This window comes from Gordonia sp. NPDC003422 (assembly GCF_053588675.1).
The window spans coordinates 1-57671 of sequence record NZ_JBSFQL010000012.1 but is presented as its reverse complement, the minus strand read 5'-3'; the positions used below and the strand labels follow the sequence as shown (position 1 = coordinate 57671).

General features: G+C 66.8%; 43 protein-coding genes and 2 pseudogenes (1 of these 45 running past the window's edge). 23 read left to right on the top strand and 22 right to left on the bottom strand.

The annotated features are described in order from the left end of the window. On the bottom strand, nt 1-1217 hold the 5' portion of the coding sequence (locus tag ACWDTF_RS12145; RefSeq protein WP_355273316.1) for an esterase/lipase family protein. The gene continues 43 nt to the left of window position 1, outside the view; only the first 1217 of its 1260 coding nucleotides appear in the window; the start codon lies at nt 1215-1217; its stop codon lies off the left edge, out of view. 94 nt (nt 1218-1311) lie between these two features. On the opposite strand from ACWDTF_RS12145, the gene ACWDTF_RS12140 reads away from it, so the two are divergent. The 6 genes from ACWDTF_RS12140 to ACWDTF_RS12115 all read left to right on the top strand — a co-directional run bounded on the left by ACWDTF_RS12140 (nt 1312) and on the right by ACWDTF_RS12115 (nt 9243). Continuing rightward, entirely contained in the window at nt 1312-2991 is a 1680-nt protein-coding gene (locus ACWDTF_RS12140) for a phospho-sugar mutase (protein ID WP_355273319.1), read from the top strand. 90 nt (nt 2992-3081) lie between these two features. After that, nucleotides 3082-3477, top strand: a complete 396-nt coding sequence (locus ACWDTF_RS12135; RefSeq protein ID WP_240857336.1) for a helix-turn-helix transcriptional regulator — start codon at nt 3082-3084, stop codon at nt 3475-3477. Nucleotides 3478-3487: 10 nt separating this feature from the next. Then, nucleotides 3488-3898, top strand: coding sequence for a VOC family protein (locus ACWDTF_RS12130; protein WP_240857260.1), 411 nt, complete (start codon nt 3488-3490; stop codon nt 3896-3898). 38 nt (nt 3899-3936) lie between these two features. Beyond that, nucleotides 3937-6339 carry an excinuclease ABC subunit UvrA gene (locus ACWDTF_RS12125; RefSeq protein ID WP_355273322.1) on the top strand — a complete coding sequence of 801 codons (2403 nt, stop codon included), beginning with the start codon at nt 3937-3939 and terminating at the stop codon, nt 6337-6339. Nucleotides 6340-6442: 103 nt separating this feature from the next. Continuing rightward, nucleotides 6443-7678, top strand: a complete 1236-nt coding sequence (locus ACWDTF_RS12120) for a glycosyltransferase 87 family protein (RefSeq protein WP_240857258.1) — start codon at nt 6443-6445, stop codon at nt 7676-7678. 134 nt (nt 7679-7812) lie between these two features. Beyond that, nucleotides 7813-9243 (top strand): cytochrome P450, encoded by a 1431-nt coding sequence (locus ACWDTF_RS12115; RefSeq protein WP_240857257.1) that lies wholly within the window; start codon nt 7813-7815, stop codon nt 9241-9243. Between the two features lie 233 nt (nt 9244-9476). Here the strand turns inward: ACWDTF_RS12115 and ACWDTF_RS12110 are convergent, their stop codons facing one another. Together ACWDTF_RS12110 and ACWDTF_RS12105 are read right to left on the bottom strand one after the other, a co-directional pair. Continuing rightward, a complete protein-coding gene (locus ACWDTF_RS12110) occupies nt 9477-14825 on the bottom strand; it encodes a cation-translocating P-type ATPase (RefSeq protein WP_355273327.1) in 5349 nt (1782 codons plus the stop codon). A gap of 83 nt (nt 14826-14908) precedes the next feature. Next, nucleotides 14909-15943: an LLM class F420-dependent oxidoreductase gene (locus ACWDTF_RS12105; RefSeq protein WP_355273330.1), complete on the bottom strand. Its 1035-nt coding sequence runs from the start codon at nt 15941-15943 to the stop codon at nt 14909-14911. A gap of 126 nt (nt 15944-16069) precedes the next feature. Here ACWDTF_RS12105 and ACWDTF_RS12100 point away from each other — a divergent pair, with 126 nt between their 5' ends. Beyond that, a complete protein-coding gene (locus tag ACWDTF_RS12100; protein WP_240857254.1) occupies nt 16070-16645 on the top strand; it encodes a PadR family transcriptional regulator in 576 nt (191 codons plus the stop codon). Nucleotides 16646-16670: 25 nt separating this feature from the next. On the opposite strand, the gene ACWDTF_RS12095 is transcribed toward ACWDTF_RS12100, so the two are convergent. Both ACWDTF_RS12095 and ACWDTF_RS12090 read right to left on the bottom strand, forming a co-directional pair. Continuing rightward, a complete protein-coding gene (locus ACWDTF_RS12095; RefSeq protein WP_355273333.1) occupies nt 16671-17081 on the bottom strand; it encodes a nuclear transport factor 2 family protein in 411 nt (136 codons plus the stop codon). Nucleotides 17082-17153: 72 nt separating this feature from the next. Continuing rightward, nucleotides 17154-18287 carry a threonine synthase gene (locus ACWDTF_RS12090; protein ID WP_449754446.1) on the bottom strand — a complete coding sequence of 378 codons (1134 nt, stop codon included), beginning with the start codon at nt 18285-18287 and terminating at the stop codon, nt 17154-17156. A gap of 78 nt (nt 18288-18365) precedes the next feature. On the opposite strand from ACWDTF_RS12090, the gene ACWDTF_RS12085 reads away from it, so the two are divergent. From ACWDTF_RS12085 to ACWDTF_RS12075, 3 genes are read left to right on the top strand one after another with little or no spacing between them, the layout of a single operon-like run. Next, nucleotides 18366-18986 (top strand): TetR/AcrR family transcriptional regulator, encoded by a 621-nt coding sequence (locus ACWDTF_RS12085; protein ID WP_355273339.1) that lies wholly within the window; start codon nt 18366-18368, stop codon nt 18984-18986. Between the two features lie 6 nt (nt 18987-18992). Next, nucleotides 18993-19703: a class I SAM-dependent methyltransferase gene (locus ACWDTF_RS12080; protein WP_240857250.1), complete on the top strand. Its 711-nt coding sequence runs from the start codon at nt 18993-18995 to the stop codon at nt 19701-19703. Between the two features lie 12 nt (nt 19704-19715). Next, nucleotides 19716-20111 carry a tautomerase family protein gene (locus ACWDTF_RS12075; RefSeq protein WP_240857249.1) on the top strand — a complete coding sequence of 132 codons (396 nt, stop codon included), beginning with the start codon at nt 19716-19718 and terminating at the stop codon, nt 20109-20111. A 188-nt stretch (nt 20112-20299) separates the two neighbouring features. Here ACWDTF_RS12075 and ACWDTF_RS12070 read toward each other — a convergent pair whose 3' ends face one another. From ACWDTF_RS12070 to ACWDTF_RS12060, 3 genes are all read right to left on the bottom strand, one after another. Next, nucleotides 20300-21412 carry an alpha/beta hydrolase fold domain-containing protein gene (locus tag ACWDTF_RS12070; protein ID WP_240857248.1) on the bottom strand — a complete coding sequence of 371 codons (1113 nt, stop codon included), beginning with the start codon at nt 21410-21412 and terminating at the stop codon, nt 20300-20302. A 50-nt stretch (nt 21413-21462) separates the two neighbouring features. Then, the gene (locus ACWDTF_RS12065; protein ID WP_240857247.1) at nt 21463-21816 is read right to left on the bottom strand and encodes a VOC family protein; all 354 of its coding nucleotides are present in this window, start codon (nt 21814-21816) and stop codon (nt 21463-21465) included. 149 nt (nt 21817-21965) lie between these two features. Continuing rightward, a complete protein-coding gene (locus ACWDTF_RS12060) occupies nt 21966-22610 on the bottom strand; it encodes a hypothetical protein (protein WP_240857246.1) in 645 nt (214 codons plus the stop codon). Between ACWDTF_RS12060 and ACWDTF_RS12055 the strand changes: the two genes are divergently transcribed. The 4 genes from ACWDTF_RS12055 to ACWDTF_RS12040 all read left to right on the top strand — a co-directional run bounded on the left by ACWDTF_RS12055 (nt 22609) and on the right by ACWDTF_RS12040 (nt 28446). Continuing rightward, nucleotides 22609-22749, top strand: a complete 141-nt coding sequence (locus tag ACWDTF_RS12055; RefSeq protein ID WP_240857245.1) for a hypothetical protein — start codon at nt 22609-22611, stop codon at nt 22747-22749. The two genes, ACWDTF_RS12060 and ACWDTF_RS12055, sit on opposite strands and share 2 nt — an antisense overlap. 110 nt (nt 22750-22859) lie before the next feature. After that, nucleotides 22860-24335, top strand: coding sequence for a DUF3375 domain-containing protein (locus ACWDTF_RS12050; RefSeq protein ID WP_355273346.1), 1476 nt, complete (start codon nt 22860-22862; stop codon nt 24333-24335). Then, nucleotides 24332-25105, top strand: coding sequence for a DUF4194 domain-containing protein (locus ACWDTF_RS12045; RefSeq protein ID WP_240857243.1), 774 nt, complete (start codon nt 24332-24334; stop codon nt 25103-25105). Before ACWDTF_RS12050 ends, ACWDTF_RS12045 begins: the two co-directional genes overlap by 4 nt. Beyond that, on the top strand, nt 25102-28446 hold the full coding sequence (locus tag ACWDTF_RS12040; RefSeq protein WP_240857242.1) for an ATP-binding protein: 3345 nt from the start codon (nt 25102-25104) through the stop codon (nt 28444-28446). Before ACWDTF_RS12045 ends, ACWDTF_RS12040 begins: the two co-directional genes overlap by 4 nt. On the opposite strand, the gene ACWDTF_RS12035 is transcribed toward ACWDTF_RS12040, so the two are convergent. From ACWDTF_RS12035 to ACWDTF_RS12025, 3 genes are read right to left on the bottom strand one after another with little or no spacing between them, the layout of a single operon-like run. After that, entirely contained in the window at nt 28443-29525 is a 1083-nt protein-coding gene (locus tag ACWDTF_RS12035; RefSeq protein ID WP_240857241.1) for a hypothetical protein, read from the bottom strand. The genes ACWDTF_RS12040 and ACWDTF_RS12035 overlap by 4 nt on opposite strands. Next, nucleotides 29525-30745 (bottom strand): sensor histidine kinase, encoded by a 1221-nt coding sequence (locus ACWDTF_RS12030; protein ID WP_240857240.1) that lies wholly within the window; start codon nt 30743-30745, stop codon nt 29525-29527. The genes ACWDTF_RS12035 and ACWDTF_RS12030 overlap by 1 nt, the downstream gene beginning before the upstream one ends. Further along, nucleotides 30709-31371: a response regulator transcription factor gene (locus ACWDTF_RS12025; RefSeq protein ID WP_240857239.1), complete on the bottom strand. Its 663-nt coding sequence runs from the start codon at nt 31369-31371 to the stop codon at nt 30709-30711. Before ACWDTF_RS12025 ends, ACWDTF_RS12030 begins: the two co-directional genes overlap by 37 nt. A 263-nt stretch (nt 31372-31634) precedes the next feature. Here ACWDTF_RS12025 and ACWDTF_RS12020 point away from each other — a divergent pair, with 263 nt between their 5' ends. The 3 genes from ACWDTF_RS12020 (at nt 31635) to ACWDTF_RS12010 (ending at nt 34057) form a co-directional block, all read left to right on the top strand. Further along, nucleotides 31635-32123 (top strand): hypothetical protein, encoded by a 489-nt coding sequence (locus ACWDTF_RS12020; RefSeq protein ID WP_355273353.1) that lies wholly within the window; start codon nt 31635-31637, stop codon nt 32121-32123. A gap of 131 nt (nt 32124-32254) precedes the next feature. Further along, a complete protein-coding gene (locus ACWDTF_RS12015) occupies nt 32255-33517 on the top strand; it encodes an acyl-CoA thioester hydrolase/BAAT C-terminal domain-containing protein (protein ID WP_240857237.1) in 1263 nt (420 codons plus the stop codon). Nucleotides 33518-33562: 45 nt separating this feature from the next. Next, nucleotides 33563-34057 carry a M15 family metallopeptidase gene (locus ACWDTF_RS12010; protein WP_240857236.1) on the top strand — a complete coding sequence of 165 codons (495 nt, stop codon included), beginning with the start codon at nt 33563-33565 and terminating at the stop codon, nt 34055-34057. Nucleotides 34058-34106: 49 nt separating this feature from the next. Here the strand turns inward: ACWDTF_RS12010 and ACWDTF_RS12005 are convergent, their stop codons facing one another. After that, the gene (locus ACWDTF_RS12005) at nt 34107-35636 is read right to left on the bottom strand and encodes a catalase (RefSeq protein ID WP_433259360.1); all 1530 of its coding nucleotides are present in this window, start codon (nt 35634-35636) and stop codon (nt 34107-34109) included. 246 nt (nt 35637-35882) lie between these two features. After that, nucleotides 35883-38120: an NADP-dependent isocitrate dehydrogenase gene (locus tag ACWDTF_RS12000; RefSeq protein ID WP_240857234.1), complete on the bottom strand. Its 2238-nt coding sequence runs from the start codon at nt 38118-38120 to the stop codon at nt 35883-35885. 234 nt (nt 38121-38354) lie between these two features. Between ACWDTF_RS12000 and ACWDTF_RS11995 the strand changes: the two genes are divergently transcribed. From ACWDTF_RS11995 to fadD5, 4 genes and pseudogenes are all read left to right on the top strand, one after another. Next, the gene (locus tag ACWDTF_RS11995) at nt 38355-38696 is read left to right on the top strand and encodes an ArsR/SmtB family transcription factor (RefSeq protein WP_240857233.1); all 342 of its coding nucleotides are present in this window, start codon (nt 38355-38357) and stop codon (nt 38694-38696) included. A 3-nt stretch (nt 38697-38699) separates the two neighbouring features. Further along, on the top strand, nt 38700-39185 hold the full coding sequence (locus tag ACWDTF_RS11990) for an SRPBCC family protein (protein ID WP_240857232.1): 486 nt from the start codon (nt 38700-38702) through the stop codon (nt 39183-39185). Between the two features lie 158 nt (nt 39186-39343). Then, nucleotides 39344-44836 carry an ATP-binding protein gene (locus ACWDTF_RS11985; RefSeq protein ID WP_355273362.1) on the top strand — a complete coding sequence of 1831 codons (5493 nt, stop codon included), beginning with the start codon at nt 39344-39346 and terminating at the stop codon, nt 44834-44836. Between the two features lie 134 nt (nt 44837-44970). After that, nucleotides 44971-46580: pseudogene (fadD5, locus tag ACWDTF_RS11980) on the top strand (fatty-acid--CoA ligase FadD5). Between the two features lie 73 nt (nt 46581-46653). Here fadD5 and ACWDTF_RS11975 read toward each other — a convergent pair. From ACWDTF_RS11975 to ACWDTF_RS11940, 8 genes and pseudogenes are all read right to left on the bottom strand, one after another. Then, nucleotides 46654-46803, bottom strand: a pseudogene (locus tag ACWDTF_RS11975) (IS110 family transposase); the annotation flags it as partial. An 86-nt stretch (nt 46804-46889) separates the two neighbouring features. Continuing rightward, on the bottom strand, nt 46890-47840 hold the full coding sequence (locus ACWDTF_RS11970; protein ID WP_005195278.1) for a tyrosine-type recombinase/integrase: 951 nt from the start codon (nt 47838-47840) through the stop codon (nt 46890-46892). Between the two features lie 167 nt (nt 47841-48007). Beyond that, nucleotides 48008-49387, bottom strand: coding sequence for a dihydrolipoyl dehydrogenase family protein (locus tag ACWDTF_RS11965; RefSeq protein WP_005206419.1), 1380 nt, complete (start codon nt 49385-49387; stop codon nt 48008-48010). A gap of 66 nt (nt 49388-49453) precedes the next feature. Beyond that, nucleotides 49454-49999, bottom strand: coding sequence for a cytochrome C biosynthesis protein (locus ACWDTF_RS11960; RefSeq protein ID WP_235194085.1), 546 nt, complete (start codon nt 49997-49999; stop codon nt 49454-49456). Beyond that, nucleotides 49996-50358 (bottom strand): hypothetical protein, encoded by a 363-nt coding sequence (locus ACWDTF_RS11955; RefSeq protein ID WP_355273372.1) that lies wholly within the window; start codon nt 50356-50358, stop codon nt 49996-49998. Before ACWDTF_RS11955 ends, ACWDTF_RS11960 begins: the two co-directional genes overlap by 4 nt. Further along, entirely contained in the window at nt 50358-50873 is a 516-nt protein-coding gene (locus ACWDTF_RS11950; protein WP_005180213.1) for a TlpA family protein disulfide reductase, read from the bottom strand. The genes ACWDTF_RS11955 and ACWDTF_RS11950 overlap by 1 nt, the downstream gene beginning before the upstream one ends. A gap of 87 nt (nt 50874-50960) precedes the next feature. Next, nucleotides 50961-51284 carry a hypothetical protein gene (locus tag ACWDTF_RS11945; protein WP_005180211.1) on the bottom strand — a complete coding sequence of 108 codons (324 nt, stop codon included), beginning with the start codon at nt 51282-51284 and terminating at the stop codon, nt 50961-50963. Then, complete coding sequence (locus tag ACWDTF_RS11940; protein ID WP_004018626.1) at nt 51281-51667, bottom strand: ArsR/SmtB family transcription factor; 387 nt, start codon at nt 51665-51667, stop codon at nt 51281-51283. The genes ACWDTF_RS11945 and ACWDTF_RS11940 overlap by 4 nt, the downstream gene beginning before the upstream one ends. A gap of 122 nt (nt 51668-51789) precedes the next feature. Between ACWDTF_RS11940 and merA the strand changes: the two genes are divergently transcribed. Both merA and merB read left to right on the top strand, forming a co-directional pair. After that, nucleotides 51790-53226 (top strand): mercury(II) reductase, encoded by a 1437-nt coding sequence (merA, locus tag ACWDTF_RS11935; protein ID WP_005195274.1) that lies wholly within the window; start codon nt 51790-51792, stop codon nt 53224-53226. Nucleotides 53227-53260: 34 nt separating this feature from the next. Next, entirely contained in the window at nt 53261-54382 is a 1122-nt protein-coding gene (merB, locus tag ACWDTF_RS11930; protein WP_017681707.1) for an organomercurial lyase MerB, read from the top strand. A 35-nt stretch (nt 54383-54417) separates the two neighbouring features. Here merB and ACWDTF_RS11925 read toward each other — a convergent pair whose 3' ends face one another. Then, a complete protein-coding gene (locus tag ACWDTF_RS11925) occupies nt 54418-57429 on the bottom strand; it encodes a Tn3 family transposase (RefSeq protein ID WP_355279876.1) in 3012 nt (1003 codons plus the stop codon). Nucleotides 57430-57671 lie beyond the last annotated feature (242 nt).

The window sequence follows — 57671 nt, the reverse complement described above, 5'->3', positions numbered from 1 at the left end:
TGCGCACGCATCCAGCGGTAGATCGATTCGTTGTTGAGCAGCGTGAAATGATGCGCACCGCCCACATGGAGTCCGTCGTCGACGCGAAATCCCCTACGCCTGGTGCGGCTTTCGCCACGCCCGCTCGGGATCAGCACCAACCCGTCACCGATGACTCGGCCCACCGGATGTCGAGGATCACGCGTCACCGAAGCCGTCACATAGAGGTGCCGTACGCCGGGCGCCAACGGTATGTCGGCGCCGGGTGCCTGCCGCAGTACATCGGGCTCCGCCCATCGCCAGTCGTCGTCGATGAGGTTGCCGTGAAACAGATCTCGCACGCCGACACTCCGTCGGCGGAGCAACTCGCCGAACGGACGCGTCACCGGCACCGAACGCAGCGCTGCGGTGGCAGCATGCACACCGCGCGCCAGTGGTGCTCCGTGATGCGGCGTCCCGAGGCTCACGGTGTGCCGAAGTACCTCGGGCCAGTACGCGCCCGACTCACTCGCGGCGTGGCACGCACTGCGAATCACGAGCCCGCCCATGGAATGACCGACCAGCGTCAAGGTGGTGACCGGGGTCGGCCACAACAGCACGAGCCGATTCAACAACTCCGAGAGGTCGCGTCCGTTGTCGCTGATGTGCCGACCGGTGTTGTACCGCACGAAGATCGGTGTCGCGCCCAGGTCGCTCTGGAGTCGTCGGCCATAGGTGGCGCGGGCCTCGCGGCGCCACGCATGCTCGGTCTCCATGAGCCCGTGGAGGAAGACGACGAGGTGGCCGGTGGGGTCCGGAAACGCTCGCACCAGCGCATCCGTCGACACCGCGACCGGCTCGCCGTGGACGCGTACATCCATGCCCGGGGCGAGCGGAGATCCCGCAGCTTCGAGTTCGTCACCGATCAGTCCGTTCAACACGCCGATCATCGCCGCACCGCGAGGTGTGGCCGACGGCGCCCGCCCGGGTGTGTCGAGCAGTCCGCCGGCGATGTCGGCGGCGACCTCGAGGCTGCTCGCGACTGCGGTGTACACACCGCCCGCCACCGCGTCGTGAGCTCGATGCGACGGCTGCGTCCACGCGCGCAGCGGTGTTCGCGCGAATCCCGAGAAGACTCCGTCGGATACCAAGCGATGGACCGCAGCGATTCCCCGGGTGGCTCGGCCCAGTTCGGTGAAGCCGAGACGGCCGACGGCCCGTACCTCGGCCCGGCGGGCATCCTTGCGCAGCTGCGACATACTTCTGAGTGTACATCTGTTCACTGAATGCGCGGGCGTCTGCGGGCATTGATACGGTCGGCGGGTCGATCTGGCTGACGAGAGGATTCATTCGGTGAATGGCGTCGTCGAACGCGCGCAGCAATGGTTGGCACACGATCCCGATCCCGCCACGCGGGCCGAACTCGCGACTGTGATCGACGCGGCGACTCGTGGACACGCAGACGCTGCCGCCGACCTCGCCGACCGCTTCTCCGGCCCCCTGGAGTTCGGCACGGCCGGACTGCGCGGGGCCGTCGGCGCAGGTGAATCCCGGATGAATGTGGCGGTGATCGTGCGGACGACGGCGGGCTTGGTGAGCTACCTGCGCGACGTGGCCGGAGACGACGCCCGCGTGGTGGTCGGCTGCGACGCGCGCCACGGCTCGGCCGATTTCCGGAATGCGGCGCTCGGCGTGCTCGATGCCGCCGGTGTGGACGTCATCGCACTACCACCGCGGTTGCCCACGCCGGTGGTCGCGTACGCGACCAGAGCGTTGAACTGCGACGCGGGGATCATGATCACCGCATCGCACAATCCCGCCGCCGACAACGGCTACAAGGTGTACCTCGGTGGGCGGGCGGCCGACGCCGCCGGCCGCGGGGTCCAGATCGTTTCGCCCGCCGACGCCGACATCGCGCGACACATCCACGCCGCGCCGCCTGCCGACAAGGTGCCCATGAGCGACGCCGCGTCGAGAACGCAGGTAGCCGATGACGTGGTCGACGCATACATCGACCGCGTCGCCAGCCTGCGATCCGCGATCGCACCCTCACCGGTGCGTGTGGTGCTGACACCCCTGCACGGCGTCGGGGGAGAGATCGCCACCCGGGTTCTGACGAAGGCGGGTATCGCCGATGTCCACCGGGTTGTCACGCAGTTCAATCCCGACGCCGACTTCCCAACCGTCGCCTTCCCGAATCCGGAAGAGCCCGGCGCGCTCGACGCCGCCATCGCCCTGGCCCGCAAGACCGTCGCCGATGTGGTTGTCGCGCTGGATCCGGACGCGGATCGCTGCGCGGTCGCGATTCCCGGTCGAGACGGCCGATGGCGGCAGTTGTCCGGCGACGAGGTCGGTGCGCTGCTCGCCGAGCAAGCGGCCACCGATCCCGACCGAGCCGGAGACACTCTGGCCTGCTCGATCGTCTCGAGCCGCCTGCTTGCGCACATCGCCGAGTCCCACGGCTTGCGCCACGCGGTTACGCTGACCGGCTTCAAGTGGATCGCCCGTACGCCCGGCCTGCGGTTCGGGTACGAGGAGGCCATCGGGTACTGCACCGACCCGGACGCGGTGCGAGACAAGGACGGGATCAGCACGATGATCCGTGTCCTCACGCTCGTGGAGACTGCGGCCGCCGGCGGGCGCGCCCTCGACGACCTCCTCGACGATCTCGCCCGCCGACACGGTGTGCATGCCACCGGGCAGTTGAGTTTTCGAGTGGAGAACACCGACACCATCACCGAGGTGATGCGCAGGCTCCGGCGCGACGGCATCGACCGACTCGCCGGATCAGCGGTCACCGAGGTGGTGGATCTGGCAGACGGCGGTTCGTTACCGCCTACCGATGGGCTCGTCTTTCACACCGCAGACGACGATCGTGTGATCATTCGCCCGTCGGGCACCGAGCCGAAGTTGAAGTGCTATCTCGAGGTCGTGCGGCCCTGCGACGACGCTGCCGCGCCGATTCCGCTTGCCGCGGCCCATAATCGGCTCGCGACCCTTCGGCGCGATGTCGCCGCGGCGCTCGACCTGTGAGCGCACCTGTTCCGAAGCCCCCGATCGCATGGCACGATCGAAATTGTGACCAGCACCGGCTCGCAGCAACGTCTCCGCGATCTCACGGCGATGCGCCGGGTCCGTGATCGGATCGACCGCGACTACGAGCAGCCCCTCGATGTCGAAGCCCTTGCGCGCGGCGTACACATGTCGGCCGGACACCTCAGTCGTCTGTTCCGTGCCGCCTACGGCGAGTCCCCGTACTCGTATCTGATGACGCGGCGGATCGAACGGGCCATGGTGCTGCTGCGGCGCGACGACATGACCGTCACGGAGGTGTGTTTCGCCGTCGGCTGCTCGTCGCTGGGCACCTTCAGTACGCGGTTCACCGAACTGGTCGGCATGTCGCCCAGCACGTATCGCCGCGAGCACACCACGGGCGTCGGAGACCTGCCCGGGTGCGTGGCCAAGCAGGTCGGCAGACCGATCAGGAATCGAGAAGCGTCGAATCTCCCCGGTCGCTAGCGTGGCAGACATGGACATCACCATTCACGCCAGTTTCCTCCCACAGAACGACCCAGAGGCCGCGATCGCCTTCTACCGCGACACACTCGGTTTCGAGATCCGAATGGACGTCGGCTACAACGATTTACGGTGGATCACCGTCGGACCGCCCGACCAGCCGGACACCTCGATCGTCCTGTATCCGCCGACCGCGACTCCCGGTATCGGCGACGACGAGCAGCGCGTCATCGCCGAGATGATGGCCAAGGGCACCTACGGCAGTCTGCTCCTTGCCAGCGCCGACGTCGACGCCGCCTTCGAACGCATCGCGGCCCGCGAGGCCGAGGTGGTACAGGAGCCCACCGACCAGGACTACGGTGTTCGCGACTGCGCCTTTCGTGACCCGGCCGGCAACATGATCCGCATCCAGCAGCGCCCCTGAAGCCCACCGTTCCGCAGACCCGACAGGACCATCGACACATGCCTGCAAGAACTTCCAAATCCGCTGTGGCACAGAGCGACCACGTCGCAGACTCGCATGATCGGATCCGGGTGCACGGCGCCCGGGAGAACAATCTGAAGAATGTGAGTGTCGAACTGCCCAAGCGTCGGCTCACCGTGTTCACCGGGGTTTCCGGTTCGGGCAAGAGTTCCCTGGTGTTCGCCACGATCGCCGCCGAATCCCAGCGGATGATCAACGAAACCTACAGCGCCTTCGTCCAGGGTTTCATGCCCAGCCAGTCGCGGCCCGACGTCGACGTCCTCGAAGGTCTCACCACCGCCATCATCGTCGACCAGGAACGGATGGGCGCCAATGTGCGGTCTACCGTGGGCACCGCCACCGATGCCAACGCACTTCTCCGAATCCTGTTCAGCCGCCTCGGAAAACCGCACATCGGATCCCCGCAGGCGTTTTCCTTCAACGTCGCATCCATCAGCGGAGCCGGGGCCGTCACCATCGAACGCGCCGGCCAGAAGGTCAAGGAACGCCGCAGTTTCAGCATCACCGGCGGAATGTGTCCCCGGTGCGAGGGCCGGGGTGAGGTCTCCGACTTCGATTTGACCGCACTGTACGACGCCGAAAAGTCGCTCAACGAGGGCGCTCTCACCATCCCCGGCTACAGCATGGAAGGCTGGTACGGGCGGATCTTCCGGGGGTGTGGCTTCTTCGACGCGGACAAGCCGATCGCCAAGTTCACCAAGAAGCAGTTGAACGATCTGCTCTACAAGGAACCGACCAAGATCAAGGTCGAGGGCATCAACGTCACCTATGAGGGGCTGATCCCGCGGATTCAGAAGTCGTTCCTGTCCAAGGATCGCGACGCCATGCAGCCGCACATCCGGGCCTTCGTCGACCGGGCGATCACGTTCGCGACCTGTCCCGAATGCGACGGCAGTCGGCTGTCCGCCGAGGCGCGGTCGTCGAAGATCGGGGGTGTCAGCATTGCCGACGTGTGCGCGATGCAGATCAGCGACCTCGCCGAATGGGTACGCGGCCTCGACGAGCCGTCCGCCGCACCGCTCATCGAGACCCTGCAGGCCACCCTCGACTCCTTCGTCGACATCGGTCTGGGATATCTGTCCCTCGAACGTCCGGCCGGCACACTGTCCGGGGGAGAAGCCCAGCGCACCAAGCTGATCCGCCATCTCGGGTCATCGCTGACCGACGTCACCTACGTCTTCGACGAACCGTCGATCGGTCTGCATCCGCACGACATCACCCGGATGAACGAGCTGTTGCTGGCACTGCGCGACAAGGGCAACACGGTGCTCGTGGTCGAGCACAAGCCGGAGGTCATCACCATCGCCGACCACGTCGTCGACCTGGGTCCGCACGCGGGCACGGACGGCGGCGAGGTGATGTTCGAGGGCACTGTCGACGGTCTGCGCGCCAGCGACACGCTCACCGGACACCACCTCGACGACCGCGCGCGCCTCAAGGAGTCGGTGCGCGAGCCTTCGGGCACGTTGCCGATCCGCGGGGCAAACACCCACAACCTGCAGGGCGTCGACGTCGACATCCCGCTCGGTGTTCTCGTGGTGGTCACCGGCGTTGCCGGGTCCGGCAAGAGCTCGCTCATCGAGGGTTCGGTGACCCGCGAAGAAGGTGTGGTGTCGATCGACCAGACCGCGATCAAGGGGTCCCGACGCAGCAACCCGGCGACCTACACCGGTCTCCTCGAACCCATCCGCAAGGCGTTCGCCAAGGCCAACGGCGTCAAACCCGCACTGTTCAGTGCCAACTCCGAGGGCGCCTGCCCGAACTGCAACGGCGCGGGAGTCGTCTACTCCGACCTGGCGATGATGGCCGGGGTGGCCACCGTGTGCGAGGTGTGCGACGGCAAGCGGTTCCAGGCCGAGGTCCTCGACTACAAGCTCGGCGGTCGCGACATCAGCGAGGTCCTCGAGATGTCGGTGGCGCAGGCAACCGAGTTCTTCGGTGACGGCGATGCCCGGATCCCGGCCGCCCACAAGATCCTTGTGCGGTTATCCGACGTCGGCCTGGGCTACCTGAAGGTCGGTCAGCCGCTGACGACCCTGTCCGGTGGTGAGCGGCAGCGCCTCAAGCTGGCCGCACAGATGGGGGAGAAGGGCGAGGTCTACGTCCTCGACGAACCGACGACCGGACTGCACCTGGCCGACGTCGAACAACTGCTCGGGCTCCTCGACCGCCTCGTCGACTCCGGTAAGTCCGTCATCGTGATCGAGCACCATCAAGCAGTGATGGCGCACGCCGACTGGGTCATCGACCTCGGACCGGGCGCCGGCCACGACGGCGGCCGGATCGTCTTCGAGGGCACGCCCGCCGACATCGTCGCGGATCGGTCGACCCTCACCGGCGAGCACCTCGCCGAGTACGTGGATCTCGCCGCCGCGAGGTGACCCTCGACACGCCCGAAGGTCGCCCACCAGGCACGTCGGAGTACCTGCCCCCGGTACCGTCGGGTCTGCGCGATACGATCCCGACTCGGAAGAGAGGTCGGTCGTGACGGCACTGGCGAACAGCTATCTGCGTTCGGCGCCCGCGCGGTGGGTCGCGCTGGTCGCGTTCGCCATCGGCGCGTTCCTGTTCATCTTCGTCTTCCCGAACCAGCCGATGACGCCGTATCGCATCGACTTCGACGTCTACCGCACGGGCGCGCAGTACTTCCTCGACGGCGGACGGCTATACGACCAACTGCCGCAGCTGTCGCAAGGCGCCTACCTGCCGTTCACCTACCCGCCGATCGCGGCGGTGCTGTTCACGGTCTTTACGATCGTGCCGGTCTGGGTGGGTTCGGCCATCTTCACCGCGATCTCGATCGGCCTGCTGTTCATCGTGATGCGGCTCGTGATGTCGCGAATCCTCGACCGGACCGCCGCGGAGATCACCTGGCTGGTCTTGCCGTTCGCGGCGGTCGCGCTGTGGTTGGGCCCGGTGCGCGACACACTGACTTTCGGCCAAGTCAACATTCTGCTCATGGCACTGGTGGTGATCGACGCGCTGGTCGGACGCGGTCGCTGGTGGCGGGGTCTTCTCGTGGGCCTCGCGATCGCGATCAAGCTGACCCCCTTCGTCTTCCTGCTCTTCTTCGTCCTCCGCCGGGATTGGCGCGCGGCTGTCGTCAGCGTCGTGTCGGCGCTCGCGTTCCACGGCATCGGCTATCTGCTGGCGCCCAAGGATTCGGTCCAGTACTGGACGGAGTCACTGATCGACACCGACCGCATCGGCAGCCCCATCTTTGCCAACAACCAGTCGATCAACGGCGAGCTGCAACGCCTCGGCATCGACTCACGCGCCGTCTGGTTCCTCCTCGCGCTCATCGTGGGCCTGTTCATCGCGTGGGTGGCGTGGCAACTCATGCGAGCGGGAACCGAGGTCGGCGCGCTCCTCGTGGTCGCGATGTCGGCGTTGTTCTGTTCTCCGCTGTCGTGGGATCAGCACTGGGTGTGGGTTGCCCCGCTGATGATGGCAATGACCGTCTGGGGCATCCGAACCGTCCTGCCAGGGGCCGTCGCGTGGTGGTTCCTCGTCGTCGCAGGCGTCGCGATCTTCCTCATCGTGCCCCACCAGCGCGTACCCAACCGCTACGAGGTCGAGCTGACCTGGACGTGGTGGCAGCACCTCATCGGATCGACGTACCTCATCTGGGGACTCGCTGTCCTCGTCGCGTTGGGCGCGGTCGCAGCGCGTCTGCCGCGTGACGTCGCGCCGCAGCGCGAACTCGAACACGTCGCCTGACAATCCTCCGACCGATCTCCGCGAATCGATGACGCGGTCGAATTCTGCGTCCTACACTCACGCTTGAAACAGTTCAACGAATTCGTGTCATCGCGGGTGGTGCCGCCGCGCGATCGGACGGGCGGGAGTACGACGTGGCAGATACGAAGAAGCTTTTCCAGAACACGCTGGCGCGAATCAACAAGGCCTACCCGAGTCCGCCGCGACCGCTCGCGGAGCCGCCGGCCGGTTCTGGCCTCAAGCCGGTGATGGGTACGGCCGGGCTGCCGTTGATCGGCAACACGCTGGAGGCGTTGGCCGATCCGCTGAAGAGTTCGATGGACCGTTTCGAACGCTTCGGACCCGTGACGTGGTCCGGTTCGATCGGCATGAACGTGGTGAATCTGGTGGGACCCGACGCGATCGAATGCGCGTGGATGAACCGCGAGAAGGCCTTCTCGAGCGAGGAGGGATGGGAGCCGATGATCGGCCCGTTCTTCCATCGCGGAATCATGCTGATGGATGCACCGGACCACATGTATCACCGCCGCATCATGCAGCAGGCGTTCACGCCCGCCCGACTCAAGGGCTACCTGGGCATGATGACCCCGCACATCGAGAAGACCCTCGCCAATTGGCCCATCGAAGACGGCTTTCCGATGTACTCCCGTACAAAGGACTTGACCCTGTCGCTGGCGACCGAGGTGTTCATGGGCGCGTCACTGAACGAGACCGAGGCGCACGCTCTCGAGGACTCCTTCGAAGCCGCGGTTCGTGGCGGACAGGGCCTCGTCCGCTTCGACACCAAGAAGTTCGGCACCTGGACACGTGGATTGCGCGGGCGAGAGGCGCTGCAGCGCTACTTCCGGTCGGAGATCGCCTCCAAGCGAGCCGGCGACGGCGACGATCTGTTCAGCGTCCTGTGCCACAGCGAAAGTCCCGAGGGCGACACCTTCAGCGACGAGGACGTGGTGAACCACATGATCTTCGTCATGATGGCCGCCCACGACACCAGCACCATCGCGTTGTCGATGCTCGCGTATTTCCTCGGTCGCTACCCGGAGTGGCAGGAACGGCTGCGCGCCGAATCGCTGGCCCTGGACAAGCCGACCCTCGACTACGACGACATCGACAAGCTGCCCAGCCTCGACCTTGCCTTCAAGGAGACGCTCCGCATCAACGCTCCGGTCGGCATGTTGTTCCGAAAAGCCATCCAGGACACCGACATTCTGGGTCACTACATACCAGCCGGCACCATGATCGGCATTCATCCGTGGACCACGATGCTGCGCAAGGAATGGTGGCCGAACCCGACGCACTGGGATCCCGAGCGATTCGCCGACGACCGTCGTGAGGACAAGGTCCACCGGTTCGCGTGGGCACCCTTCGGCGGCGGCGCACACAAGTGCATCGGCCTCTATTTCGGTGGCATGGAAGTGAAGTCGATCATGCACCAGATGCTGCAGCGCTTCGAGTGGACGGTGCCCGCCGACTACCGACTCGAACTGACCTACGGCACCGGCCCCACACCCGCCGACGGACTCCCCATCGACATCCGACGACGGACGGCCTACGTCCCCGCCTGACCCGTTGACCGTGCGCCCAAAATCGTTGACCGTGCATCGAAATTCGTTGACCGGTCCGACGGACGCCCGCAAAAAGTAGGGGAAGAAACTCTTCCCCTACCCTTCGAGTCCTCCCCGCGAAATTCCTAGCGGACGACTACGAACCCCGGGGAAGAAGTTCTTCCCCTAGATTCTGCGGGCAGAGCGCGAGGGTATCTGCCCAGCTCAGCGGGGTAGTCACCCAGATCTTGGGATCAGTTCTCCGCAACGTTGCTGTGCGTGGTCGACCTTGCCGCTTTCTTGGCCGGCGCCTTCTTCGCGACGGTCTTCTTGGCGACGGTTGCCTTCTGCGCCCCAGCCTTTGTTGCAGCAGCCTTCTTTGCCGGTGCCTTCCTTGCAGCGGTTTTCGCCGGCACCGCCTTCTTCGCTGCCGCCTTCTTCGCTGCCGCCTTCTTGGCGGCCGCCTTGGCCGGTGCTGCCTTCTTGGCCGGTGCCTTGGCGGCTGCCTTCTTTGCGGGAGACTTCTTGGCCGCAACCTTCTTCACTGCAACCTTCTTCGCTGCAGCCTTCTTTGCCGGTGCCTTCGTCGCCGCCACCGTCTCGACACGCGTTGCGGTCAATTGTTTCAGCGCACCCGGGGGAAGTTGTGCGACAACCTCTTCCACCTCGGCGGCCACTTCTTCGACCTCGGCTTCGGCCTCTTCGACGCGCTGTTCGAGATGGCGCGTCGTTGCCGCATGCCCGACGCCGACCGCGAGTGCCACCGGCCAATCGATCACCTCGAGCACCGCCAGTAGACCGAGCGCACCGTAGAACGCAAGCTGGTCGGGGGAGGGCACAGAGATCCGTCCGAGGACCGGCACCTGCACAGCGAAGCGTTCCGCCTCGGCGACCAACTTCGAGACGTCGCGGTGTGAGTCGACGAACGACCGCGTCGCTTCCAACAAATCTTCTCTCCATTCGGGCACGGGGTACTGACTTCCACCGCTTGTTCGGTTAGGCTGTCCTGCATGACCGAGATCGGCCGTGCCATCGGCCCGGACACGTTGCTCGCCGCCGGCGTTCGTGTGCTCACGCCGCCGATCCGCGAAGTTTACGCGCTGCTCGTTCGCGCCGGTGTCCTCGTCATCGACGACGAGTGACTCTGCGCGACTACGCGCCTGCTGCCCCATCCGTTCGAGGACGTCCGGGGCGATCTTGGACACCACCATGGCGGCGCCCGCTCCGGTGAGCGCCTGACCCCATCCGACCGGCCCGAGGGGCGTGCACCCGAACAGGGAGCTCAGACCCGGGGTCGTGATCACGCCCGCCATCAGGATGAACGTGCCCACGCTGGTCATCACGACCAGCTTGCCGTGCGATTCGTCGACGATCTGGGTCAACTGGGTGAGCACCAGGCCGGCCAAGCCGACGGTGGCTGCCCGCTGCGGCGTCCCGCCCGGTCGTGCGAGCAGCCACGAGAGCGTGGCACCGACCGCCGTCGACGCGCCGTGAGTGTAGATGGCCCGCCAGAGCGCTGCCTCGTCGAAGTCCGCGAGACCGTCGCCGACCTGGGGGCTCACCGCGAGAGCCGCTGCCGGCAGCGCATCGGTGAGCATGTTGATGAGCAGGATCTGACGCGCCGACATGGCGGGCTTGCCCGTCACCGTACTGGTGATCAGCGCAAAGCTGACCTCACCGAGATTGTGTCCCACCAGCATCGACACCGCGGCCTGGACCCGACGCCACAGCTGGTGCCCTTCATCGATCGCGTCGATGAAGGCGCCGATCTGGCCGTCGAGTAGCAAGACGTCGGCCGCGGTGCGGGCCGGGTCGCTGCCGCTCGAGACGATGCCGACCCCGACGGTGGCCGCCCGGATCGCTGCGGCGTCGTTGGCGCCGTCACCGACCATCGCAGTCACCAGGTCGGCAGCCTCGAGCGCCTGCACCACCTGAACCTTGTGTTCGGGGGCCATCCGCGCGAACACTCGGTAACGCTGTACCGCAGCGATCTGCCCATCGCTGGTGAGGGCCTCCCACGCGGTTCCGGTCATGACCTCGTCGGGTTTCAGCGCCATCCCGAGGTCTCGCGCGATCACCATCGCGGTCACCGGGTGGTCACCGGTGATCAGGCGGACACCGATGTCACGTCGCTGCAGTTCTTCGATGAGGCCACGAGACGTGGGCCGCGCCGTGTCGGCGATCCCGACCGCCCCCAGGGCGCGGAGGTCCTCCGAGCAGAGTTGCGTGAACACGTCGGGATCGGCCCGAGCGGCCTGTGCCTGCTCGGGGGTCAGCTCGCGCTCGGCGACCGCCAGCACTCGAAGTCCTGCGGCGGTCATCTCGTCGATGACCTCGATCAACGACGCCTCACCCGGACGCAACGCGGCGGTGATCGCTTCGGGTGCACCCTTGATCGACAACGTCGTACCGATGATCGCGGCCGCGTACGGACGATCCGACTGGAAGAGGAGATTCGCATCGGTGCCACCGGTCTGCACTCCGATGTCGAGCCCGGCCACCCGGATCGCTTCGTCCGTGGCGTGCACCGAATGCTCACCTCTCGGTGGCGGGATCGTGTGCACCGCGGCCGCGAGCACAGCGTCGTCCTCGACGCCGTCCACCGAACCGACCTCACGCACCCGCAGCTTGTTCTCACTGAGCGTCCCGGTCTTGTCGAAACACACCACGTCCAGCCGTGCGAATGCCTCGATCGCCTGTGGATTGCGGATGAGCACATGTGAACTGGTGAGCTGCCGTGCCGCGGCGAGCTGAGCGAGGGTGGTCACCAAGGGCAATCCCTCGGGAACCGCTGCAACCGCGATGGCGACGCCGCCTGCGACGGCATCGTGCAGCGGGGTGCCGCGCAGCAGGCTGAGCAATCCGACGGCGCCGCCCCCGGCGATGCTCCATGGCAAGGCCTGACCGGTGATCTTCGACAGCTGGGCGGCCAACCCGACCTTGCGGGACTTCCGTGCGGTCATCGCGGTCGCACGGCTCATCTGGGTGGAGGCTCCGATCGACGTCACGATGGCGACGCCTCGTCCCGCGATGACGACCGTTCCCGCGTACAGCGAACCCGTCCGTTCCGCAAGTGGCGCACCGGGTGTCGGCTCGGATGACTTGCTCACCGGCAACGACTCGCCGGTCAACGCGGATTCGTCTACTTCCAATGCGTCGGCTCGGACGATCCGTCCGTCCGCCGGGACCACCTCTCCGGGGCCGACGGCGATGAGGTCGCCCGGACGCAGCCGACTCGCCGGGACCTGTTCCTCGCGATCGCCGGTTCCGGGGCCGACGAGGCGTCTGGCGAGCGGTTCCTGGACGGCCAGCAGTTCGTCGAGGATGCGCTCGGCGTGGAGTTCCTGCTCGGCGGAGATCGCGGTGTTGAGCAGCAGGACCGCGAAGACGAGGCCCGCGTCGAGCGGTGAGCCGAGGAGGGCGGTGGCCGCCGCACCGGTGGCGAGGATCGGGGTGATCGGATCGTCGAGGTCCCCACGGATCGCTCCGACGAACTCTGAGGCCGTCCGCCAGACCGCCGCCACACGGTTGGTGACCGGTTTGACCACCGACACCGAGGTGAGACCGCTCAGCCGTTCCTGAATCGGTTGGTCCGGTGCGGGACGCGGGAGCAGCCGGGCGACCTCACTCACCGGAAGTGCATGCCAATCGTGGCCCAGCTCCGGTATCGGCAGCGACTCGTCGAATACTCCCGAACCCAAGCGGAATCCGGTCCACAGCGCCCCTACGGCAGCAAGATTGACCGACGCCGGTCCGCTGCCCACCACGTCGGGCAGCAGCATGATCGCGCCGATCACCGAACCCGAGACCGACAGTTGGACTCCCTTGTTCGCCGCCGTCTTGGCGACCGGGAGGGCGTGCAGGAAACGCCACACACCGCCCAGGTCGGGGACAAATATGTCGGCACCCCAAGGTGGGGGCGCGTCCCGGTGCCAGACCCCGACCACGACCTCCGCATCGGCGGTCGCCATATCGGTGGCGCCGGTGACGAAAGCGACCGTCGCGCCTCGATCGTGGAGAGTGGCCAGCGCCCGGCGGAGGGCGTCGTCGACGGGTCCGGCGGCATGGAGAAGCTCGTCGAAACCCTGTCCGAGAGAACGCAGTCCGGGGTCGTCGAGCGAGACGATGCGCGCGCCCACCCGTCGGGCCTCGGTGACCACCGCCGAGGAGAGCGGGTCGCGGAGTGGACTGACCAACGCGGTGCCGGTTCCGCCTGCTCCGGGGATCTCGTCGAGTGGGTGGAGGCCGGGAGTCAACAGTCCGTCGTCGAGTGCGGCGCGTGCGGCTTCCCACGCCCGCGCCCGGAAATCGCCGTCCAGTCCGTTGATCTGCGTGACCGTCAATTCGTCGGTGTAGAGCACGCGGGGGTCGATCAGCACCGTGTCCACGGTGTCGAGGTGCCGCAGCACCGACGGATGCATCACGAGTGCGCCGTGTCGGCCCGACAGGCCTCGGGACAGTGCGCACGCGAACGACTGACGCACGCTCCGAACGGGTTTCGGCATCGCCGTCAGCACGGTGTCGGTGGCCATGTCGGCGCTGCCCGACATGACGCCGACGAGCGCGGCGGCACCCACACCGACCGCGGCTGCCTTGTTCGCATAACCGTCGCTGACACCGCTGGTGTGCAGCGATCGTGTTCGCGGCCGCGTCCCGGGCTCGTCGGCGGTCTTGAATGCCTGACGAGTGAGGTTGTGCTCCAATCGGTTCCACGTTCGGCGCCCGTTGACTGCCTCGGCCGCAAGCATGGCGCGCGTGGTCGCGTCGGCGAACAACCCGGTCGGCGAGACGCGCAGTACGCCGACCGACGTACCGATCAACGCGAAGACCAACTCCGACGCCTCGGGGCCCAACAATTCGGTGACGCGGTTTCGGATCGCCGGTGTGTGGTGCGACAAAGAAACCGGGGCGGCGAGGAAGCGGAATGATCCCGGTGCGCCCAGAAGCGACGCCGTGGTCCCGACCACCAGGCCGGCGGTTGCCACCGTGGAACTGAGCAGTCGCGCGCCGAGGGCCGCGTCGTCACCGGGGAGCGTCGCCGGCAACCGCCTCCGGTCGGCGATCACCCCGTGCTCTGCGGTGTCGAGGATCGTGCCCAGCGCTTGCGCACTCGGGCCCCCCCGGTCGACCACGACGACCATGCGAGCGGTTGCCCGATTCAACACCACATCGCGAACTCCGGCAGTGTCGGCGACCGCATCGATCACTGCGCGCGCCAACGCGTCTGGGTCGTCACCATCGAGGCCGCGCACCTCGATCCAGCGCACCTCGCCGCGGGAACTCATTCGTCGGGCCGGCGATGCGGTCAGCGCCTCGCCCACCACCGCGGTGGCGCCGCGGGCGAGGTCGGTCAGCCCGGTGATTTGTTCACCCGCTGCGTCGACGAGAGATCGGGACACGGTGCGCCCCGCCTTGACCGCGGCCTCCCCACCCATGAGTGCGGCACCCGTGGCCACATTTGCGAACCACAGCGGAGCACTGAGCAGACCCATCTGGCGACACCTCCGGCGACGTTTGCGGCAATCGACCGCCGGCGACAGCCCAACGGACTCGGTCCGAAGTCGATGCACGTCGTCGGCGCCATAGGCGATTGCGCTGGCCATTCGAGTCTATCCAACAGGCACAGCCGTCCAGCACGATCGGTGCGGCTGTATCTACGCGGCCGACCCCCGTCAGTCGACCCCCGTCAGTCGAGTAGTGCGGCGAGTTGTTGGACCTGCTCGACGCTTCCGGGCGAGACGAGCATCGTGGTCACACCCGCCTTCTCCCACACGCCGATCTGAGTGCGCACATGTTCGGCGTCGCCGACGATTGCGGAGTCGTCCACCACCTCGTCCGGGATGATCTGGGCCGCTTGGTCTTTGCGGTCGCTGCGGAACAGTGCGGTGACCTCGTCGACGACCTCGCCGTAGCCCATGCGACGGTAGACCTCGGCGTGAAAGTTGGTGTCCTCACTGCCCATGCCACCCATGTACAGCGCGAGGAACGGCTTGATGGCGGCGTACGTGGCCGCCTTGTCGTCGGTGATCACGATCTGGGCGGTCGCGCAGATCTCGAAGTCGGCCCGCGAACGGCGGGCGCCGGCGCGGGCGAATCCGTCGTCGAGCCACTCGTTGTAGGTGTCGGCCATGCGCGGCGTGTAGAAGAGCGGCAGCCACCCGTCGGCGATCTCGGCGGCGAGCGCGATGTTCTTGGGTCCCTCGGCCCCGAGCATCACCGGGATGTCGGCGCGACGGGGATGGGTGATCGGCTTGAGGGGTTTGCCGAGTCCGCTGGCCTCGGGTCCGCCCAACGGCAGCGGGTAATGGGGTCCGTCGCTGGTGACCGGCGCTTCGCGCGCCCACACCTGCCGCATGATGTCGATGTACTCCCGGGTGCGCGCGAGCGGTTTGGCGAAGCGCTGTCCGTACCAGCCTTCGACGACCTGCGGGCCGGAGACCCCGAGGCCCACGATGTGACGCCCGCCGGAGAGGTGATCGAGCGTCAGTGCCGCCATCGCGCAGGCGGTCGGCGTGCGCGCCGAGAGTTGCAATACCGACGTTCCCAGTCGAACCCGCTGCGTGGACGAACCCCACCAGGCCAGGGGAGTGTAGGCATCCGAACCCCACGCCTCGGCGGTGAACACGCTGTCGAAACCGGACGCCTCGGCCGCTGCCACGAGTTGACCGTGGTTGGTGGGAGGCTGCGCGCCCCAGTAACCGAGTTGCAGACCGAATTTCATCACTCACCCTTTCGACCGTGTGGCATCCGCCTGCGGGCGAAACTACGCCGCGCACGCGATTGGATCAAGGGGTGAATAGTCATATTATTGACTAAAGACGACGGATTTCGACGAACGGAGGCACGCATGTCCTTGCGCCATGCCGTCCTGGCCGCGTTGCTCGACGCCGACGCGACGGGCTATCAGTTGGCCAAGAACTTCGATGTCTCGGTGGCGAGTTACTGGTTTGCCACCCCCCAGCAGCTCTATGCCGAACTCGGCCGGCTCGAGACCGGCGGGCTCATCGTCGGCCGTGAAGTCATCCAGGAACGACGCCCCAACAAGCGCATCTTCACTATCACCGACGCGGGTCGCGCCGAACTCGAGGACTTCGTCGGCAACACCTCCAAGCCGACCTTCATCCGAGACGAGCTGCTGGTTCGGGTGTACGCCAGCGATGTGGGTGACCCCGGACCGCTCATCGAGCATCTGCACCAGCGCGCCGAGGCGTCCCTGGCCAAGGCCGAGTTCATCGAGGGGTTGTTGCGCAAGCTCCGCGGGGAGATGTCCGAGGACCGCTTCCTCGCGGAGGGTCGGCGAGTCGGGCCCTACCTGACTGGCCTTCGCGGCAGCGTGTTCGAACGCGAGAACGCCGCGTGGTACCGGCGGGCGGCCGGGGTGCTTGCCGCACGGGCCGCCGTCGCGGTGCCGATCGATCGTTGACGCACCCCAATCGGCAGCGCGACGCTCAGCCTGCGTTTGCCGCGATCTCTTCCGCCGCCTCGGCCTGGATCCGTTCGAACTGCGCACCCATCGCTTCGGCCAGCGCCGAGGCGCCCGACAGCGGCCGGACCATCACCATGAAGTCGTCGATCTTGCCCTCGTCGTCGACGTGCAGGAAGTCGCAGCCGGTGATCGTGCGACCACTCACGACGGTCTCGAAGATCAGCGCATGGTTGCGCCCGTCCGGGTCGGCGATCTCCCGTATGTAGCGGAAGTCCTCGAAGACGCGCATGACGCCGCGCAGGATCGCGGCGGTGATGGTCTTGCCGGGGTAGGGCTTGAACGCGACCGGGCTGGTGAAGACAACGTCATCGGCCAGTAGGTCGGCCATGGCCTGCGTGTCGCCACTCTCGACCGCCGCACGGAAAGGATGCATCTGAGCCAACTCCTAGTAGTCAATTAATTGACTAGATTCTAGGGCGCTCTCATCTCGTGGACAAGGGCGGCGTCATCCCACGACAGCGGCGATCCGGTCCGATGTCTTCGCACCTGTGCCGGTCAGCACCACCACGGTCGTCTCCGAACGCCGGATGATTCCGTCGGAAATGAAGCGGTCGAGCGCCGCTGCGGCGACCGCACTCGTCGGCTCCACAAAGAGACCATGCGATGCGAGAGCGCGCAGCGCAGACACGATTTCATCCTCGGTCACCGCGACGGCGGCCCCCGCAGACCTTCCGATGGCTGCGACGACCTCGGGCAACCGCACCGGACGAGCGATCGCGGCGCCCTCGGCGATCGTCGGGGCCCGCTGCCCGGTCTGGTGAATTCGATTCACGGTGTCGGCGATCGCGGCCCAGTCGCGTGGTTGTCCGACGAGCAGTCGCGGTCGACGATCGATGGCACCCGCCGACAGCAGTTCGGTGAACGCGAGGTCGCAGCCGAGAACGAGGCTTCCCGAGCCGGCCACGACGACGATGTTGTCGGGAGCGGTGAATCCCAATGCCTCCCAGATCTCATAGCCGATTGTCTTCACGCCCTGCACGAACATGGGATGCCAGTTGTGGCTGGCATAGGGGATGCGAGCCGAACGCCGGATGGCCTCGTCACCGACGTCGTCGCGGGTTCCCGAGACGAACACGAGTTCGGCGCCATGCGCCCGCGCCTGGACCACCTTTGACGCCGAGGTCGCCTCTGGCACCAGGATGGTCGCGTGCACACCCGCTGCTGCCGCATAGGCGGCCACCGACGAACCACCATTACCCGACGAGTCCTCCAACACGGCCTGCGCACCCTGCGAGCGCAGATGCGACATCATCACCGAGACACCACGATCCTTGAAGCTCGCTGTCGGATTGAACCATTCCAGCTTGAAGTGCACGCGATGCTCACCCCAATCGAGCAGGGGCATGGGAGTAGCGCCTTCTCCCAAGCTGATTCGGTGACGCTGGTCCACCGGGATCACCGGGGCGTAGCGCCACAACGATCGTTCACCGACGACGATGTCCGCGGACGTGAGGCCAGGCAGCCGGCTCACAGCGAGGGGCGACCCGTCCGCCCCTCGCCACCGCGGATCGGTCAGCTCGTATCGCGTGCCGGATCGGTCGACGAGGTAGGCAGACGATGTCCGACGGTCGGCGCACATGTCTTCCGAGGCTAGACCGTCCGCGCCGAGGTCGAAACGATCCTCGTGATCGCGGCCCGATCTGCCACACTCATCACGATGGGTGCCAAAGGCGGCCGCGTGTACAGCGGCGTGGAGGTCGACGAGCGTGTGGCGCAGCGTCGAAGCAGGCTGTTGGAGGCCGGTCTCGACATTCTCGGCGATCCACGCGGAGACGACGACCTCACACTTCGCGTGATCTGTCGGCGCTCGGGGCTGGCCCAGCGGTACTTCTACGAGAGCTTCGCCGACAAGGACGTCTTCGCTGCCGCGGTGTACGACTGGGCGATGGCACAGGTAATCGACGAGGTGCAGGGTGCGCTCGCGAGCAGCACATTCCGCGCAGGAACGCGTGTGGGTGTGACCCAACTGATCCGCACCATCGCCGGTGATCGACGCATCGGCGAGATGCTGTTCGGGCGGCATCAGACCAACGATGTGATCGTGGCCAAGCGGTTCGAGTCGACCGCGGCGTTCGTCGCGCTGTTCAGCGCGCAGTCGGGCGACCGGTTTCGTCCCGACGAACACGGCAAGCCGCCGCTGATCTCCCACTTCCTGGTCGGTGGGGTCGCGCAGGCTATCGCCGCATGGCTCAACGACGACGTGGACGTCAGCGAAGATCGCCTTGCCGACCAACTCGTCACCTTGCTCACGTCCAACGGCGTGGGGCAACCACAGTGAGTGGTCATGATCGATGACATCCTGATCACCGCCCGACCGCTCGGCGAGTATCGCGCGATGTTCTCGCTGACAGACGCAGACCTCGCATTGCCTGTACTCGACTGCGCAGCAGGTGCTTCCGCATTCACCGCCGAGGTCAATGCGGCCGGGGGAGACGCCACAGCTTGCGACCCGAGATATGCCGAGCACCCCGCCACGCTCGACGCGCTGACCCGGTCAGAGACACTGCGCGGCAACGAGTTCGTCCGCCGCCATCACGACGACTACCAGTGGAGCTTCTACCGCGACCCCGACGACCACCTGGCCCGACGAATGCTGGCGTGCCGGCGATTCGTCGACGACATCACCGCTCATCCCGAGCGCTACGTCGCAGGCTCGTTGCCCGACTTGCCGTTCGACGACGCCAGTTTCGGTCTCGTGGTGTCGTCGCATCTGCTGTTCAGCCATGCCGACAAACTCGATGAGCGCTTTCACCTCGAGGCCCTTCGCGAGATGTGCCGCGTCAGCTCCGGCGAGGTGCGCGTATTCCCGCTGGTGGCATCGGGTTCGACGCCGGCCCCGGACGTCGCCGCTCTGCTCGAGGCTCTTGACGGCGAGCACATCGACACCGAGATCCGGCCGGTTGACTACGAGTTCCAGCGCGGCGCAGATCGGATGCTGGTCTGCCACTCGCGCGCCGCCGCCGAAAATCGAGTTCAGGATCATCCGACGGCGTGACACGATGTCGTCATGCCCAGCTCACTGATCGAGACCCGACGCGAATGCTCTCCTGACCACGAAGCCGCGATGATCGACGCCGTCCACGACGCACTGGTCGCGGCTTTCCGAATCCCGCAGAGCGACAAGCACGTACGGCTCATCGCGCACGAGCCGCACCGGTTCTCGTACTCACCCGGCCTCGCATCACCCGAGCTGTACACACTGGTGACGATCGACTGTTTCGCCGGCCGGTCGGTAGAGGCCAAGCGCAACCTCTACCGCGAAATCGTCACTCGTCTGGGCGCCCTGGGCATTCCGAGCGACCACATCACCATCCTGGTGCGCGAAGCGTCCACCGAGAACTGGGGGATTCGCGGCGGACAGGCCGCCTGCGACGTCGACCTCGGCTTCGACGTCAACGTGTGATCGAACGAGATGGCCGCACGCTCGCCGAGGCGGCAAATGCTTACTCACGCCGGCCTCAGCCCGGATCCGTGGAAGCGTGTCGAACGATGACCGCAAGGACGCAGACCGGCCCAACTCACCTCAGACAGCGGAATTTCGGGCCCAGCTCTGCCTTCCACGGATCCAAGCCGAGGTGCGAGGAGCGCAGTTCAGTGCGTCTGCTCGGCAGCGAGGTCGGGTTTGACATGCCGTGTGGAGAGTTCCTCGAGCGCACGGAACACCCGTCTCGATGACTCGGCCCACGGCATGAGGATCGGAAAGACGTGGAACATGCCGTACTCCTCCATGGCATAGACCTGCACTCCGGCACCTTCGAGTCGTTCGACGAACAGCCGGATCCCGTCGCGGAACATCTCGTCGGCACCCCAGCACACGAAGGTCGGCGGAAACCAGTCCGGGTCGGGGTCGTCGACGATCGAGACCCGCGCGTCATTGGGTTGCACGCCTTGCAGATACGGGGTGACCGGGACGTTCCAGGGGAGGATGTCGAGATGTGCGTTCTCGGTGACCGACGGATGATCGAGATCGAGGTCGACCTCCGGCGAGAACAGCGCAACCGCGGCGGGCATCGGAAGATCATGTGCGTGCAGGTACGACACCAGAGACGCGGCGAGTCCGCCACCGCCCGAATCACCCGCCACCACAAGGTGATCCGGCGACACACCACGGTCGAGCAGGCCGCGGAACACGTCCGCGGCGTCGAGAACGCCTGCGGGGAAGGGGAATTCGGGTGCCATCCGGTAGTCGGCGATGAACACCTCGTTTCCGGTGGCCTTGACCAGCGAGGCGGCGAACGCCGAGTACATGATGGGTGACGTACCGATGTAACCCCCGCCGTGGAGGTAGAGGATCGTCGCCCCGATCTCCTGCTTGTCAGCGGGGTCGTCGACGTAGGCATCGGAACTGGCCTTGGCACGACACCACAGACCCGGAACGCCGCCGACAGTGTCCGCGGTGATCTCCACACCGTCGGTCAACGCGATGAATGGGGGCATAACCCACTGGCAGATGTCGTCGAGGATCTTCTCCATCGAGCGGAACTCGTCGATGGGTAGTCCCATCGAATAGCCCATGAAGGACCGAATGGTCTGTCGCGTCACCGACTGGCCGATGTTGTCGAGGAGGCCGGCCGGGCCGCGCCAGGGTTGGCGGAACGGGACCTGCGCCAGTCCGTTCAGCATCGATTGCGCCAATCCCACCACAGCCAGGGCGGTGACCGGCGCGGACGCCGTCTGAACCTCGGGGCGGTCTGCCATAACCATGACTCAACTGTAGATCGGAACACCCGTGATGGGTGAGGGCGAGCGACGCCTCAGTCGAGTTCGGTCGCCCGCGGGTGGAACGGCTGATAGAGACCGACCTTGCTTCCGCCCGGCAGAACGAATCCGGTCAGCCGGCCCCACGGTTCGTCGGTGGCCTCGTCGAGCGTCACGCCCCGAGCCCGAAGGGACGCCGTGGTCTCCTCGAGGTCGTCGCACGTCAGATACAGCTCATGTGCGGTGGAGGTGTCACTGGGATGTACCGCGAGTTCGGCCGGCGGAAGTTTGAAGATGAGCCAGCCGTGGCCGGCGTCGACATGGGGATACTCCAGCACGTCGGTGAAGAATTCCCGATCCGCGTCGGGGTCAGAACTGAAGACGATGATGTGCGCGCCGGAGATTGCCACGCGTCAACCTTCGCAGATCGAGACGACACCGGGACGAGGTTGGCGGTCCCGGCGAGCCAGTCGGGTCGGGGGTCTGACTGACTCACCGGGAACCATCGAGTACATCGGCGCACCTCGACGCGGCGTTACACAATCTCGAAAAGAAATTCTCAGCCGGCCAGAACTACCTGCATACCGGGCTTCATGAGGTCTGCGATCTCGTTCCACGGCACGGTCACCGGCAGGTAGTCACCGGCGGCGTGACTCACCGGAACGTAGACATGAAAACCCGACTGCAAAGGCACCCAGTTCGCGAAGTTGTTGATGTCTGCGGCGACCGGGTTGGCCCGGCTGTCGATCCGGTTGACCGACGCGGCCAGACGTGCGGCAGCCGCGTTCTGATCGGTGAAGACCTCGGAGAGGAGAATCGGCTGCGCGGTGTCGGCATTGATCGTGATCGTCGCGACCGTGTTGTTGGGGTGGGCGGCTCCACGGCCATAGGTGGAGAAGATCGCCACACCGGCCACCACCTGCTGCGTTGTCGTGGTCACGCGACTGCGCTCGTCACCGAGCAAGGTGCCGTCGGAGACCGTGGCGTCAGACAACTGGTTGACCACGTCGGTGAGCGCCGAACGCATCCCGGTGTTGAACCGCTCTCGGACGGGCGCCTGCCCGCCGGTCACCTGCGGCAGATTGACGTCGAAGGTCGTCGTCTCGGTGCCTCCACGGGTCGGTACCAGCGTGCCGACGTAGCCGCTCACGGCCTGCGTCGATGTGCTCGGCGACGACGGTGGCGACGTGACGGTGGTCGTCATGACCGTCGTGGAAATCTCCGTTCTGACCGACGACGGGGTGGAGCCGGTGTCGTCAGTGGCGCATCCGGCTGCAGCCGCCGCGGTCGCAACCAGCACGGCGACGATCAACCTCGAATTCCTTTGCATGGAAAAACGGTAGGCCATGTGGACCGACATTTCGTCGTGATCGGTGAGCGTGGCAGACTACCTCGGGTCCTCCTTCTGGGGGTCCTCATTCTGGGAATACCGCCAACACCTCCGAGGGCTGCGATGAACGGTACTGAGCTCAGCGACGCCGGCCCGGCGACGCTTGCCGAGGTGTGGGAGGCCAACAGGTCGATCCAGCGTTCGGCCGCGGTCCGGCTCTTCGCCGCCGCCAACTCGGCCCTGTACGTCACCTTGATGGAGCGGCATCTCGACTTCGGCGCACGCCTGGCCGAGACCGATCTCGCCGTCCGGCTCGAACGCGACGTTGCCGAGCTGGGCGCCGCCGACACCCCGAACGGCCTGGATCTGATCAAGCTGTGGGCCAAGCAGGGATGGCTGCACCGGGTGACCGACAACGCCACCGATGGCGCCCCGAACCTCTGCTACCTCTCGACCGACGCTCGATCGGTGTTGGACTATGTGCGCCGGCTGCGTCGTGAAGACAGTGTCGCGACCGGCGGCTCCATCAACGGCATCGCCGCGGGCCTCCGACGGGTCGCTGGTCAGGTCTCCGACGATCCCGACCACATCCGCGACGAGATCACCCACCAGATCGAAGAACTCGACGCCGAACTCGCCGACCTCGACGCCGGCCACCGACGAGCCCCGGATCTGCGGAGCGCCGAGGACGAAGCGCGAGCAATCGCCTACCAGATGGAGCAGGTGATCACCGACATCGGCCAGTACGGCAGCATGCTCGATCGCATCACCACCCAACTGCTCGACGACCCGAACGATTCCGACCTCGCCTACCGCGATAGACAACGTCAGATGTTCGACGACTACGAGGCACTTCTGGAGTCGTCGCAGAGTGCGTCGTACCACGCGTTCAGCCAGATGATCCAGGATCCCGAGCAGCGGGCGCGGCTGATCTCCGACATCGAGACGGTCACCGACCACCTGCCGGGCATCGACACCGGGCTGCGGTCGGTGATGGACAACTTCTTCGGGTTGGTCACCCAACAGATGGGTGAGGTCGGGCGCACCCGTCAGCGCTGCGCGCGGCGCATCCGCAGGTTCGTGGCCTCGGGCACACTCGAACAGAGTCGCGGCGTGGCCCGACAACTCAACGACGCGATCGCCACCGCAAACGAACTGCTGAAGGCGTCCCTGTCGGATCGCCGCATCGGCTACGAGATGCCGCTGGCCACACCTGCGGTGTCGTCGGTCGGCCGACTCGCCTTCGAGGTCCGCCATCCCGATCCGCCGGCGCCCGCCCTGCCCGCCGGTGGCGACGCCGACCTCTCCTCCTTCGCGTCGCTCGCCGGCCAGGTCGACACCGTCGAACTCACCGAGACGGTCAACAACGCGGTCCTCGACGGCCCGGTGACACTGTCGGAGGTGCTTGCACGGCTGAACGAGCCGTACCTGGCGCACGTCATCGTCCTGTGGTCGTGGGCGCTCAAACAGCCCGGCAACAACGCACATGAGTCCGTTGCGCTCCGATTCCGCTCCCTGCAGGGGGAGGACCAGGCGATCGAGGTCCCGGCCCTGATGTTCACCGAACCGATTCCGACCGCGGAGGTCGACGCGCTATGACAACAACCACCGATGACGGTGCACCGGACGCCGACGAATTCGCCGGCTACGACGACCTACCCGCCGCGGCGACTGGACCGGCCGACGATCTGCGGCCGCGCCACCCTCGGTTCGACGGCGATCGCAGCGAATTGCCCGACCGCGCCTGCTGGGCGCTGCAGAACCTGGTGACGAGGCGATATGTCAGTGGCGACCGACATCCACAACTCTGGGCCTGGGTTTCCGAGTACTCCGATGCTCTGCGGGTGCGGCTGTCCGAACTCGACCTGCGGTTGCGCATAGTGGACGAACTGCAGGTCGCCTTCGTCGAGCAGGCTGGATATGATTCACGTTGGGGCAGAAGGATTCTCAAGCGGGAGACGATACAGACCTACGACGCCATACTCGCGCTGCACCTGGCGAAGTACGCTCGTGCCGCGCGCGATGAGCACATCATGATCACGCGCGAAGAAATCCATGAACTGTTCGCAGGAGTCAGCAACACGATCGATCGTGATCTCGCGCTGTTCGACAAGCGCATCGAGCACGCCATCGACAAACTCGAAGAACTCGAGTTCTTGCGCAAGAACCGCGACGATCCCGACACGTTCACCGTCAGCCCGGTCATCTCCGCCGTGATGACCGCGTCGGTGATCACCGATCTGCAGCGGCAGTTCGAGCAGTTCATCTCCGCGGGCGACACCGGCGACGACGACCAGTCGGTCGATGAGGCCGGGACGCAGGTCATCGCACTCGATTCCGACGAGGACGACGAAGGAGACGATTGGTGAACCAACCCGTCGACCAGTACTCCCTGTCCCGGCTCCAGTTGATCAACTGGGGTGTCTTCGACGGGTACCACTCGATTCCGTTCAGCCCCAACGGATCACTGATCACCGGGTCGTCGGGCAGCGGCAAATCGTCTCTGTTGGATGCGATTTCGCTGGCCTTCCTGCCCGATCACCGGCGCAACTTCAACGCGTCCGGCGACGCCACCGCTGCCGGTTCGTCGAGCGGGCGGCGCACCGTCGGCAAGTACGTGCGTGGCGCGTGGGGTGAACGCCGCGACAGCGCCAACGCGGCCCGCGAGATCATGTACCTGCGCGGCGCCGGACCGGCCTGGGCCGCCATCGCGGTGACCTACACGTCGACGTCGGGTGCGGCGATCACCGGACTGGTGCTCAAGTGGCTGGCGGCCGGAAAGATGACCGACGCGCACAGCGCCTATTACATCCACGACGGTGACACCGACATCGCCGAGGTGTGCAACGCCTGGGCGACCGGCAATCACAATTCGGCCCGGTTCCGTGAACAAGGCTGGCGAGGTGGGCCCGGCGAGGGTAAATACCTTGCCACCCTGTACTCGCTCATCGGGATCCGCGCGTCCGAGGCGGCCCAGCAGCTCCTCGGAAAAGCGAAGTCACTCAAGAGTGTTGGCGGTCTGGCGCAGTTCGTTCGCGAGTTCATGCTCGACGAACCGACCAGCATCGCGGGCATCAAAGACGCCCTTGAACAGATCGACCCGCTCGTCGAGGCACGAGAACTGCTCGATGTGGCCCGGCGCAAACGCACCATCCTCGCCAACATCGAAACCGTCCAGGAACGCTATGTCGCCGAGGCTGCGACGTTCAGCGTCCTCGACACGATCGATCCCACGACGGTGCGTTCGTACGTGAACAACCTCCGCCTCCACAACGCGACGCCCGAAGTCAGCGACCTCGACGATCAGATTGCAAGGCTCGACGGCGATTTGGCGGCCCTCACCGCCCAGCACGACCAACTCCGGCAAGACCACTCGCATCTCCTGTCGCGGATCGCGACGTCGACCGGTGACCTCGCCCCGCTGCAAGAGCAACTCGCGACCGCCCAGAAGGTGAGCAACGAGGCCTCGATCCGGCGGGCGAGCTACGAGCACAAGGTGACCGCGCTCGGTTTCTCACCGCCCAACGACGCCGAGGAATTCTGGTCTCTGCGCGAGACCCTGATGGAGGACGCCACCCACATCGAGGGCCAACTCGAGGCCGGCAAGGCGCATTTTGCCGAGACCCTGGCACGCGAGGTGGCTGCGCGTACCCAGCGTGATGCGGTGGCCGACGAACTCACCCGGGTGCAGCAGGCCGGTTCGGCCCTTCCGCGCGCCGAGCACGAGATGCGGCGGGTGCTCGCCACCGCGCTGGGCATCGACGAATCCGAATTGCGTTACGTCGCCGAACTCGTCGAACTCGATCCCGACCAGGAGCGCTGGCGGCTGGCCGTGGAGAAGGTGCTGCGCTCGGCAGGCTTGCGACTTCTCGTTCCCGACAAGCATTTCCGGGCAGCACTTCGGTTCGTCAACAACCACGACATGCGTGGACGGATTCAGCTGCACCATGCCGAGGATCGTCGACCGCCGACCCCCGAGGCCGGCACCCTCGGCGCCACCTTGCGGGCCGTCGACCCGGCGCACCCGTGCTCGTCGGAAGCGCTGTCCATCCTTGCCCGCCTCGGCAATTACGCATGCGTCGAGTCGACCGCCGACTTCGGCGACCACACCAAAGCGGTGACCGATCGTGGTCTGCGCAAGGACTCGGCGAAGCTGGCCGTCAAGGACGACCGCCAAGCGCTGCGACCCTCACAGTACGTGTTCGTCGGCAATGTCGACGCCAAGATCGCAGCGCTGCAAGAGGAACTCGACGCCGAACAGCACGCCTACGACCAGGCGCGCGAGGCCAGTGCGACGCTCGACGGCGAACGAACGTCGCGTGAACAGCGCCGCGATTCCTACCGCAGACTCTGCGAGCAGTTCACCCAGTGGAGCGAAATCGACCTCGATTCCGCCGACGATCGGGTGGATCAGCTGGCCGAGCAGTACGACCTGCTGATGGAAGAGCACCCCGATGTCGAGGCGCTGCAGCGCAAGGCCGAGGACATCTGGGAGCAGGTGCGTGCCGCGATCTCCCAGGCCGCCCTGGTGCGCGACAAGATCGCGACTCACGATCGGCGCCGCACCCAACTGCTCGATCTGATCGATCGCCTGAAGCCGGAACCGATTGCGCCGCAGGCGCAGACGTCCCTCGACGGATTCCGCGAGGAGTCGGCCGCCACGCTCGACGTGCTCGCGCCCGAGTCGTACCGGCAGGAGCTGGTGAAGGTCGTGTCCCGCGACCGCGATCGAATGCGTTCGGACACAAGGCGTTCGCGTGACGAACTGGCCCGCATCCTCGACCGATACGACGAAGAGTTCCCGGACGCCATCCCCAACGACAGCGACGATTTCGACGAGCGCATCCACGACTATGTGTCGCTGTGCCGACGGATCGACGAGCGGGAACTCCCATCTGCCTACGAGCGGATGCGCCGGCTCATCACCGAGCAGGCACCGGGCGCAATCCTCAACCTGCACATGGCCGCCGACGCGGAGGAGCGCCGCATCGTCGAGCAGATCGAACGTGTCAACAGCGGTCTGGGTGCCGTCGCATTCAACCGAGGAACCCGACTGCGATTGCATCCGGGCCGCAAACACCTGGCTGCGGTCGCCGAACTGAGCGAGAAGGCGCGGCAGATCTCGGGCCGGGCGGCGGCGGTGGGTTTCGGTGACGAGCAGGCGATCCTGGAGCAGTATGCCGACATCCTGCTCCTGCGCGAACGGCTGGCGGGTGCCACGCCCGAGGACCGGCAATGGACTCGGGACGCACTCGACGTGCGCAATCGCTTCGACTTCTATTGCGAGGAGCACGACGCCGACAGCGGCGAGACCATTCGGACCTACAGTAACGCCGGCGACAACTCCGGTGGCGAGCAGGAAAAGCTGATGGCGTTCTGTCTCGCGGGCGCGCTGAGCTTCAACCTGGCGAGTCCCAACGGTCATGACAACCGTCCGATCTTCGCCCAGCTGATGCTCGACGAAGCCTTCTCCAAGTCGGATCCGCAATTCGCGCAACAGGCCCTGTCGGCGTTCCGGAAGTTCGGCTTCCAGCTGATCATCGTTGCGACCGTGCAGAACACCAGCACGATCCAGCCGTACATCGACAACGTCGTGATGGTGTCGAAAACCGAAGGGGCCGATGCGCGTCCGGTGGCGACCGCGATGTCCACCTCGATTCAGGCGTTCTCGGATCTGCGCCGCTCGAGCGGGGCGCGGCTGCCGGTCTAGATGCCGTTCTCCGCTCCGGCGGTGGCCTCGGCCGCACCGGCGGCCGCGATCTCGTGGATGCTCACGCCGTCGGCGGTGATGGTGGTGATCGTGGCCAGAGACGTCCGGCCCGGAGGCTGGAGTCGGATGGTGATCTGTCCGTCGACGGCCCGGTCGAGGTGGGTGACGATCTCCGCGTGGAGTCCGGCCATCGTCGCCTCGTCCGCATCCGTTGGCCCGCTGCGACTGTCGTCGAGGAGCCGGACGTCGACGCCGCGCGCCCGTGCCGCCCAGGTCGATCGAGTCACCTGCCGGACATCGAGAGCACGTGCCCGGATCCCGTCGCGCAGCCGCGCCTCGAGGAGACGTGCGTGTTCGACGTCACCGCCGGTCAGACCACCGTCCTCGGCGATGGTGACGAGCAGCGGGCGAGCCAGTTCATCGAGCCGAGCCTTTTGCGTCGCCCGCTCGGTGCGGACCGCGTCGGCGGCGGCACGCTCGGCCAGCTGACGGGTCTGGGCAGCGCGCAGCCGATAGATGGTCGCGGCGGCGGGTCGCACCAGCCACGCGAACAGAGTCGCCGAGACCATCAAGCCGGTGCTGGACAGCAACTGTCCAACGGCCTGGTCGAGACCGCCTCCGGTGCGCAGCGCCCACGCCGCCGCCACCGCGAACACGATCGCCTGACTCGTCCACGACGCCGCCACACGTCCACGCACACACAGAAAGGCACACAGGACCGTGCCGCCACCGAAGGCCACCGCGGCCTGCAGCGGCTGGTTGATGGGCACCGGCAGGGCGGGCAGCATCGCGATGGCCTGCACGATCGGGACGATCGCGACCACGACGGTGGCGCGGCGAGGGAGTGGGTCGCCGTGGGTCCGCAGGAGCACCGCGCCGCCGACGGCGAGCAGCGCGAGCGGAACAACCGCCGCGGCGACCCCCACACCGGACTTCAGCGACCCGAAGGTCAGCAGACAGCCGGCCGCGAAGAATCCGTACGCGACCGTGCGAGCGCCGCGTGAATGCATACCGAGAAGGTCATGGACCGGATCCGAGCCACGGCCCGGATCATCCTGGTCGACGGGCGACGTCGGCATCACGAGCGCCACTCGAGTTCGACGGTGGTACCGGCGTCGACCGCACTGGTCACCACGGATCGGCCACCACGAAGTCGCTGCATGCGTCGAGTGATGCTGAAGTCCAGACCGAGCCGGCCGCTCTCACGCCGCCGCGAATCGAACCCGGGCCCGGTATCGGCGATGACCAATCGCAGAGCCCGCGGTGCCAGCCATGCGGTCACCTCCTGGGTCGCCCCGGCGGCGTGCAATGAGCTGTTGCGCAATGCCTCGGCGGCGGCGGCGAGCATCTCTCCGACGACATGTGCGGGATACCGCGCGCCGGCCACGTCGCCGTCGGTGTGGATCTCCGGCTGCACGGCGTGCTCTGCACACACACGACGAAGCCGCCGCTGCAGGGCGTCGATCCCAACCGCTTCTTCAACGGCGAGCTGGTGCGCCAGCCGATCCAGTTCGGTCAGCGCATCGCGGGCATGAGATCCGACACGCGGATCATCCGGTGTCCGATGCGCTTGGAGAAGGGTGGCCAGGACGCGGTCGTGCACCAGTGCGTCGAAACGTGCTCGTTCCTCGTCGCGCGCCACCCGCGCCGCATCGGCCACCGCTTGTCGCTCCACGTCGCGGCGCGTGGCGTCGAGCAGGTGCGCGGTGCGGACCGTGAGCAGTGCTGCGGCGACAAACACCGAGCTGAAGGCCACCGCCCACACCGTCTCGTAGGCGACCCGCGCGGCCAATGACTCCACCCCGACGAGTCCTAGCTGGTTGGTCAGGACACTGAGAAACGACGCCACGACCTGGCCCGCGAACGCCCACGCGGGTGGGGCGACCAGGGCCGCGGACAGGCCGGCGAGACCCGAGAACATCACCATCCAGGTGCTCCTCGCCGACATCACGTGCCCACCGTTCCACGCGATCAGCCACAAGAGATTGGCGAGCACGTAGCCGCCGAAGGCGGCGCACGCCGCGACGCCCGTGGCACCCCGCATTCTCGAGAAACTGGGCATCGTCGAGAAACTGGTCGCGATCAGCGCGAGCCCGGGGCCGAAGACCAAGACGACGGCCACCGGCGTCCACCACCCGTCGACCATCTGACCGTCCGCACCCAGTTCCGGGATCGACACCAGTAGGTAGGCCGCATACCCGAGTCCGACGAATCGGGTCAGGAGCCGCAGAATTCGATCACCGTCTGCGGTCTGCGCCTCCATCACATCCCGGACGTACGGTGCGGCATCGATACCCACCCGTCCTCCAGGGCTCGCTTGAACAGGTCGAGTTTCGTGTTCGCCGGCCTGCCGGCCGACGCGTACTTCTGCCGGATTCGTTTCAGATACTCGTTGACGGTGTCGATTTGAACATTCATCGCCTCGCTGATGGACCGTGACGTCGCGCCGTTGGCGTACAGGGTCAGCACGCGCTGCAACTGTGGACTCAACCGCACCGCGTTCAGGTCTGGGTCCGCGTCGATGGCGGCAGCCCACTCCGTGCCGAGGACGGGTTCACCCCGTGCCGCTTCCTCGATCGCTCGAATCACCATGTCCTCCGGCGCCGACTTGGGGATCATCCCGAGCACTCCCGCCTTGGCTGCCGAGCGCAGTAGATCGGGGTATTCGCCCGAGGTGTACACCAGAACGTGAATGCCGTTGGTGTGCAACAGTTCGACATTGGCTTGCGGGCTACTGTCGTCGGTGAGGCGCAGATCCAGGATCACCAGGTCGAAACCTCCGTCGCCGCTGAGCAGTTCGGGAACCGTCTGCGCCGCACCGGCGAGAGTGAGCCACGAATGGCCGTCCAGAATTCGTTCGATACCCCAGACCGTGGACTGGTGGTCGTCGACGACACCCACGCGCGCCACTGCGTCGGCTTCCATTCGTCGACCTCCCAATCATCGATCCCGCAACCACCGTGTAGGGTCCCGGCAAGCTTCATTCTCGCCTATCCCACTGTCGCACAGACCCACTGGACGGGACATGTGATTAGGTCGTGTCCGGCGACGAACACATCCGAATCTCCGAAAGTCCCCCCGCAACTGGGACTTATCACCCGACCCCGGCGTTTCTAGGCTCAAAGGAATCGGCTGAGCACGTCCCGTAGCCGAGACCCCACCCAGGGAAGTCGAGAAGGAGAACGCTGATGGGAACCACCAAAGGCCGGCACCTGCTGGCTCTGATCGTCGCGACCGTGGCACTCGTATCCGGGCTGACCGCAGTCGGGTCCGCACCAGCGGACGCCCGACCGTTCCCGCCGGGCGGCGCGAACGCGACCCTCGTGATCAAGAACCAGACCGGTTGGCCGCTCCAGCTGAACTCGTACCCGTACACCGACGCCTCCTCTGGCAGTTCGTCTCCCGACCGCTGGATCGACCGGCCCGCACAGGTACTCCAGCCCGGCCAGACGACAGTGGCACGGGCCTGGTCGACGAACCCCGTCCATTTCTCGGTGACGGTGGACTACAGCTACAACTACCGATTCGGCAGCACGTACCACTACGTGTCCTCGCTGGCGCACCAGTGGGGAATGACCTGGACCGCAGGCTCCAAGGCTTCACAGCCGGGCGAGCAGGTCATCGCCAGGGTCTACCGCGACGCACCGAACATGGCGGCGACATACACCCTGCAGTAGCCAGGCGTGCCGACCGGACCACGGTGTCGTGGAGATCGCCCCTCCTCGACACCGTGGCTCCGGCCTGTACCGGCCTGTACCGGTCGGAATACACCATTGGCGACGAGTGATGATGGGGGAGAGGGCAAATCATGGATCTTCATATCTCGGGTGAGAGCGACCTGGTGGATTCGCCACTGCGATTCCGGGTGTCGGGCACTACTGCGGACACCGTCGACCTCATCGTGTCGACCGCGGACGCGGCGGGTGCGCCATGGCGGTCGAGCGCGTCCTACGCGGTGGGCCCCGGCGGCTGGCTCGACATCCCCGACCTCGACTCGCCGTGGGCGACGATGCAGAACAAGGCCGTCGACCGCCCTGCGGCGATCTTCGAGAACTGCGCCACGGAAATCGAATTCGCGATCACCGCGAACACCGCTCATGACTCGGCGACGCAGACCGTGCCCCGGCGATGGGGGCTGGATTTGCGGACCGAACGCATCACCGGCGACGGGTGGGTCCTGCAGATCTATCGTCCGCCCAATGATCAGCCGTGTCTTCCGGGGATCGTGGTGTTGCCGGGAACCATGGTGGGACGATCGATCGCAGCGACGACCGCCCTGCTCGCGTCGCACGGGTACGTTACCGCGACGCTGTACTACACGCAGCAGCCCGGCCTCCCGGACGCCTTCTCACGCATCGCGACCGAAGACATCGCGGGCGGCATCGAGGCGTTCCGGCAGTTGCCCTACGTCGACGGCGACGCGGTCGCCGTGCACGCCGGATCGGTAGGGGTCCAGACAGCGCTGGCCACCCTGATCACCACCGGCACCGCGGTCCGTGCCGTCGTGGCGGTCGCGCCGAGTCATGTCGTCTTCCAGGCGCTGCGCGACGACGGACCACCGCAGAAGATGTCCGCCCTCACCCACGGCGGTGAGGATCTTCCCTACGTTCCGGTCAAGTCCGAGCGACTACTGCCACAGGTGCTGCGCAACGAGCTCCGCCGACGGATATCCCGCACACCGACATCGACGGCGTTGGCCACCAGCAGCGCGTACGAGGCCGGCCTCCGCGATGCGTCAGCTGTCGCGGAGGCGACCCTGCGCGTCGAGGACATCGACTGCCCCATGCTGGTGATCGCGGGCACCGCAGACAGGTGCTATCCCGCGGCCCCGATGGCCGCCGCGATCATCGATCGACGCGAGGCCGCCCGCAACCCCTTCGCCGCCCAGGATGAACTGCGGATCTACGACGATGTCGGACATTTCATCCGGCCGCCGGCGATCCCGACGACCGTCGACCGCTCGTCCGGGCTGATCTCGGGAGGGAGTCCAGCAGCCACGGCCGCCGCCCAACGGGATGCGTGGACGCACATCCTCCGTTTCCTGCGGACCCAGCTGAGAGTGTCGGCCTGACGCGCCGGTTGGCCACATCCCGCGGTGACGGGCTTTACTGTGCGCATGCGTTCTCATGGCCGGCCATACATTGCGCGGCTGATTCTTGCCGTCGCACTGTTGCTTGCGATCTCCACGTTCGGGTGGAGTCCTGCGAGCGCGTCGACCACCGCAGGCCTGGACCCGACGCTGGCGACCGCCTATCGCCAGGCCGCCACTGCCGCACAGTCACAAGGCGTGCCGTTGAGCATCACGTCGGGAAAGCGTTCGGTCGCCGAGCAGCGGCGGTTGTGGCGGGAAGGAATCGCCACCTATGGCAGCCCCGCGGCCGCCCGACGCTGGGTGTTGCCGCCAGAGGAATCAACCCATGTCACCGGGTACGCCATCGACGTCGGCCCACGCGCCGGGGCACGCTGGCTGGAGACGAACGGGTACCGCTGGGGTCTCTGCCGCACATTCGCCAACGAATGGTGGCATTTCGAGGTCGCGACCATCCGGGGGTTCGCGTGCCCGCCGATGTGGCCCGACGCGGCCGCCCGGATCGACCACAATCCCGGTTGATCGCCGCGCAGTTGATCGTCGAGCGGGCGACGATCAACTGCGCGTGCCGTCACGAACTCTGCACCTTCTCCTGCATCGACGTGCGCGCCGGATTGCCCTGCTCATCGACCTTCGGATCGGGTTCGCCCTGCTTGTCGGCGACCCCCGCCTTGATCCGGGCACCGATGTCGGGGTCGACTCGACTCCAGTAGTCGAAGGCCCGTTCCAGGACCGGTGTGGACACGCCGTTCAAGAGATGTCCGACGACGTTGTCCACGAATCGTTCTCGGGCGGCGTCGTCGAACACTTCACGCACCATCGTGCCGGCCTGGCCCCAGTCGTCGTCCTCGGGATGATCCACGTAGGCACTGCGGATGATCTGACCGTCGGCTGCCCACTGCGGTTCGGGCTGACCCGCGTACACGGCAGCCGGCCCGCCCTTCGAATTCGGTGCGTACACCGGATCGCTCACCGGGTTGATCCGCATGGCGCCATCCTTGGAGTAGGTGTGCACGTCGTTGCGCGGACTGTTCACCGGGATCTGCTTGTAGTTCACTCCGAGCCGTGCGCGATGGGCGTCGGCGTAAGAGAAGACCCGGCCGAGCAGCATCCGATCGGGGCTGAAGCCGATCCCAGGCACCACGTTGTTCGGTTCGAAGGCCGCCTGTTCGATCTGGGCGTGGTTGTCGGTCGGGTTGGTGTGCAAGGTCATTGTTCCCACGTCGTGCAGCGGGTAGTCGCCGTGCGGCCACACCTTTGTCAGGTCGAACGGGTTGAACCGGTAGCCCACCGCGTCGTCATAGGGCATCAACTGAACCTTCAGCGTCCAACTCGGCCGGCCTCCGTCCGCGATGGTCTCGAACAGATCGCGGGTGTGGAAATCGGTGTCCGCGGCTGCCATCTGATCTGCTTCGTGCTGAGTGAAACATTCAACGCCCTGATCGGTGATGAAGTGGTATCTCACCCAATGCTTGACCCCCTGCGCATTGACCCACAGATACGTGTGTGAGCTGTACCCGTTCATGTGCCGCCACGTCTTCGGGATTCCGCGGTCACCCATCAGCCAAGTGACCTGATGCGCGGACTCGGGGGACAGCGTCCAGAAATCCCACTGCATGTCGTGGTCGCGTAAGTTGTTGTCGGCGCGCCGCTTCTGTGAACGGATGAAGTGCTGGAACTTCATCGGGTCCTTGATGAAGAAGACCGGCGTGTTGTTGCCGACCATGTCGTAGACACCTTCGGTGGTGTAGAACTTGAGCGCGAAACCCCTTGGGTCGCGCCAGGTGTCGGGGCTGCCACGCTCCCCGGCAACCGTCGAGAAGCGAGCCACCATGTCGGTCTTGACCTTTGGCTGGAACAACGCCGCACACGTGTAGGCCGACACGTCCTCGGTGGTCTCGAATGTTCCAAATGCGCCGCTGCCCTTGGCGTGCGGCTGACGTTCGGGGATTCGCTCGCGGTTGAACTGGGCCATTTGTTCGATGAGGTAGTGATCGTGCAGAACGATCGGACCGCCGGCACCGACAGTGAGCGAATGTTCGTCGCTACCGGCCGGGGCTCCCGAATCTCGAGTCGTATACAGGGAATTGCTCTTGGTCATATCGCCTCCGAGCACGGTGAAGCAGGATGGGCTGAAGTGACCCGGACTGTTTCAGGCCGTGGGGCTGATCCTACACTTGGAAGCGCAAGGGCGAGGGCCGCTCGCGCGGTCGGCACCTCGCAGTTCGACGCGGGATGCCGAGTCGGCTCAACTGTGTGCTCTCCAACAGGACACAGACTGTCCGGAGCGCCTCCGCGGCAGACTGCATCTCCCCGGGTCAGCGCTCCGGTCACCGATCTCTTCAGGTCAGGACTGAACCGCGTCCAGCGCCTCGTTGAAGGTGGTGCTCGGGCGCATCACCTTCTTGAGCAGATCGCCGTCGGGGTAGTAGTACCCGCCGATGTCGACGGCTTCGCCTTGTGCGCCGTTGAGTTCGCCGAGAATGGCGTCCTCGTTCGCGGCGAGTGACTCGGCGAACGGTGCGAAGTGCTTCTGCAGGTCGGTGTCGTCGGTCTGTTCGGCCAGCGCCTGCGCCCAGTACAGGGCGAGGTAGAACTGGCTGCCGCGGTTGTCGATCTCACCCACCTTGCGCGACGGTCCCTTGTCGTTCTCCAGCAGTTTGCCGGTGGCCGCGTCGAGCGTCTTCGCCAGGATCTCGGCCTTCGGGTTGTCGTTCTTCTTCCCGAGATCCTCGAGACTGACTGCCAGCGCGAGGAACTCACCCAGCGAATCCCAACGGAGATGGTTCTCCTCGAGGAGCTGCTTGACGTGCTTGGGTGCCGAACCGCCTGCGCCGGTCTCGTAGAGCCCGCCGCCCGCCATCAGCGGCACGATCGAGAGCATCTTGGCGCTCGTACCGAGCTCGAGAATGGGGAAGAGGTCGGTCAGGTAGTCACGCAGGATGTTGCCCGTGGCCGAGATCGTGTCGAGGCCGCGGATCAGCCTCTCCATCGTGTACCGGATTGCCCGAACCTGCGACATGATCTGGATGTCGAGACCGTCGGTGTCATGATCCTCGAGGTACTTGTGCACCTTGGCGATCAGCTCGTTCTCGTGCGGACGGTAGGGATCGAGCCAGAACACAACCGGCATGCCGGATTCACGGGTCCGGGTTACGGCCAGTTTGACCCAGTCCTGAATGGGTGCGTCCTTGACGATGCACAGTCGCCAGATGTCGCCCTCCTCGACCTCCTGGGTGAGCAGCACCTCGCCGGTCTTCAGGTCGGTGATGTTTGCGGTTCCGGCCTTGGGTACCTCGAATGTCTTGTCGTGTGAACCGTATTCCTCGGCCTTCTGTGCCATCAGGCCGACGTTGGGCACCGTACCCATCGTCGTGGGATCGAAGGCCCCGTTGGTCTTACAGAAGTTGACCATCTCCTGATAGATGCGGGAGAAGGTCGATTCCGGGTTGACCGCTTTGGTGTCCTTGGTGCGGCCGTCTGCGCCGTACATCTTGCCTCCGGCCCGGATCATCGCCGGCATGGAGGCGTCGACGATGACGTCGCTGGGGGAGTGGAAATTGGTGATGCCGCGCGCCGAGTCGACCATGGCCAACTCGGGCCGGTGCTCGTGACACTTGTGCAGATCGTCGACGATCTCCTCGCGCTTGGACGCGGGCAGCGACTCGATCTTGCTGTACAGATCCGACAGACCGTTGTTCACGTTGACGCCCAGCTCATCAAAGAGCTCACCGTGTTTGGCGAAGGCCTCCTTGTAGAAGGTCCGCACCGCGTGCCCGAACACGATCGGATGGCTGACGCGCATCATCGTCGCCTTGACGTGCAGCGAGAACATCACGCCGGTCTTGTAGGCGTCTTCCATCTGCTCTTCGTAGAACTCGATGAGCGCCTTCTTGCTCATGTACATGCTGTCGATGACGTCGCCGTCGGTCAGCGACACCTTCGGCTTGAGCACGATCGTCTCGCCGTCGGCGGTGACCAGTTCCATCTTGATCTCACGGTCGCCGTCGACCGTCATCGACTTCTCGCCGTGGTAGAAGTCGCCGTGACGCATGTGGGCGACGTGGGTGCGCGACGCCATCGACCATTTGCCCATGCTGTGCGGATGCTTCTGCGCGTACTCCTTGACCGCCTTGGGGGCCCGACGATCGGAATTACCTTCGCGCAGAACCGGATTGACCGCACTGCCCAGACACTTGGTGTAACGCGTCCGAATCTCTTCTTCCTCGGGGGTCTTGGGGCTGCCCGGGAAGTCGGGGAGTTTGTATCCCTTGCCCTGCAGCTCCTTGATGGCGGCGAGCAACTGGGGGACCGACGCGCTGATGTTCGGCAGCTTGATGATGTTGGTGTCAGGATCCTGGGTCAGCCGTCCCAATTCGGCCAGATTGTCGGGCACCCGCTGTTCTTCGGTGAGGTAGTCACCGAACTCGGCCAGCACGCGGGCGGCCACCGAGATGTCGCTCGTCTCGATGTTGATGTCGGCCGCGTCGGCGAATGCGCGGATGACCGGAAGGAAGGCGTAGGTCGCCAGCATCGGCGCCTCGTCGGTCAGGGTGTAGATGATGGTCGGCTGCTTCGCGTTCATAACCCGCCTTTGTCTCCGGTTTCTCTTCACTCACCACATGGATCGCATGCGTCCGAGCGTCTCGGCGCTACCAGTATCTCGTTGTGGGTCGAATCGTGCCGAACGTTGGGTCCTACCCACCGGTAACCGCGCCGCGCCGAGACGGGTGGCGGCACGTTCCCACGAGTCACGATAGCCGGGCTTCTGCGATCGAGGGCTTGACAACATACAACCAATTGGTTGTATGTTGGAACGGTGAGCGAAGCGGATGAGGACCGGGCCGACGCCCTGTTCCATGCACTCTCCGACCGCACCCGCCGCGACATCATGCGGCGCGTGCTGGCGGGGGAGCATTCGGTCACGGCACTGGCGGCCAAGTACGACATGAGCTTTGCCGCTGTGCAGAAACACGTCGCCGTGCTCCAACGCGCCGGACTGCTCAACAAGCGGCGCAGCGGTCGCGAGCAGATCGCGAGCGGTGACGTGTCCGCGGTACGTGCGGTCTCGGACATGCTCACCGAACTCGAGCAGGTCTGGCGCGGCCGGATTGCCCGCATCGACGAACTGATCGCCACCGACCCCACTCAGGAGGACTGACCCATGCCGGTCACCAGCGTCGCCCACGACATCGACACACTCACCATCACCATCACCGCCGAATTCGCGGCCCCCCGAAGCCGGATATGGCAGGTTTACGCCGACCCGCGTCAGCTCGAGAAGATCTGGGGACCGCCCACCTACCCGGCGACCGTCGTCGACCATGACTTCCGTCCGGGCGGTCGTGTGACGTATTACATGACGAGCCCGGAAGGGGATAAGTTCGGCGGATACATGGACATCATCTCCGTCGACGAACCCAGTGGCTTCCGATTCACCGACGGGTTCGCCGACGGCGACTTGAATCCGGTCGATTCGATGCCGGTGTCGACGAGCGACTACACCTTCTCCGAGCACGACGGCCGCACTGTCGCAACCTATGTCAGCACCTACGCCTCCGCCGACGACCTACAGAAGGTCCTCGACATGGGCGTCCTCGAAGGCTCCTCTGGAGCCATCAACCAGATCGACGACCTTCTCGCGGCATAGTCGTCGAATCTCGCCGTACCGGTCCCGGCGACATGTGTCCTCCCGACACACGTCGCCGGGACCGTACTCGCGCGTACGAAAAATCTTCGAAACAATCGTCCGGGTCCGCCCTCGGCGCGTGATTCGCCGACCTGACGAACGAGAGAAGGGACCCGGCCATGTTCACCCGCATCGCCATCGTGAACCGCGGTGAGTCCGCCATGCGACTGATCCATGCCGTCCGAGGATTGTCCGCGGAGACCGGTATTCCGATCGAGGTCGTCGCGCTGCACACCGACGTCGACCGCGAGGCAACCTTTGTCCGTGAGGCCGACCTCGCCTACGACCTGGGTCCCGCCGCGTCGCGGCCGTACCTCAATCTCAAGGTCCTCGAGCGCGCACTGCTCGAGTCGGGCGCGGACGCCGCGTGGGTGGGTTGGGGCTTCGTCGCCGAGGATCCACTCTTCGCAGAGCTGTGTGAACGGATCGGCGTCACCTTCGTCGGACCATCGCCCGAGGCGATGCGCAAGCTCGGTGACAAGATCGGCGCCAAGCTGATCGCCGAGGAGGTCGGCGTGCCGGTGGCGCCGTGGAGTCGTGGCGCCGTCGACACCGTCGACGAGGCCAAGGCCGCGGCCGCCGAGATCGGCTACCCCCTCATGCTCAAGGCGACCGCCGGAGGCGGCGGACGCGGCATCCGTGTGGTGACCAACGACGCCGACCTCGTCGACGCCTACGAACGCACCCGGGACGAAGCGTCACGAGCCTTCGGCAGCGGAGTCGTGTTCTTGGAACGCCTGGTCACGGGCGCGCGCCACGTCGAGGTTCAGGTCATCGCCGACGGTCAGGGCACCGCGTGGGCCCTCGGCGTGCGTGACTGCTCGGTGCAGCGTCGCAACCAGAAGATCATCGAAGAGTCGGCATCGCCGGTCCTCGCGCCCGAGCAGGTGGCCGACCTGAAGTCGTCGGCCGAGCGCCTCGCGGTGGCCGTCGGTTACCGCGGTGCCGCGACGGTGGAGTTCTTGTATCACCCGGGCGAGAAGCTGTTCGCATTCCTCGAGGTGAACACCCGTCTTCAGGTGGAGCACCCGATCACAGAGGTCACCACCGGCATCGACCTGGTGCGGGCGCAGCTGCACGTCGCCTCGGGCGGACGGCTCGAAGGCCAACCGCCCACCGAACGCGGACACGCCATCGAGGCCCGCCTCAACGCCGAGGACCCCGACCGCGACTTCGCGCCGTCACCCGGTCGCATCGCCCGCCTCGAGCTGCCCGCGGGACCCGGCATCCGGGTCGACACCGGTGTCAGCGAGGGCGACACCATCCCTGCCGACTTCGATTCGATGATCGCCAAGATCATCGCCTACGGCCGAGACCGCGACGAGGCACTCGGTCGCCTGCGCCGGGCAATGGCCGAAACGCGGGTCATCATCGAGGGCGGCGCAACCAACAAGAGCTTTGTGCTGGAGTTGCTCAATCAGCCCGCCGTCATCGACGGCAGCGCCGACACCGGCTGGATCGACCGGGTCCGCGCCGAAGGCGGACTCGTCGCACACCGGCATTCGGCGATCGCGCTGGCCGCCGCGGCCATCGACGCCTACGAGGAGGGCGAGTCGGTCGAGCGGCAGCGGTTGCTGTCCACCGCCGCCGGCGGCCGGCCGCAGGTTCAGCACGACAGTGGCGCACCACTCGATCTCAAACTCCGCGGCGTCACCTACCGCGTTCGCGTCGCCCGGATCGGCGCGCACCGCTTCCGGATCGCCATCGAGGCCGGTGCCGAAACACACACGGCCGACGTCGACCTCGAACGGTTCGACGAGCATGCGGCACAAATGGTCGTGAACCACGTGCGCTACCGCCTCGTCACCGACACCCACGGTCCCGTGCACCTGATCGACGTCGACGGTGTCACCCACCGGGTGAGCCGCGATGAAGGCGGCGTCGTCCGATCGCCCGCCCCGGCGCTCGTGGTCGCCACCCCGCTCGAAGCCGGCGCCGAGGTCGAGGCCGGTGCTCCGGTCCTCGTGCTCGAGAGCATGAAGATGGAAACCGTGCTGCGTGCTCCGGTGCGATCGCGGCTCAAGGAATGTCTGGTGTCGGTCGGCACCCAGGTCGAGACCGGTGCGACCCTGCTTCGGCTCGAACCGTTGGCCGACGACGATGACGACGAACCGGCCGAAGAGGTCAACGAGGCCGTCGACATCGCGCTGCCCGCCGAACCCACCGACGTCGAACCGCACGAACGCACCACGCGCACGCAGGAGGATCTGCGGAGTCAGCTGCTGGGCTACGACGTCGACCCGCAGGACCCGCATCGTCCCCTCGACGACTACCTCACCGTCCGCCACGCGGCGCTGGAGAGTGGCCGACGCCCCCTGGCCGACGAGTTGGAGCTGATCACGGTCTTCGCCGATCTGGCCGAGCTCAGTCAGAACCGTCCGTCGGGCCAGGACCTCGGCATCGAACACGTGCACAGCGCCCGGGAGAACTTCCACACCTATCTGCAGAGCCTCGACGTCGAGCGGGACGGACTTCCCGAGGCATTCCACAATCAGCTCGGCCGGGCGCTCGCGCACTACGGTGTCACCGAACTGGACCGGACCCCTGAGTTGGAGGCGGCGGTCTTCCGCATCTTCCTCGCCCTGCAGAACCCGGCCGACTCGGTCGCGGTGATGTCGGCGCTGCTGCGTGAGTGGCTGGCGGAGCCCACACCGCGCGACGAACTGCGCGATCGGATCGGAGGTGCCCTCGACCGGCTCGTCGCCGCCTCGCAGGTGCGTTTCCCGGCGATCGCCGACCTCGCGCGCGGCGTCGTCTACGCCTGGTACGGGCAACCGCTTCTGCGTCGCAGCCGAGCACGGGTCTACAACGACGTCCGCAAGCAGCTGCGCTACCTCGACGAGAACCCGACCACTCCGGATCGGGCCGACCGCATCGCCGAGATGGTCGGCTCGACCGAACCGTTGGTGCGCATCCTGGGCCAGCGGATCGTGCGCGGCAGCGCCGACAACTCGGTCATGCTCGAGGTCCTGACCCGCCGCTACTACGGCAACAAGGGTCTGTCGGGGATCCGCACCGAACAGTTCGGCGGCGCATCCTTCGTGATCGCCGAGCGGGACGGTTTCAACCTCGTCTCGGCCGCTGTGGACTTCGACCAGCTCGGTGACACCATCGCCGGCCTGGGCGAGCTCGCCCGAGCGACCGGACCGGTCGACGCCGACATCTACCTCAGCTGGGAGCAACAGCCCGACGATTTCGACGCGATGGCCGGCACCCTGCACGAGATCATCGCGTCCACGTCGCTACCCAACCGGGTCCATCGGGTGACGATCACGGTGGCAGGCAGCGGCGACGCTCGGATGCACCACCACATCACCTTCCGCCCATCCGCCACCGGAATGGCCGAAGAACGACTCATCCGCGGACTGCATCCCTACATCGCGCAGCGGATGCAGCTCGAGCGGCTGCACAAGTTCGACATCACCCGCCTGCCGTCCGCGGACGACGAAGAGGTGTACCTGTTCCGCTGTGTGGCCAAGGACAACCCGTCCGACGACCGTCTGATCGCCTTCGCACAGATCCGCGACCTGACCGCACTGCGCGAGAGCGATGGCCGTCTGTTGACGATCCCGTCCGCGGAGACGACGCTCGCGTCGTGCGTCGACTCGATTCGACGCGCCCAGCGCGGCGCGCGACGCACCGCGAACACCAACCGCATCGTGATGTACATCTGGCCGCCGATGGATGTCAGCGACGAGGATCTGTACACCATCGGCTCGCACATCCGCGGCATCACCTCCGGCGTCGGTCTGGAAGAAGTCCAGCTGATCGCCCGACGACGGGTTCCGGAGACGCGTGCGCTGAACAAGGTGTCGGTGCGTTTCACCGTGAAGCCGACCGGTGGCATCGATGTCACGGTCGGGGAGGCGACGTCCGATCCGATCGAGCCGGTCGACGAGTACCGGCAGAAGGTGCTCAGTGCGGCTCGCCGCAACGCCATCTACCCCTACGAGCTGGTCGGGTTGCTCGGCGACTTCGCCGAGTACGACCTCGACGCCGAGCAGCGCCTGGTGCCCGTCGAACGCCCGCGGGGCAAGAACACCGCCGCGATCGTGGCCGGCGTGATCACCACGCCAACCGAGAAGTACCAGGAAGGCGTCACCCGAGTCGTGCTCCTCGGCGACCCGACCAAGTCGCTGGGCGCGCTGTCGGAGCCCGAGTGCAGCCGTGTGATCGCGGCTCTCGACCTCGCCGAGCAGATGCAGGTTCCGCTCGAGTGGTACGCGTTGTCGTCGGGTGCCCGGATCTCGATGGATTCCGGTACCGAGAACATGGACTCGGTGGCGCGCGCGCTCAAGCGGGTGGTCGAGTTCACCCAGGCGGGTGGCGAGATCAACATCGTGGTCGCCGGTATCAACGTCGGTGCCCAGCCGTACTGGAACGCCGAGGCCACGATGCTGATGCACACCAAGGGAATCCTCGTGATGACCCCCGATTCGGCGATGGTCTTGACGGGCAAGCAGTCGCTGGACTTCTCCGGTGGTGTCTCGGCCGAGGACAACTTCGGCATCGGCGGCTACGACCGCGTGATGGGTCCCAACGGTCAGGCGCAGTACTGGGCACCGAATCTCGGTGCCGCCCGGGACATCCTGATGTCGCACTACGACCACACCTTCGTCGTGCCGGGCGAGCAGACCCCACGCCGGTCGCTCACCAGCGACCCCACCGAACGCGACATCTCCGACTATCCGCATGTGTTGGCGGGCAGCGATTTCACCAAGGTCGGCGACATCTTCGCCAGCTCGACCAACCCGGATCGCAAGAAGCCCTTCGACATCCGGACCGTGATGCGCGCCGTGGCCGACCAGGACCACGCGGTACTCGAACGCTGGGCCGGCATGGCCGACGCCGAGACCGCCGTCGTCCAGGACGTGCACATGGGCGGAATCCCGGTGTGTCTGTTGGGAATCGAGTCCAAGGAAGTGCAGCGTCGTGGCTACACACCCACGGACGGACCCGATACCTACACCGCGGGTACTCTGTTCCCGCAGTCGTCCAAGAAGGCGGCACGCGCGATCAACGTCGCCTCTGGCAACCGGCCACTCGTGGTGCTGGCCAACCTGTCGGGCTTCGACGGTTCGCCGGAGTCGTTGCGCAAGCTGCAGCTCGAGTACGGCGCGGAGATCGGTCGCGCGATCGTGAACTTCCGCGGGCCGATCGTGTTCTGCGTGATCTCGCGTTATCACGGCGGTGCCTTCGTGGTGTTCTCCAAGGCGCTCAATCCCAACATGACCGTGCTGGCGATCGAGGGCTCGTTCGCGTCGGTGCTCGGTGGCGCCCCGGCAGCCGCCGTCGTGTTCGCCGGTGAGGTCGGCAAGCGTGTGGCGGCAGATCCGCGGGTGCGCGAACTGGAGTCCCAGCTTTCGGGTGCGACCGGTGTCGACCGCTCAGAGCTCGGTGCCGAGCTCGCCGACACCCGGCAGACGGTCCGCGCGGAGAAGATCGGTGAGGTCGCTGCCGAGTTCGACGCGGTGCACAGCATCCAACGCGCGGTGGAGGTCGGGTCGGTCGACGCGGTGATCCGCGCGGCCGAGTTGCGTCCCAGGATCATCGGCGCGATCCAGAGCAGCACAGCGTGGTCGGATTCGGGAGCGCACGCCTCGATCTCCTGAGCACGCCCGATCCCCGGCGAAACCCAAGCCCGTCCACCTACTGTGTGATCGAGGACACAAGTACCTCGATCACACAGTAGGCGGGGACCGCGATGGTGCGGCACCCCGCGAGTTGGGACTAAGGGGAGATGGCAATGACCGCCACTGTCGACACGACAAGCGACCTGGTGACCGAACCGATGCGTTCGCGCCGCAACCATTGGAACAACCAGGTCCGCCGTCACGCGTTCATGACCCCCGACGCCACGGCCATCACCTACCTCGACCACGCCACCACCTGGCGCGATCTCGAACACCGGTCTCGTGCGTTCGGGGCCGCGCTGCACCGTCGCGGAGTGCGCTTCGGCGACCGTATCCTCATGGCCCTGCTCAATCGGACCGAGTACGTAGAAGCGGTGTTGGGGGCCAACCTGATCGGCGCCATCCCGGTGCCGGTGAACATCCGGATGAGTCCGGCCGAGGTCGGCTATCTCGTCACCGACAGCGGTGCCCGGGTGATCCTCACGGAGCGGTTGCTCGCGCCGCTCGCCGGCGCGGTGAGTGCGTCGACCGGCGGCATCGACAACGTCATCGTCGTCGACGGCAGCGACGATCCGGCACACCTGGACTACGAGACCATCCTCGCCGAGGATGCCTCGGACCTGCCCGAGGTCGACGTCCCCGAGGACACCGTCGCGCTCATCATGTACACCTCGGGTACCACCGGTAAACCCAAGGGCGCCATGCTGACCCATCAGAATCTGCAAGCGCAGGCCGTGACGACCATCGCGACTGCACAGCAGGGCGGTTCCGACGCCGACGTCGCCTCGATCGTGCCGCCGTTGTTCCATATCGCAGGCATCGCCGGCTTCGCGCCGGTGCTGTATCGAGGTGTGCGGGCGGTGATCCACCCCCTCGGTGCGTTCGACGCCGACACCATGCTCGACACGATGGAACGCGAGGGCACGACGTCGGTGTTCATGGTGCCGGCTCAGTGGCAGGCCATCTGTGCCGCACAAGCGGCCCGGCCCCGCGACCTCAAACTGCACACGATCAGCTGGGGTGCGGCGCCCGCATCAGACACGGTGCTCAACGCGATGAACGACACCTTCCCGCAGGCACTCAACATGACCGCGTTCGGCCAGACCGAGATGTCCCCGGTGACGTGTATCCTCGAGGGCAAGGATGCGCTGCGCAAGATCGGATCCGTCGGCAAGGTCGTGCCCGCGGTGACGGCCCGCATCGTCGACCCCATGATGAACGACGTGGCACCCGGCGAAGTCGGCGAGATCGTCTACCGCGGACCGAATCTCATGGTCGGCTACTGGCAGAATCCGCAGGCCACCGCCGACGCCTTCCGCGGAGGCTGGTTTCACTCCGGCGATCTCGTCCGTCAGGACGACGAGGGCTTCTTGTACGTGGTCGACCGCGCCAAGGACATGATCATCTCCGGTGGCGAGAACATCTACTGCGCGGAGGTGGAGAACGCCCTCTACGCCCATCCGGCGATCGCCGAGGCCGCGATCATCGGGCGCGCCGACGAGAAATGGGGCGAGGTACCGGTCGCGGTCGTCGTGCTCGCCGATGGCGTCGACGATCTGACGTTGAATGATCTCGAATCCCTCTCAACGAGAACCTCGCGCGATTCAAGCATCCGAAGGATCTGGTCATCATCGACGAGCTACCCCGCAACGCCGGCGGCAAGGTCGTCAAACCCAAGCTGCGAGATGCTTACGGCAGCAAGGACTCCGGGTTGTCCCACTGAGCGTGGACCCCGCCGGCCGAGGTGCGACGAGCGCAAGCGAGGAGCCTCGAAGACATCCCAGGGGTCCAAGTTGTCAAGCGGCTTGGTCGTTGCGGTGTGCCCAGGCGGTGGTTTCGTCGTAGGGTTTCCCGGTTTTGAGGCAGCCGTGCAGGATGCCGATGAGCCGGTTGGCCAGGACGCGGAGCGCTTGGGAATGAGATTTCTTGTTGGCTCTGTGCATGTCGGGGTCACGGTAGTAATGGCGCAAAAAACAACGAAGTTCGCGTAGTGCCTGGTCAGCGGGTAGACGGACGCTCTTGTTGGTGGCCGCTATCGGTGGCTGCGGTCGGGGCCGATGAGGCTGGTGATGCCGCGCATGGCTGCCGGTGAGGGTTTGAAGTAGCGGCGTAGGTTCTCGGGTTTGCGGTGGCGGGACTTGGCCATCAGCTCCACCAGGCTGGCACCGGCCTCGCCGAGATGCGTCAGGCCGGAATGCCGAAGTTCGTGCAGATCCCAACCGGTGCCGGGCCCATTCGTCGCGGTGGCGGCATCCAGCACGGCGCGGGCCTGGCCGTAGGACAGCCGGGCCAGCCCGGTGTCGGGGCAGATGTCCCGGTCGGCGGCGGCCTTTCCGGGGCCCGGTCGGCGGTGGGTGACGAACAGCGGTCCGCGGGTGCGGCCCTTGGTGAGGCGTGGCAGGAGCCGGGCGGTGCCCGCGTCCCAGTACACGAGCTCGTGCGCGTACTCGTGGTAGGTGGCACCGCGGCGGCGGGTGCGGGGCTTGGCGCCCTTGGACTTCACCGGGCAACACCGCCCGGCCAGATCGAGGTCCTCGATGTTGACCTGGAGCAGTTCCTCGGTGCGGGCGCAGGTTTCGTAGAGCATCCGCCACAGCGTCTTCTCCCGGAGGTCGATGTCGCGGCGGGCGATGAGCCGGTCGATCGCGGTGCGCGAGTGCACCGGGGTGGTGGAGTCCGGTGGAGTGGAGCGTTTCACCCAGGCCGGGACCGCCGGGGCGGTGTGGCCGTGCTCGCGGCACCACGCCAGCCACGACGCGACCGCGGCGCGGCGGGCGTTCCAGGTGTTGACTGCTGAGGAGCCCCACAGGGTTTCGAGGGTTTCACCGATCTCATCGTCGGCGACGTCGGCCAGCCGCCGGGTCTCGCCGAGCGTGGCGGTGGTCTTGTCGACGGCGATGCCGTAGGCGCGGCGGGTGTTCGGGGAGCCGATCGAGTCGAGGAAGCTGTCGCCGGCGGCGCGGACGGTGATCCCGGACGGCACGGTGGTACCTCCCTCACTGGGCTTGCCGCAGATAACAGGTCCGCGTCGCGCACCGCCGGAGCGGAGTCGGCGCAGGCCGGATGTCATGATGCTACAGATAACAGGGTGTTATCCGTGGCAGTCGGAAAATGGCCTCACCCGAGTACCGGGCGATGCTCATGGGGTGTCTATGCGCCGATTTCGCGGTGGACGCCGCCGGCGGCGGTGTTGACCGCTTCGGCGAGGGTGGGGTGGATGTGGATGGCTTGGGCGAGTTGGGTGTAGGTGGCGCCGGTGGTCATGGCGATGACGGCCTCGTGAACGAGGTTCCCGCCGTCGGGTCCGGCGATGTGGCAGCCGAGGATACGGTCGGTGGCGGCGTCGGCGACGAATTTGACCAGGCCGCGGGTGTTGCCGATGGCGCGGGCTTTCACGACGCCGGTGAAGTCCTGGCGCCCGACGACGACGTCGTAGCCGGCGGCGCGGGCGGCAGGTTCGGTGAGCCCGACGGCGCCGACTTCGGGGTCGGTGAACACCGCGTGAGGCACGATGCGCCCGGTTGTGGTGCGGTCCTGGCTTCGGAATATGGTGCGGTAGACGATGTCGGCGTCGTCGCGGGCGGTGTGGGTGAACATGGGCCCGCCGCGCAGATCGCCGAGCGCCCAAACATTTTCGGCGTCGGTGCGCAGGGAGGCGTCGACGGTGAGGAAGCCCTGTGGGTCGGGTTCGAGACCGAGGTACTCGAGGCCGAGATTGTCGCTGTTGGGGGTGCGTCCTGTCGCGATCAGCAGGTGGCTGCCGGTGATGTCGTCGGCTTCGCTGCCGGTGCAGCCGAGCCGGATGTTCCCGGTGGTGCCGGTGGCCGCGGTGCAGGTGGTGCCGGTGAGCACGGTGATGCCGTCGGCGGTCATGCCCTCTCTGACGGCGGCGGAGATGTCGGGGTCCTCGCCGGGCAGCAGCCGGTCGGCGCGTTGGATGAGGGTGACCTCGGAGCCGAATCGCCGGAACATTTGGGCGAACTCGCAGCCGACGTAGCCTCCGCCGACGACGAGCAGATGTGAGGGCAGGTCGGTGAGGTCCAGCAGGGTGCGGGAAGTGAAGTAGGGGACGGTGTCGAGGCCGTCGATGGCGGGGATGGTGCTGCGGGTGCCGGTGACCAGCAAGATCCGGTCGGCGGTCAGGTCGGTGCCGTCGACGGTGAGTGTGCGGGGTGCGGTGAAATGTCCTGTGGCGTGGTAGAAGTCGAGGTCCGTTGATTTCTCGACGGTGCGGTAGGAGCCCGCGCGGATGGAGTCGACGATGGTGTTCTTGCGGTCGACCACGGCGGCCAAATCGACGGTGACCGGTCCGGGTAGGCGGACCCCGAATTCGGCGGCGCGGCGCGCCTGGTGCGCCACGGCGGCGGAGGCGATCATGGTCTTGGTGGGGATGCAGCCGCGGTTGAGGCAGGTCCCGCCGAGCAGTTCTTTCTCCACGAACGCGACGCGGCCGTGCCGGGCCGCGCGCAGCGCGAGCGGCAGGCCGGCCATGCCGCCGCCGAGTACCAGGGTGTCGTAGCGTTCGCTCATGTGCTCGGTGCCTTTCCTCGATCGAATCGCTCTGGAAGGGGTACGGCAGTCGACCGGTCGGCGCGGTCAGCGCGCGTGTTTCTCCTCGATTGTGGCGGGTGCGGGGGCGCAGCAGTCGTTGTCGGGGGTGGCGTCGCGGTGTCGGGCCCGGGTGTTGCGGGCAACGACGGTGGCGGCAAGCGTGGCGGCCACGGCCGCCACGGCGAGAATGATGACCGTGCCGGTGTGGTTTTGAATCCAGATGCTCACCGCGGCGGACCAGGCGGTGGAGCCCATCGCGGCACCACCGGTACTGCCGATAGCGGCGGGCCACCAATACCAGACGAGGTAGGCGCCGGTAGCGACGAGCACGACGGCGGTGATGCGGGTGCCGTGGCGGGCGAGCACCGCGAGGTAGCGGGTGGCAGCGGTGCCCGCCGCGGCGGTGGCGAGGCTGACCAGCAGCAAGACCGTCGCGGCCCCGGCGGCGTAGACGGCGAACACCACCAGCAGCGCTGCCCATCCGGCGGTGGCCTGGGCTTGGGCGATCACGGCGAGCAGCACCCCGAAGGTGCACGACAGCGACGCGGCCGCATAGCCGGCACCGGCGGCCACCATACCGGTGGTGGTCATCGATGCGCGGGGCGGGCGCTGAGCGCGGCGGGGCAGGCGCAGGCCAAGGCCACGGCCGGTGAGCATGACCAGCCCGAGCACCGCCAGCGCCGCGCCGACGGCCAGGCCGAGGCGGGGGCCGCGGCGATGAGCGCGCGGGCGCCGGCGCTGCCGGCCAGGCCCGCCGCGGCGAGGGTGCCCGCGAATCCGAGGGTGAGCGCGGTCCCGGCGCGCAGGGCGCGCGCCATGCGGACCGGGAACGCGTCGGTGGTGGTGTCGCCGAGGGTGTGGGTGATCCAGGCGGGCAGCAGCGCGAATCCGCACGGGTTGACCGGGGCGAGCATCCCGGCGGTGAACGCCAGCGCCAGCAGTCCGCCCATCACGCCGCTCCCGCGTCGCGCAGTGCGGTGGTGATCTGGTCGGCGGACGGGTCGGTGGCGCGGTAGGTGACCTTGCCCGCCGGATCGACCACGACCAGCGTCGAGAGCGACGCCACCGAGAGTCGTGTGGTGAGGGTGGCGCCGGTGTCGATCACGGCGGGCAGCGCCTGGGTGCCGGTGAAGTCCTGGAACCCGGCCACCGTCTGCGCGGATTCACCCGGATCCATGTCGACCAGCACGAACGACGCCTTGTCGCCGAGTTGTCCGGCCGCCTGCGCCACCGATTTCGCGCCGCCCACGCATTCGCCGCAGCCGACGGAGAAGAAGAACAACGCGGTCGGCTTGTCACCGGGCACGCTGATGGAGGTGCCGGTGACGGTGTCGACCTGCACCGGCGCCACCGGATCCTGCGCCGTCGTGTCGGTCGAGGTGCACCCGGTGAGGGCCAGGGCTGCGGACAGCGCCAGCGCGGCGGCGGCGAGGGCGGGGCGGCGAAAGCGTGGCAGAGTGGCCATTCGAGGACAGTGGCCTTTCGTGCGGGGGGCGAGGGAGTGTCAGCGCGGTCTCGCGACCGCTCATCGGGGTGTCAGAGTTCGAGACGGTCATGCCGGGGTTTCCGTCCGGTCGCGGTCGGCCGGAGCCGACCGAGGGGATCCGGGTCGGGGCGGACAACACCCCGTGGCCTTACGGGCGCGGCGCCGCAGGGTGTAGCCGACGGCGGCGGCCACGACCAGCACGCCTGCGGCAAGCAGCCACGGGCTGGTCAAGACACCGCCGAGACCGGCGAGCACGCCGCCGGCGATCAGGGCGGGACCGGCGCAGCAGGCGACCATCACCAGCACGCCACCGGCCACTGCGAGCAGACCACCGAACCCGCCCGAGTCGTTGTCGGGTGTGTTCATCGCCTTGTTGTCGGGTGTGTTCATCGCCGCCCACTACCGTCCGCGGCGGGGATGCGCGGGCAGCAGCCCAGCGCGGCGGAGTTGTCGGCCGCCAGCGACCGCGCCAGCATCACCAGGTCAGCTACCCGCGGATCACCCACGGAGTACCGCAGTTTCTTCCCGTCGCGGCGCGCGAGGACATACCCGCAGTCGGCCAGGCAGGACAGGTGTACCGACACCCGGGGCTGCGAGATGCCGGCGTGTTCGACGCAGTCGGCGGAGGTGCGCTCCCCGGCGAGGATGAATTCGAGGAGCTTGAGCCGGGTCGGATCCGACAGGGCGCGAAAAAACTTCGCCGTCGTATCCAGATGCGTACACGCCGACTCGGCACCGGGCACGGTGACAGTGGCGGTGGTGGACCGGGCCATGGGATCGCCTCCACGAGACTTGAACTATTCGGATAAACGCATAATATGGTTCCGGTAGATATTCGTCAACACGAATAGCAGCCGTTGTCGGTTCAGCGGTTGCCCGACCAGGAGGCACCCTCGTGACCTTGACAGATTCCCGCGCCGATCTGGCGATCATCGGTTCCGGCTCGGCGGCGTTCGCCGCCGCCATCGCCGCGGTCAACCTCGGCAAACGGGTGGTGATGGTGGAGCGCGGGACGGTCGGGGGCACGTGCGTGAACGTCGGGTGTGTGCCCTCGAAGGCGCTGCTGGCCGCCGCCGAGGCCCGCCACGCCGCCGAGGCGGCGGGCCGGTTCCCCGGGCTCACCCCCGCCGAGGTGCCGCTGGATTTCCCCGCCCTGATCGCGGGCAAGGACGCGCTGGTCGGGCAGCTGCAGGCGGAGAAGTATGTCGACCTGGCCGCCGACTACGGGTGGGAGATCGTCTCCGGCACCGCGGTGTTCGACGGCAGCGCCGAGGCACCCGTGCTGCGGGTCGCGCGCGCCGAGGGCGGTGTACGGGTGATCGAGGCCGACCAGTATCTGATCGCCACCGGTGCCGCGCCCTGGGCTCCGCCGATCGACGGCCTCGTTGAGGCCGGGTATCTGACCTCGACCACCGCCATGGACCTCCAGCAGCTGCCGGAGTCGCTGATCGTGGTGGGTGCGGGCTATGTGGGGCTCGAGCAGGCCCAGCTGTTCGCCCGCCTGGGCAGCAAGGTCACGGTGATCGCGCGTAGCCGGCTGACCTCGGGTGAGGAACCGGAAATCTCGGCCGCGCTCGAGGCCGTCTTCGCCCACGAGCGCATCGACGTGCTCACCGCCGCCACCGTCGAGAAGGTCCTCGCCGACGACGGGCACAAGGTGGTGACCGTGCGCACCGGCGGCGGCGCCAGCACCGAGCTGCGGGCCGAGCAGGTGCTGATGGCCACCGGCCGCCGCCCCAACACCGCCGGGCTGGGCCTGGATGCGGTCGGCGTCGCCGTCGACGAGCGGGGCGCGGTCGTGGTCGACGACCGCCAGCGCAGCAGCAATCCGCGCATCTGGGCGGCCGGGGACGTGGCCGGGGATCCGCAGTTCGTGTACGTGGCCGCCGCGCAGGGCACCCTGGTCGCCGACAACGCCCTGGCCGGTGCCGATCGCGTCCTGGACTACACCACGGTGCCGCGCGTGACGTTCACCAGCCCCGCGATCGCCTCGGTCGGACTGACCGACGCGCAAGCCGCCGCGGCCGGGCTGGCCTGCCAGTGCCGGGTGCTGGGGTTGTCGAGCGTGCCGCGGGCGCTGGTCAACCGGGACACCCGCGGCCTGGTCAAGATCGTCGCCGAAGCCGGCACAGGCCGGATCATGGGCGTGCACGCCCTCAGCGACGGCGCCGGGGACCTGATCACCGCCGCCACCTATGCGATGACCGCGGGTCTGACCGTCGACCGGCTCGCCCACACCTGGGCGCCGTACCTGACCATGGCCGAAGCGCTGAAACTGACCGCGCAGACTTTCACCACCGACGTCACCAAACTGTCCTGCTGCGCAGGCTGACGCCGTCGGACGGGAGGCAGTGATGAACGGACACATGACGATCGGGGACCTCTCGGCCCGCACCGGGGTGCCGGTGAAGGCGCTGCGCGAGTACACCGACCTCGGCCTGATCTACACCCTGGGCCGCAGCCCGGCCGGCTACCGCCTCTACACCGACGACGCGGAGTGGTGCGTGCGGTTCATCGGCGAGCTGCGCGGCCTCGGGCTCACCATCGCCGAGATCTGCCAGCTCACCTCCACCGACCGTGACGACCACGGCCGTTCGGTCGGCGCCCATCTCGCCGAGCTGCTGCAGCGGTCGCGGCAGCGGCTGCGCCCGATGCCGAGCAGATCCTCGACCGCATCGACGCCTTCGAAACCGCACACCGTGCGCATCTGGCCACCGACGACCTGTGCTGGGCCGGTGACCCGTGCGGATGCGAGCTACGGGCTTGACCCTCACCCCGGGGACAGACCCTACCGTCGGCACCGTCACTGTCCGATCGCCCTCGAGGAGTCCGATCCCATGAGTACCGACAACCTCACTGCCGACGTTTTCGCCAAGATCCTGCCCGCCGGCCGGGACCGGGCGCTGATGCGCGCCGCGCTGCGGCTGCTCGCCCACGGCACCCCGGTCACCGTCACCGAACTCGCCGCCGCCGCGGGAGTGCCCGACCTCGACCCCGCGCAGACGCCGATCGGCGCCGACGTCGAATACGACGAGGCCGGCCGGATCGTCGGCTGGGGCCTGACCCTCAACCCGACCCCGCACCGGTTCAGCGTCGGTGGCCACCAGCTCTACACCTGGTGTGCCCCCGACACCCTCATCTTCCCCGCCGTCATCGGCGCACCCGCCTGCATCGAATCCGACTGCCCGATCACGGGCACCACCGTGCGCCTGACCATCGACCCCGTCACCGGGGTCAGCGACCTGGAACCGGCCACCGCGATGGTGGCCTTCGTCGACCCCGACCGGATCCAGCCCGGTCACCTCCGCGCCACCTGCTGCAACCCGCAGATGTTCCTCGCCACCTCCGACGCCGCCCACCACTGGCAGGCGAAATTCCCAGGCATGACGGTGCTGCCGGTCACCGACGCCTACCACCAGCTCGCCCGCCCCCTCGCCGACGCGATCACCGACCCGACCACGACCACCGGAACCAGCGCCTGCTGCTAGATCGCGCCGCCGCCGATCCGGGCCGGCGCTGCGGGTCAGAACAGGGTGTCCCGCACGCGCAGCGGCCGGTACCCGGTGGGGCCGAGCTGGGCGAGTTCGGCGTCGATGTCGACCTCGATGGCGCCGAAGAAGTTGATGTTCTCGCTGTGGGCCGGGGAGATGTGCGTCAGCACCTCGTCGTCGATGCGCCGCCCGGCCCGCCGCATCTGTTCGGTCGCCAGCCCGTAATACTCTGTGGTCCAGGCGATGACGGCGTTGGTCGCCAACGTGAGGCACCATGCCTGTTCGGTCTGTCCCTCCAGGTGCCTCGCGCGCACGGCGCCTTCGTGCGCGTAGAGCAGGTCGCGGCGGAGCGCGTGCAGGGATTCGCCCTTGTTGAGCTGTCGGGAGATCTTGCGCCGATAGCCCGGGTCGGACAGGTACCGGGCGGCGTAGATCGTGCGCCGCAGCGCCCCGTATTCCTTGAGCGCCGCCGCGAGGGCGTTCTGCCGGCCCGACGCGGAGAGCTTGCCGACCAGCAGCGACGCGGTGGCGTGCCCGAACTTCAGCGACCCGCTCAGCCGGAGCAGGTCGTCGTAGTGCTCGGCGATGAGATCCAGATTCAGCTTGCGGGTCAGCAGCGGCCCGGCGTGCGGGAACGCGGACTCCACCTGGGCCCGAGGCGCCGCCCGATACAGGGTGATCCGGCCCAGGTCCCGGATGCGGGGCGAGAGCTGCAATCCGAGCAGGTCGAACAGCCCGAAGTTCACGAGGGTGACGCCGTGCGTGTCGGTCGCATGCTCGGTGATCGGCAGATCCGTTGCATTGCCGAGGATTTCGTCCAGCACGTAGTGAGCTTCGCGTCTCGTCGCGACGATGACCTTGGTGCCGTAGGTGGCGTGCTGATCGGTGACATGGGTATACGTGCTCAGTCCTTCGTTCGCGAAATAGCGGCTCAACGCTCTGGCGGTGACCGATTTGCCGCGGGTCGGGAACCGTTGCCCATCACTCGACGACAGGGTGCCGGCGCCGAAGACCGGGGTCAGCGGCAGCCTTTGGTGGTAGTCGATGATCGTCAGGTTCGCCGCCCGCAGCGTCTCCTCCCGCACATACCATTCGCTGGTCCAGGCCAGGATGTCGTAGGAGAGGCCCGACGCCTCGGCCATTCGGGTCAGCCCGAGGTTGGTGGAGTAGGCCAGCAGGACGGCGATGAGGTTGCGTTTCAGCTCCGGGCTGCGGGCCTGTTTGCCGCCGGCGTGGGTGAAGCAGTCCAGGTAGCCGGTGCGTTTGTCCAGCTCGATCAGCAGCGACACGATCGGCGCGAACGGCAGCATCTCCGTCAGCTCGGCCTTGAGCGCCGTCGCCTCCGCGGGCACATCCTCCGCCGACAGCGGTGAGATCACCAGGTCACCGGCCTCATCGAGACGGACCGGCCCGTCGCCGCCGGCGAGCACCTTCTCCAACTCGCCCATAGCGGCGTCGAGCTCGTCGGTGGCGGTCGCCAGCGCGCGAGCGGGATCAGCGGACTTGCCGACCAGGCGGCAGAACTCGTCACGCTGCGGCTCCCACGCCTGCGGGGTCAGCAGGTACGCGGCCGGGTCGGCGTAGCGGCGCGACCCCGGCACGAACACATCCCCGCTGCGCAACCCGTCACGCAGCCCCAGCAGCACGCACAGCTCCCAGTAGTGCCGATAGGCGGTGGTGTTACCGGCTTTGCGGGCCTCGTCGAGGTAGCCGCGCCACTTCGTCGGCACGAACCCGGTCGGCGCGTCGTCGGGCACCTTGCGGGTACCGGTCGCGTTCAGCTCCCGCAGCATGTGCACCCCGATCAGCAGCTCGGTCGCGGCGGTGCCGCCGGCGAACCGGACTGTCGACAGCACCTGCGGGGTGAACTGCCGCAGGTAGGAGTACGAGCTGTCCAGAGCGGCCAGGTGCCCGTGATCGCGCGGCAGCCGAGGCTTGGCCTGCGCGACCGCGGCCCGCAACCGCTCCCATCCGATCCGATCGCCCCGGATCAGGCCGCCGATCTCCTCGTCGGGGATCTGCAGGTCACAGACGATCGCCAGCAGGTCGTCGAGCAACCCCTGCCGATCCTCTCCGGCCTTACCGCGCTCGGCCAGCTCGTCGCGCATCCGGCGTTCGGCCTTGCTCAACCTGGCCGAGATCGCCTGATCGAACAGCTGCACCACCTCGTCGAGCACATCGGTGGCCGACTGCGCCAACACGGTGAGCAGAATCGGGTAGCGGCGTTGCGGATCCCGGCGTTCGAGGGCTTGGCCCGTCAAGCGGCGGCCCACCGTCGCCAGGAACCGCCGCCGCTCCGCCGGCAGCACCGACATGTCCAGCTCATCCGCGCCCAGGTTGCGCAGGAACACCAGCTTCTCGACCTCGGCCTTCACCGCGGTCGCCGACGCCTCCACCGGGCCGGTCGACAACCACCGCAACCGCGACATCTCGATCGACGGGTCGACGACCAGCAACGCATCCAGTTCCTTACACCGCTGCGGCGTGAACTCGCGCGCCAACCGGTCGTAGGTCTCCCGCTGCGCCCGCGTGCGAGCGTGCGCGACCCGGCGGACCGCCGTTTCCGGGCCCGGCCGGATCACCCGCGCCGAGATCAGGTACTCACACGCCAGCCGGAACAACAGCGTCGGCGAATCGTGCTCCATCGCCCGCGCCAGCAGAAACTCATCCAGCTCCTTCAACTCCATCGCCCCGGCAGGCCGCCACCCCAGATACTGGGCCACCAGCCGCACATGCTCGGTCCGCGTCTGCGCCCGCTTGCCATACGAACGAAGCTGCGCTGCATCGATATTCAGCTGATCCGCCAGCCGGGCCACCGCCACCGGCGGCGCCGACGGCACCTTGTCCGGCACGAACCCCAGCCACGGCAAGGTGCACAACGCCACCGCCAGGCCCAGACGGACCGCAGGGCCCCTACCCTGCGGAGCAACAAACGCCAGATCCGCCGGGGTCAGCGTGAAGTACCGGAACAACTCCTCACGACTGATCTCCGGGAACTCCCGCAGGCGCTGCAACTCCTCGTCCGCGAATACCCGCGTCGCCACGAACCCCAGCCTCCAACACGCCGACCAACCTCATCGGCAGACAAGCCAAGCACCAACCACCCCGGCCCGCAGCCCGAACCGAGAAATCGCCGCTGACCAGGCACTACGCGAACTTCGTTGTTTTTTGCGCCATTACTACCGGGACCCCATGTCGTAGAAGGCGCGGGCGCCGATACTTCCGGTGAGCGCGGATTGGGCCATGCGCATGGCAGCGTCGTTGAGTCGGTGGTTGCGGGCGTGAC

Coding starts and splice junctions, on each gene's coding strand:
- ACWDTF_RS11945 (WP_005180211.1), bottom strand. CDS start 51,284: ATGAACACACCCGACAACAAGGCGATGAACACACCCGACAACGACTCG.
- ACWDTF_RS12075 (WP_240857249.1), top strand. CDS start 19,716: ATGCCCAGCTCACTGATCGAGACCCGACGCGAATGCTCTCCTGACCAC.
- ACWDTF_RS12045 (WP_240857243.1), top strand. CDS start 24,332: ATGACAACAACCACCGATGACGGTGCACCGGACGCCGACGAATTCGCC.
- ACWDTF_RS12100 (WP_240857254.1), top strand. CDS start 16,070: ATGTCCTTGCGCCATGCCGTCCTGGCCGCGTTGCTCGACGCCGACGCG.
- ACWDTF_RS12005 (WP_433259360.1), bottom strand. CDS start 35,636: ATGACCAAGAGCAATTCCCTGTATACGACTCGAGATTCGGGAGCCCCG.
- ACWDTF_RS12050 (WP_355273346.1), top strand. CDS start 22,860: ATGAACGGTACTGAGCTCAGCGACGCCGGCCCGGCGACGCTTGCCGAG.
- ACWDTF_RS12095 (WP_355273333.1), bottom strand. CDS start 17,081: ATGCATCCTTTCCGTGCGGCGGTCGAGAGTGGCGACACGCAGGCCATG.
- ACWDTF_RS12110 (WP_355273327.1), bottom strand. CDS start 14,825: ATGGCCAGCGCAATCGCCTATGGCGCCGACGACGTGCATCGACTTCGG.
- ACWDTF_RS12105 (WP_355273330.1), bottom strand. CDS start 15,943: ATGAAATTCGGTCTGCAACTCGGTTACTGGGGCGCGCAGCCTCCCACC.
- merB (WP_017681707.1), top strand. CDS start 53,261: ATGACGATCGGGGACCTCTCGGCCCGCACCGGGGTGCCGGTGAAGGCG.
- ACWDTF_RS11955 (WP_355273372.1), bottom strand. CDS start 50,358: ATGGGCGGACTGCTGGCGCTGGCGTTCACCGCCGGGATGCTCGCCCCG.
- ACWDTF_RS12130 (WP_240857260.1), top strand. CDS start 3,488: ATGGACATCACCATTCACGCCAGTTTCCTCCCACAGAACGACCCAGAG.
- ACWDTF_RS12085 (WP_355273339.1), top strand. CDS start 18,366: ATGGGTGCCAAAGGCGGCCGCGTGTACAGCGGCGTGGAGGTCGACGAG.
- ACWDTF_RS11990 (WP_240857232.1), top strand. CDS start 38,700: ATGCCGGTCACCAGCGTCGCCCACGACATCGACACACTCACCATCACC.
- ACWDTF_RS12035 (WP_240857241.1), bottom strand. CDS start 29,525: ATGCCGACGTCGCCCGTCGACCAGGATGATCCGGGCCGTGGCTCGGAT.
- ACWDTF_RS12020 (WP_355273353.1), top strand. CDS start 31,635: ATGGGAACCACCAAAGGCCGGCACCTGCTGGCTCTGATCGTCGCGACC.
- ACWDTF_RS11960 (WP_235194085.1), bottom strand. CDS start 49,999: ATGACCACCACCGGTATGGTGGCCGCCGGTGCCGGCTATGCGGCCGCG.
- ACWDTF_RS12055 (WP_240857245.1), top strand. CDS start 22,609: ATGACCGTCGTGGAAATCTCCGTTCTGACCGACGACGGGGTGGAGCCG.
- ACWDTF_RS11965 (WP_005206419.1), bottom strand. CDS start 49,387: ATGAGCGAACGCTACGACACCCTGGTACTCGGCGGCGGCATGGCCGGC.
- ACWDTF_RS12135 (WP_240857336.1), top strand. CDS start 3,082: ATGCGCCGGGTCCGTGATCGGATCGACCGCGACTACGAGCAGCCCCTC.
- ACWDTF_RS12070 (WP_240857248.1), bottom strand. CDS start 21,412: ATGGTTATGGCAGACCGCCCCGAGGTTCAGACGGCGTCCGCGCCGGTC.
- ACWDTF_RS11985 (WP_355273362.1), top strand. CDS start 39,344: ATGTTCACCCGCATCGCCATCGTGAACCGCGGTGAGTCCGCCATGCGA.
- ACWDTF_RS12025 (WP_240857239.1), bottom strand. CDS start 31,371: ATGGAAGCCGACGCAGTGGCGCGCGTGGGTGTCGTCGACGACCACCAG.
- ACWDTF_RS12080 (WP_240857250.1), top strand. CDS start 18,993: ATGATCGATGACATCCTGATCACCGCCCGACCGCTCGGCGAGTATCGC.
- ACWDTF_RS12010 (WP_240857236.1), top strand. CDS start 33,563: ATGCGTTCTCATGGCCGGCCATACATTGCGCGGCTGATTCTTGCCGTC.
- ACWDTF_RS11950 (WP_005180213.1), bottom strand. CDS start 50,873: ATGGCCACTCTGCCACGCTTTCGCCGCCCCGCCCTCGCCGCCGCCGCG.
- ACWDTF_RS12125 (WP_355273322.1), top strand. CDS start 3,937: ATGCCTGCAAGAACTTCCAAATCCGCTGTGGCACAGAGCGACCACGTC.
- ACWDTF_RS12015 (WP_240857237.1), top strand. CDS start 32,255: ATGGATCTTCATATCTCGGGTGAGAGCGACCTGGTGGATTCGCCACTG.
- ACWDTF_RS12000 (WP_240857234.1), bottom strand. CDS start 38,120: ATGAACGCGAAGCAGCCGACCATCATCTACACCCTGACCGACGAGGCG.
- ACWDTF_RS11940 (WP_004018626.1), bottom strand. CDS start 51,667: ATGGCCCGGTCCACCACCGCCACTGTCACCGTGCCCGGTGCCGAGTCG.
- ACWDTF_RS12090 (WP_449754446.1), bottom strand. CDS start 18,287: ATGTGCGCCGACCGTCGGACATCGTCTGCCTACCTCGTCGACCGATCC.
- ACWDTF_RS12060 (WP_240857246.1), bottom strand. CDS start 22,610: ATGACGACCACCGTCACGTCGCCACCGTCGTCGCCGAGCACATCGACG.